Here is a 45629-nt window from a genome sequence, read left to right on the forward strand (position 1 = left end):
ATACTTCACCCGTGGCCGGAGCAACGCTTTGCCGTCAAGCACCCGAGGTAGGAGCCGTATGCCTGAATTGGGCACGTACGGATCTGTGCAGGGGGTGTCCAGCAATGGAGATTCCTACTGCGATCAGCCAGATTCGACTCTCGCTATGCCAACACGGTCTGGTATGACCGTTTTGCCAGTGCTGCGTCGCCTGTCTGCACCTGTGGGCCCAGCGCAGCGTGAGGCGCATTGGAATGTGGATCTTCATGCATGCCGTGTGGCTGCGAGCCCGCTTGTTTTCCTCACGCTATCCACGAGGTAAACGCCATGTCACACACGTATCCACCATTCATCGTTGGCAAATTCAAGGGCGAGTACCTGAAGTATCGCGGCCAGGACTTCCTCATGCTCGCCGCCGGCACACGCTCGGGCAAAGGCGTTTCGATGGTGATCCCGAATCTTCTCACCTATCCCGATTCGGTCGTCGTCGAGGACATCAAGGAAGAGAACTTCATGTACACGTCCGGCTACCGCAGGAAGTGCGGCCACGAGGTCTACCTGTGGTCACCGTTTTCCGAAAACGGCCGCTCGCACGCATACAACCCGCTCGAGTACATCGCTGGCCGACCGGCTTATACGCGCGTGGGTGACGTGATGACGATCGGCGAGCATCTGTATCCGTCGAATGTCGACGCGCGCCTGAGGTACTGGAATGACAACGCCCGCAACCTGTTCATCGGGATCGTGCTGTACCTCCTTGAAACGCCATCGCTGCCGTGCACGTTCGGCGAAGTGTTGCGGCAGGCCTCCGGCAAGGGCCGCGCGATTCGCGAGCATGTCTCGTCGATCGTCAGTACGCGCGCGAATGCCACCGACACGCTGCCTGCCCTGAGCTTCGAGTGTCTGGACGCGCTCAACCGCTTTCTGTCGCAGTCGAAGGAAGCGTTTGCGAATATTGTGTCGACGATGACGGCGCCGCTAAACGTGTTCAGCAATCCCGTCGTCGATGCGGCGACGAGCCGTTCTGATTTTCATCTGGGCGACGTACGAAAGGAGCGCATATCCATCTATGTTGGTATCAAGCCGGGAGACCTGAAGGCGGGCGCGCTGCTCGTCAATCTCTTCTTCTCACAGCTGATCGACCTGAACACGCGTGAGCAGCCTGCCGAGAATCCGGAGCTCAAGTATCAGTGCGCGCTGATGATGGATGAGTTTGCGGCACCGGGAAAGATCGACATCATCGATACGGCCAACGCGTTCATCGCCGGCTTCAATCTGCGGCTCATGCTGATTTTCCACGGCATGTCGCAACTTGAGGATCCGAAGCTGTATGGCCGCCACGGTGCGGAAACGCTGGCGATCAACTGCAAGATGCGCAGCCTCTTCGCGCCGCGCACGCTGAAGGACTCGGAAGAGTATTCGAAGATGCTGGGCACGTTCACGCATCTGTCGCGCTCTCGCAGCCGCAGCCGCGGCCGCAACGCGTCCACCAGTACGAACGAGACCGAGCACGGCCGGCCGCTGATGCTGCCGCAGGAACTGCGGGCCCTGTCCAGCCGCAAGCAGATCATCACCATCGACGGTTGCGAACCGATCCTGTGCGACAAGGCGTACTTCTACGAGGATGCCGAGCTCGTCGACCGCCTGGTCCAGCAGAGTCCCTACCTGCTGGGGGTGATGGCCAGTCTCGAAAAGACCAACCGTCGCCGTGCATGGTTCGGGTTCGGACCGAAGTTCCCGAACGAGGAGCAGATGAAGCACGCCGCGTTTGTTGCGCGCGAACTCAGTGCGCCCGTGCCGCAGATTGATGTCGAGCAGTGGTGGCACTCGCAGAATGCCGCGCGTCGCGCCCAGGTTGAGCCTGCAGCGGGCGCGGCAGAGACAGCCGGGGTGCGCGATGTCCGCGAACATGAAATTGGCGTGCTCTGCGCCGGGCACTTCACCAACCGCGGCAGTATCCGCGCCGCGCTATGCCGGCTGATGCCGTACCTGAGCGAGGTGCTGCCCGATGGGGCCGCTTCGGCACGGGCGGACACAGCCAGTTCACAAGCCACGTTGCAGACCGGTTCGCACTCCGATTCGCCAGCCGCCCCGCAACCTGATCAGCAGCCTGAACAAGGAGTTGTCGCATGAACGAGATCGAATTTCCAGCCGACCAGATTGATCACCACGAGCGCAGCGCGGCCAACGCTGACGATGCTTCGGCCATCCGCGCGCGCACCACGCCGCCTGCGAACGAACCGGAAGAAGCGGCTGTACCGCGCCATCCGGAAACGCCCGTCGACAGCACGACCGAAGAGCGCCTGAAGAAGATCCGCGCCGCTGATCGCGAGCGGGCTGGGCGGCTGCTCAGTCCCAGTGCATCGAGCGATGCGCAGAGCGCCGAGGGGGTGAAAACGGCTAAAGGCACTGGGCGGCTGATCGGCAGGAAAGACGGGCCGACGCAGAACAGCATCCGTGCGAAACCGATCTTCGAGAAAACCGGCTACGACGTACCGAAATCTGTCAGCAACCAGTATGTTGCGCATGACGGGAAGTTTCTGGATCGCAAGAGTGAGACGGTGCATTTCGAGGACACCGGCCGCACGCTCGCGACGGCGAGCGAGGACCGTAGCGTGATCACGCACATGGTGGAAGTCGCGAAGGCGAAGAACTGGAGCGAGCTGCAGCTCAAGGGCACGGAGGAATTCCGCCGGCGGGCATGGATTGCGGCCGAACTCGCTGGCGTACCAGCGCGCGGCTTCAGGCCGAAGGAACTGGATCGCGCGATGTTGACGGCTGCGCGCGAAGCCATGCGCATCAGCGCCGGCGAGCAGGCTGGCGATGCGAACGGTCCACGCATCAACACAGTCGAGACCGCGGCAGGCGCCAGGCCCGACGTTGCCGGCCCCGAAAAGCCCGTGCGGCGTCCGGCGGCCCGCTCAGTCGCAGGCCCGATCGCTGACGCGCCGGCGGCGCAGCGAACGCAGCGGTCCGGCCGCGCGAGCCCCAGCCCGCGGGCGGCGCCGCCGTCCTCCTCGCTCGAGCAGCCGGCAGCCGGTGTGACCGCGGGCGTGCTCGTTGCGCACGGGCCGGCACCATTCAACCACGACGCCAAACAGAACCCGAGCTATTACGCGACCGTGCGCACCGTGAACGGCGAACGCACGGTGTGGGGCCTGGACCTCGAACGCGCGATCAGTGACGCCGGTGTGCAGGTCGGCCAGCAGGTCGAGCTCGAAAAAGGCGGCAGCAGGACGGTCACGTCCCAGCAGCGGCAGTTCGACGTGCAGGGCAACGAGATCGCGCCAAAGACTGTCACGAGCAGCCGTAACGAATGGCTGGTTTCCTCGCCGGACATGCCGGGCCTGCCTACTCGTGAGCAGCGTGAGGCGCTTGCTAGCGCACGCCGCGAAGGCGACGAGCGGCGGCGGATCAACGAAGCGCGCGAACGCTTCCTGAACGGCAACTGGCAGTACTCAAAGGAACAGCGAGCGGCGCTCGACGCGGCGCGAGAGCGCATCAAGGAACAGGCCGCGCGAGAGGTCCTGCGCGATGGGATCAGGGGGTTGCCCGAGCAGCAGCAGGAGAAGGTCATGGGGGAGTTCGAGAGCGCCGTGGCCGAGGCGCGAGCAGCAAACCGGCCGCTGGACGTGCCGATGCCGCAGGTCAGCGAGGCGACGATCGAGGCCGTGCGTGAACAGATCGAGCGTGAACAGCGCGGGCTCTCCCAGTCTGCACAGCAGCCAGCTCATGAGACCTCCGGGCACCCATCACAGGAAACGGGTCCCGAAGCACCGCCGCTTGAACTCGAGCCGTAGTTGAACCCGTCTGCCGCGCGGCCGCGGTGATGCGATCACATCCCTATTAACCGGTAAGGAACATTGCACCATGAAGATTGCCGTCATCAATTTCTCGGGCAACGTTGGCAAGAGTACCGTTGCACACCATCTGCTTGCACCGCGTCTGCCCGGCGCTGAAGTGATCCCGATCGAATCAATCAATTCGGATGACCGCGAAAAGGAAGGCGCGTTGCGTGGGTCGCAGTTCGATGAGCTGCAGGACGAACTGATGACGCTGCAAAACGCCGTCGTCGATGTGGGCGCATCGAATGTCGAAGATTTTGTAGGTCTGATGCGACGCTATGACGGGTCCCATGAAGACTTCGATCTCTTCATCGTGCCGGCCGTACCGACCGCCAAGCAGCAGGTCGACACGATCGCAACGCTGCGTGCGCTTTCTGATCTGGGCGTGCACGCGTCAAAGATCCGGCTGGTCATGAATATGGTTGACCGCAAACAGGACCTCAACCGGGGCTTCGCGAGGCTGTTCGAGTTCCACTCGCGCAGCGACGTTTTTTCGATGCATCGCGACGCCGTTATCTACGAGAACCCGATCTTCGAAAAGATCAAGGGTTTCGACAGATCGATCATCGAAATCCGCGATGATCCGCGCGACTACGTCGCGCTCAACGCAGAGGCGATGGAGAACGGGGCATCGGAAGCCGAAAAAGCGCACATTCGACAGATGGTCGCACTGAAACGCCTGGCGAGCCGGGTTACAACAGAACTGGATGATGTGTTCAAGGTGTTGGTGCGCTGATGGGCGCGTCAGATGACTCGATCCGCGAGGAACTGATCGGCGAAGTGCTGGGCGAGCTGTCCCGCCTGCGTCGCGACGTGAAAGAGCTGACACAATTGCTCCAGGCGAGCGGCAAACAGTTCAAGGATGACGGCGAACTGACGCTGCTGCGCTTTACGTCGCGTTACGAGCGGTTCCTCAAGGACTTTAACGTCTCAACCACCGGCGTGCTCGCCGAGGCAGGCCGTTTCGCCGAGGCGCGTGATCAGCTGCTCGGCGAGCTCGCGCTGCGCGAGTACGACCAGGCAAGCGGGCGCGTGCGGGGCCAGCTGCGTGACGTGCTGCGCGAAGAGAATTACTGCCGCGGTATCGGTCGCCTCGAACTGGCGATATGGGTCGTCTGTGCAGCGCTTGGCTCGGCCGCGCTCTCGGTCGGTGCGATCACGGCACTGCATCTGATCCGCACATAGGAGTCGTTCCATGCCATCCAAAATCTCTTGTGTGGTCGCGGTGGCGGTATGCACCGCGCTCACAGGCGTCACACCGGCGCGGGCTGACGATGACAACCAGAGCGCGTGCGGGGCAGTGCTCTGCCTTGGCGGACTGATGCAGGGCGGCGATGGTGGTCGAGACTGCAGCCGGTACGAGGCGAACTACTTTTCCATCGTGCGTTATCACCACGGCCATTTCGATCTGAGCGGCACGTCGAGCGCGCGCGGCGATTTCCTTAACCAGTGCCGTTCGGCTGGAAGCGACCAGAAGCGCTCGATAAACGCGAAGTACGGCGCCGTCGAGAACGGCCCGTGAATCATGTCTTTCAGGGGCCGGCGAATGGCCTGCCTCCGGGCAGCACTGCTTTTTATCCGCCGGCGTCATTTTCATACAGGCGGATGTGTGTGCAATAGTAGCCGGTCGAATCGACCGTCGTCGGGAAAGCCGCGGTGGATATGATCATGTAGCCGGCATGAGCAGTTCGGCGCATCCGACTGAGCAGGCACCGGGCCGTCGAACCGCAATGAAGCGTCATGCCCGCAGCTGACGGCGGGAGCCACGTTGTGCGCTGTGCAAGCCACGCATCGGGTGACGGGACCGTGGCGACGGCAGTACACTGCCAACGCTGTTTCAGGGGGAATACGATGAAACTCACTTCTGCAAAACTGATTCAGACCATGGAGTTGGGTCGCGTGTACCAGGCGGGGGAACTGGCCCGTCGATTCGATACATCGTCGGCGCAGATCAACGACATGCTTTGCACCCTCGTGGAAGAAGGCCTTGTGCGTATGAGCAGCCACTCATCACGCATCATTCGCTTCGAGCGCCTGTCGCTCGCGCCCCGGCCACCATCTACAGTCGCAACGGACGTGGGCACATCGACAACTGTAGCGACGCCACCCATCACCCGCCAGATGCATGGCTCGTTGCGGGGTTATGAGGCGTCGCTGGCGAGCGTGCGCAGTCTCGCAATGCTCGCGCGGCCTTCGCGCTGAACGCATCATGCATCTTGTCGAGCGCGATCACCCCGATACGGTCAGGCGGTACCTGAGCGCTGAAGAAGCCGTAGCCGTCCGCCGCTTCTGCGGCGAGGGACAGGAAGTGCGGCCTGAGGACGTGAGGCTCGTGGAAGCGGTGCTTGAGGAGATGCACGACGGGCGACACGTGCGTCTCTGGCTCGAGTGCGACTGCGTCGGCGCAGGGGCTAGCCGGCCGCGACTGACCGCCCGGGTGCGCGAGGAGGGGCCGCGTCATTTCGTACGCATGCATCAGTACGGCGAACACCGCTGCGCGCTGGCGTTGTTCCGGCAGACGCCGGAATCGGAAAACGTCGGACTGGACGATGATCGCGCGCGGCCAGGCCAGCACCATGCGTTCAGACCGGTGAGCGATGCGCTTGACTACCTGGATAATCTGCATGAAGGCGCGGCGCGACCGGGCGGCTCGAGCGGATCAAATGGCGCCTTTGGCGAGAGCGGCCGTCGCCTGCCCCGCCTCGGACGCATCCTGCACACGCTTCTTGAGGATGCGGACTTTGCACGGCTGCACGTCGACGCGTTGCAAGAAAAGTCCAGATCGTGGGAGCGGTTCGAGGCATACGCAGCCGGTCAGGCGCTGAGCCCGGAGCTGACGCTCTCACAGATACTGTATTTCAAGCCGTGGATCCCTCTCAACGAGAAGATGAGGGAGGTCGACGCCCTGGCATGGCCGGAAAAGAAGGCCCGCAGTGCGCTCCTGCTGTTCGTTGCCGACGAGATTCGCGCAGGCGGTGCAATTAAGAAAACCAGCATGGGTGGGTGTGTGGTGCGCCCCGAAAATGGTATCCGCGCCGGCGGCCGCGATCAGCGTCTGACGCAGCCCCCGTACTGGGTACTGACCGTGGTTGACCGCGATCGCGACGGCAACGCGCGCTTTCGCGAAGCCTTCGCGCAGCATGCGCATTCGTTTGCGCGACCGGTACCACTGGACAGTCGGTATGAGCGCATCACCCTGAAATTGCTGTTCCGTCTCATGGAATGGGTTAAAAAGCACGGCGTCGAGGTGACGCTTTCGAAACCGCTCTTTGACCGCGAGGTGAGGCAGATCGACAAGCCGAGCCTGTGGTGCCGACCCGACTTCGAGCTGACGTTCCGATCGGCGGGAGCCGTCGGTGTCGCGCCCCGGTTGCATCGCCTCGTCATCGAGACGATGGGTGCCGATGATCCTGACTACCTCGCACGCAAATCGCGCACGCACGAAATCATGGAGCGCCGCGGCATCCTGATCGAGCATCAGGTTGCCGACGACGATACGCAGCAGGAGCGCGACGACGCGTTTTTCCGCAAGGTCGCTGCAAAGGTCCTGTATCTCGCTGGCGTGCCACAGGCGAAGTCTGACTGACTATCCTGCTTCACTATAAGCACCCTGAAATTTCACGGCGCATCGTTCCGCGCCTTGCACGCGCGCCCGCAGGTCATCCATTCGGATGTGTCGAGATACCGAAACCGGATGGCGGTGGAGTGCGCAAGCTCGGCATCCATATCGCACAACGGGATCAACCGTGACAGGCTGCTGACAATGGCGAGTCAGCGACCCTCAATCGGAGCGCACCGCTTGAGGATGCGCTGCCAGCCATTTCGGGCTCGTATAGCCTCATCAAGAATGCCGAGATATTCGTCGTGATCCACCCGATCATCCGGTGGAAGCGAGGTTTCGGCGTGCTGCTCGAGTGCGTCCCGCCGCTGCCTGGTGCCTGTAGCCATGGCGGTGATCCGGAAGTAGGCTTCACAGGCATACGCAAAGGTTTCGCGCCTTTTGTAATCGACGTTTACAAGGTATTTGCCGTGACGGCTCCCGTTTAGGCCGACCGTGGTTCGCTTGCAATTGTGGAAGACGTGGGCCGCCTCATGCACGACGAAATCTGCGAACGGATCGGTTTCTTCAAAGTAGCGCATGGAGACGTAGCAAGTGGTTTCCTCGCTGAGCCCCACGATATGGTCCGCCTGCTCCGAAAAAGCAGGTACGCCCACGCTGCGTAGGTAAAGGTTTGCCAGATTCCAGGCTGTTGACAGCCACTGTTGATCCATGAGGACTGCGGCAATGTTCTGGGGCGTGAGGAAAACGACGCCGCGAGCCAGTGTATCCAGAATAATGGCGCGCTCGCCAGTGCGAAACAGTCCACAAACCATGGGTGAAAGCTTGTCGCGAGCCCACGCATGCAAGTCGTCCGGCACGGCCACCCGTCTGTCGCAGCCGTTTGACCGGCGACGGGTCTCTTCCGCGAGTGCGATTCGCAGGCGTCGACTCGCATTTTGTGCAACTTCAACATAGTTCTCGCCGGGCCAGCCTGCGAAGCTGCTGTCGTACTCACCGCTGCAAACGTAGCGCTGCGCTTCAGTCTCGAGCCACTGTGGTGTGCCGATTGTCGGCTGATCATATCCGCGTTCTGCCGGGTCCGACGTATTCATAGATTTCGCGCCCGGCATTTGTGAATAAACTCTGTGGTGTTGGCGCGAGGTTCAGCGACGCCGATGGACCGCAATCAGGCCCGCTTCCTGTTTATCTCGGCGAATGACTCGCCAGCCCGGAATCTTTCCAGTTTTTCGCTTGCATTCGCGATCGCGGCTAGCGGCGCACGGCGTAGCTGGCCGTCATAGGTTGCGAGGATTGTCGCAAACTCTTCAAATCCCTCGTCGTCGAGCAACCAGGTCCCGGTATCCCGCCCCCGATCAAATGCGGCCGACAAGACCTGTTCGGCGCGTTGCATCTGTTCGAACGTGGCGCAGCCATATCCCACCTCAGCGAGCAGCCCCGTCACAATCATTACTTGGCAAAGCGTCTGCGCAGCGCTGACATTGCCCTGTCCGCGTCGCATTGCGTCGAGTGCGATATGAACCTGCAGCGAGAGTTTGTCCGCTTCTGCGCGCGGCAGGGGCAACAGGAGCGTTTTCGAATGGCGTGCGCGGGCGGCCTGCGGATTTCGGGAAAACGGGATAGTTCTGGCCATCATCAGATAGGGGTCGATGCGAACACAATTTCAGCGTTGCCACGTATACCACAGTTTTCCCCCAGTGCATCCGCAGGGATCCGCGAATATATGGGCGGTGGTCTTCGAGGGCGATAGCGTATGCGGGTGTCAGCAATCTCACCAGATCAACGCGGTTTTCAAGGCCGTGGTGCATTGAGATGGGCGCCGCGGACGACGCGATCCGTGAAGAACTGATCGGCGCGGTGCTGGGCGAGCTGTCGCTTCTACGCCGCGACGTCAAGCAGCTTTCCCAACTGCTTGAGGCGAGCGGCAAGCAGTTCAGGGATGACGGCGAGCTGACCGTGCTGCGATTCGCCGCGCGCTCCGAGCAGTTCCTCGAGAAGTTTTCCGAATCAACGGCTGACGTGCTTGCCAAGGCAGCCAGTTTTGACGAGGCCCGCGACCAGCTGCTCGGCGAGATCTCGCTACGGCATTACGACGAAGCCAACGGCCGCAGCCGTGAGTTGCTTCGCGAGGAGCAGCAGCGCGTAGGCAGGATCGGTCACACGGAGTTCGCCGTCTGGTCCGTGTGCACTGCGATCGGCGCCGCGCTGCTCTCTGGTGCGATCGCAGCACTTCATCTCTTCGGCGCATAGGGTGAATGGATTGAAACGACAGATGAGGGCGCTCGTGCTGACGTGCACGGCCATGATTCCATGCATGGTGGCGACGTCACCGGCGCGCGTGAGTGCCGCCAGTATGAGGCGAAGTACTTTTCGATCGTCCGCTACCACCACGGCCACTTCGATCTGAGCGGTACGTCCAGCGCGCGCCGCGACTTCCTGAACGAATGCCGCTCCGTGGATAGCGACCAGAAATGTGCCGTGAACTCGTAGTACGGCGCGATGAAGAAGGATCCGTAAAGCTGTCACGGTCTGAACTGCCTTCTCGGGGACACCAGTTCGGTGCGGAGCTAAAGAGGAGCATCTCGCATCAACCTTTGGGCCCGGGGATAACGCCGATGCAGATCGGCAGACCAGAAGCCGGGTAATGGTCAACGTCTCACTGAGCATCAGCAGAGCGATCGCAAACAACGGCGACAGCTCGACGGATCCGCGCATGTCGAAGAGCGAGAACGGCAGGGTCTGGTTTTTATGCGGATAGCCGCACAGAACTAGACGGCGCCGATCGATCGGTGTTCATGCAAGACACCGACGCGCGAGCACGCAGCCGGCGACTTCTGAGGATCCAACCGTTCTCCGTACGCGGTCCATCCCTTGAGCGCCATGCGAGGCGGTGACAGACAGTAGTCCATCGATACGTCCAGCTAACCGTTCGTTCGCCGGCGGCCTGGCGGCCGGAGAAACGGCCATAGCTGGACTCAGGTATCCTTCTATCGAAGAGATTCGTGGAACCAAGAAGCAATGACAGATGTGATTCTGCCCGAAGGCGACTACCGCAACACACTCAGTGATGTTGTCGCGCTGCTTGAGGAGGGTCGGCGGGCTGCGGCACGGAGCGTCAATGCACTGATGACGGCGACGTACTGGATGGTTGGCCGTCGGATCGTCGAATCGGAGCAAGGTGGACAGGAACGTGCGGGATATGGGCAGGCACTCCTGCAGCACCTGTCGGCGGACCTGACCAGACAGTTTGGGCGGGGCTTCGGCGCGGACAATCTGGAATTGATGCGCCTGTTCTACCAGAGCTATCCGGCGGGCGACATTTCCGAATCAGTGATTCGGAAATCCCGGACCCGGGCGTCCAGGGCAAATTCCGAATCGCTGGTTCGGAATTTTTCGCTCCAGCAACTCGCAGAGCGCTTCCCGCTGTCGTGGACGCATTACGTGCGGCTGATGCGGCGGACGCGTTCGCCCGAAGAGCGGGCGTTCTACGAAGCGGAAGCGCTGCGCGGCGGCTGGAGCGTGAGGCAGCTCGAACGTCAGATTAGCAGCCAGTTCTACACGCGCACACTGATGTCCAAAGATAAGCGCGCCATGCTCGAGAAGGGCACCGTCGCGAAACCCGGTGACACGGTAACTCCTGAAGAAGCGATCAAGGATCCGTATGTCCTGGAGTTCCTTGACCTGAAGGACGAGTATTCCGAAAGCGATCTTGAAGAGGCGCTCATCCACCGGCTGGAGGACTTCCTGCTTGAGCTGGGCGGCGACTTCACATTCGTCGGGCGGCAGCGAAGGTTGCGCATCGGTGACAGCTGGTTTCGCGTGGATCTGCTCTTTTTCCACAGGCGTCTGCGATGTCTGGTGATCATCGATCTCAAACTGACCGAGCTGAACCATGCTGACGTTGGGCAGATGCATATGTACTGCAACTACGCGAAGGAACACTGGACGCTGCCCGGCGAAAATCCGCCGGTCGGCCTGATCCTTTGCGCGAGGACCAATGCAGCGATCGCACGCTATGCACTCGACGGACTGCCCAACAAGGTGCTTGCGGCGGAGTATCACACCGTACTTCCAGACGAACAATTGCTCGCGGACGAATTGGCGAAAACCCGTCGCGAATGGGAAGCGCAACATCCCATCCTGCCGGACAGTGATTGCGTGCGCGACTGAGTAGCCGGAATCCAGTCCCCGTATGTTCGCCAGCCGTCGTCGGACAGGGGAGACTCCGCCCGGCGGCGCAAGCGCTTGACATAAATAGCTGTGACCGGTCCACCGTAAGCGTTCGAGATAGGGGACGAGAGGGACAACACGCCCAAGACAGACCACGGTCCTCTGACCGGTCGGAACCGTCCGCCCACGCCCGGCGTAGAATCGCATGTCCCCGCAGACCGGCGGACGTGAGGCAGGAGAATCGGTACCACACGACCGTGCGCACGCACACAAGTCCAACCAAGCCGGGTTGAGGGGCGAGCAGACAGTGAGCCCGGACATCGCAACCATTTCCATCAGGAATTCAGAGTACTGGTGACGGCTGTCGGTGCTCCATTCCGACGGTCAACGATAGGCGGGCGTTCAGGCTGCGCCGTTGAGGCAGTTGTTTTCAGCCGCCATCGCGCGCCAGACGCCTGTGTCCAGCCACCAACGTCGATCCCGGGCACCAAAAGAACGGCCGATACACCAGCGCGCATGCCACCGGCGGTCGGTCTGCTGGCTCAGCCTTGCTGGGCGAAGATCTTCCAGGTCTTTTTCTGCGTGGCGGCGTCGGCCGTTTCGTGCACCGGGCAGTCCAGACGGAGATCAGTGTCCGCCATCGACAGATCAAGCAACATGCAGTGACGCGGCGTTTTCTTCGGGTTTCTGCTCGGATCGAGATGCGTGCAGGTCACACACATCCGGTGCGGCGGAATATGGCCTTGCACTTCAAGCTGGCGTACGGTCTTCAGCAGCGTGCGATAAAAGAGCGACTGCTCTTCATCACGCAGCGTGCCGACTGCCTTCGCGAGGAAGTCTGGCCATTGCGTGGCGCGCCTGGCCGCAGTGCGTCCCTTTGCCGTCAGCGTAGACAGTATTGAAAGTGACTCCGTTGCGCTAATAATTCTGTCACCCATTGGAAGGCTGGAGTAAAGGGATAAATCTCTCCTCTCAAGGACTGGGCACTGCATGTTGAACCTGTTTTTTGGCCATCGTGACGATGCGAAGCTTGGTGACGCGCCCGGTTTCTCGTCTGTATGGTCGCGGAACTGATTCGCACCAGTCACCCATCGGGATCAAGGTGAACACCCGATTTCCGGCATTCACCCCTGGCTCAGTCGAGCTCCAGAGAATCGTCGGTGCCAGGCCAATGTCCAGAGGGCGGATACTTTTCAATTCCATGGTTGCCCCGCATGGGGCACCAGACAGTTATCGGCTCATGACCTGGGCGTCTCAGGGTTCGCAGCAGCGGGATGGCCGGGGACTGGGCACAATCACTTCCATGGTTTCGGACCAACAAATTTACCGTGCTCTCAGTCCCCCGCCAAAGCTAGCTAAAGCATCGCGTTACCTCGAATGGTTTGCCATCACGCATCATGTAATAAGCCGCACGCGCCAGCTTGTGCGCGAGCGCTTTCATGGCCACGACTGGCAGACGCTTGGCCTTCTTGCGTTCGTAAAAGCGTCGCGCCTGGGGGCAGGAGCGCAGCGCAATGGCTGCAGCCTCGATGAAAGCCCAGGCGAGATACTTGTTGCCGTTCTTCGCATTGCCTTCGCCTTTTTTCTTCACGTTGGAGATCCGCTTGCTGTCAACGCACCGGCAGTATGAACTGAACTGGCCGACGCTGCGGAAGCGCGCAATCGTGCCGGTCTCAAGCATGATCGTGGCTGCGAGTACATTGCCGATCCCAGGCGCGCTTTTCAGCGTTTCGAATTCAGGGCGTAGTTGCGCCTCCTGATGCAGGATCTTTTCGAGGGCAGCTATTTCAATGCGCAGCGTGCGCAGCACTGTCATGTTGGCCATTAGCGCGCGCTCGACATGCGGCGGTAGGGCAAATGCGCGTATCGCCTCATCATCCAGTCGCTGGACATGTTCGCCGTTCATCGGCAAGTTGATCTGCCGTGCCAGCAGGCTCTCAATGCTGAGGATGTGCAAGGTCCGCTGCTGCACAAGCTGTAGCCGCTTGCGGGAGAGATCTCGCAATGCTCGTTCGGCTGGTGGATAGATGTAGCCTTCAGGCAGCAGTCCAAGACGGAATATGTGAGCGAGGAACACCGCATCGCGCTCGTCGCCCGCGTACTTTAGCCCCTCGTACTGCTTGATTGCAGAGGTGTTGGCGAGATGAACGGCAAAGCCTGCGGCGATCAGTCCGTCGACAAGCCAGTACCAGTTGAACGTTGCCTCCACGACTATTCCTTGAAGCTCATGTTGGTGTGGCACGAGCGCCGCAACAATTAGCTGCAGGTCGTTGGCGAGTCGCTTGCAGTAGAGCACCCGATCCTCGTCGTCGATCACGGCGACCATGGCATTGTTCGAGTGCAGATCGATGCCGCTATACTTCATTTCAGCCTCCCGAAGGGTTGGTTGAGCGTTGCATCTCAACTCTAGACCCTGGCCGCCCCCTTACCCTTGGGCGGCCAGGGAGGCCTTCCACATGATTATCACTTCGCGTTCGCATGATGCAGCGGTGCGAAAAACTTCAGCAGATTCAGGCGGTTACGGGAAACGAAATAAAAGTGTCTCCAACTGCTTACGAGATGCCGGCGCCGACAACTCGCGAACACGCACTTCAGGAGCCATCGTTCATGTCGTTGCCCGAGCGCAGCAGCCAGTGGCGACTGAGCGCCATGCGGTCCTGCCTGCGCATCGCGGGAATGGTCGAGCGGAGCGAAAGTCGACCATAACTGAAATGGGAACGGCACCCTGAGCATCGAAACGGAGCCTCGATTACGCTGGCGCTGACGATGAACGGTGTCTCGTCACCGCAGTGCAGACAGCGTGTGTCGAGCGACTGATGATGTACGGGGCAGCGCTCTTCGTCCTCAAGTTGATATAGCACGCTGTGGTAGCCATGCGCAGCGCACAGTCTGCAATGTCGGAAAGCTGAGTGAGTCCGAGCGGCAAGTGCTGCATCAAGCAAGGACATCCGCAACACGTCTTCGGGCAGCCGGAGTATGCGGCACAGGCGCGTGAGTCCGATGTTGTCGCGCACAGGTGCAACGCCGTCACACGGATCAACCCGTGGGCTGATCAGATGCACAAGCGCGTCTCCAGGCAGGACGTTGGCGCACGCGAACTTCCACAGGATAGAGATAATCGATTCGCCCGGCATCAGCCACTTCGGGTTGAACGCGCTTCCTCGAGAAAGCGTAAGCTCCCCCTCATCAAACGCCAGAATCGGGAAGCGCGGCCGTGTCAGCGCCACGAGATCACACCGCTGCCAGCACGCGGCCCGTCGCATGACGGGACTGAACATAGCCGCAGTGCTGAACCGCGTGAGTCCACAAGGCAGCATCAGGGCAGTGGCCCGGAGCGTCCTTGAGTTCGCTTTCCTTGAGTACGATCTCGACAGCGCGTGTAAACGACTCCATCGGAATCTCGAGACTACCCGGCAGGCTCGCCTTATGATGTGCAGCCTCAAACGCTTGCCAGAGCGTGCCCGAGTCGGCGACCAGGCGATAGCCGGCGTCAAACGCCTGCGGGATGTAGAACCGCGTGAAGCTCCAATGCGAACCTTCCGGATACGCGGTCTGATCGTAGCCATTCAGGCACGTGGCGACGTCTTCGGCGTTCCTGATGCCATAGAACGCGAGTTCCTCAACCATCAGACGCGCAACAATCTGTGTTTTGCCTGCGACCTGCAAGGCTGTCTTCTGCGCCAGCAGTTCCTGCTGGCCGACGAGGAACGTGAAGAGCTTGATCTGCTGACGATCGAGCGCATCATGCACATCACGCAGCCATTCATATTCATTCTCGTTGTAACGTTGGCTTAGGTGACTACATTTGTCTGTCTGCTGCGAGCTTTGCTTTGGGCTGCTAGTGTCCAACTAGGAACGGAGTGGGTGGGCGATTTCTCTTGTTTGTCGAGTGCTTTGGCCGGTGGTGAGGAGTCGAAGGCGGCGTAGCCGCCGTAGACGACGAGCCACCGGCGGCGCCGAACTGCCGGTGCATTGCCGGTTCGCGTTCGTGCAGAAATGGCTATGTCCGGGTTCCGTATAACGGCGGCAGTACGTCTATCTGTGAATGGCGCCAACGTCGCACCCGCGAAGTCGCTGTCCTGCCGCTGTAGCCGACGGACGTAAGAGCCACTGCGCGAGTCGACAGCGACGACAACTTCCAGCCCGGTAGAGGTCTCCAGCGCTGCTGAGCGCACGATTGCCTGTTCCCGGAGAAGTGACGGCTGTCGCTGCAGCACAGTACGTCCAGTTGACGCTCTTGTGCCTGGAGGGAAAATGGCTCGCGGAACGCTGAGAATCGTGCGGTTCAGTCCACAACGAGAATTCGGAACACGGGAAACCGTCGTTTCGTTGGCGGGCGGAGAGTCGACGGATTCCGAACTGCTGCATTACTTCAATGTCGGCGAGATCGCTGCGATCGTTGACGAAGAAGGGGTGCCACTGCAATGGCCCTGCGCATTCCTTGCCGAAACCGCGTTGAAAAGCCGAAGTGCAACGGGTGATACCGTCCGTACCTATGCCGAAGCGCTTGTGCCATGGCTCGAATTTCTGAGCGCCTGGAAGCTCGACCCCAACCGTGCAACCGAAGAACACCTGTGTCTCTACAGGAATCATCTCGTGAACGAGCGACATGGCAAGAGTCAGTTGCAATACGCATCGTCAACGGCGAATCACCGCGTGGTTGTGGCTGCCCAGTTTCATCTGTGGGGACAACGGCGCAGCGTCATGAAATCCCCGCTTGGTGATTTCCTTTATCACCGCCCCGGCGGACGGGTGTCGCAATACTTGGCGTGGTCAGTCGCAGCGAGGGCCGCGGGTTCGCGCAGCCCTATCGCACCGCGCGTGATCAAGAGACTTCCCAAAGTTCTAAGCCTTGAGGAAATTACCCGGCTGTTCACCATCGTACCGGCCCGGTATCGGCTTCTTTTCCAGTGGTGTATTACGACCGGGACACGGAGATTTGAGGCATGTTCGCTCAGGGTTGAGAATCTGCCAACCTCCAGTGCGGTGGCGGCGATGGATGGTGGGTTGGTTCCTGTCGAAGTGCTTCGAAAGGGATCGAGGTTGTTGACGATACAGGCACCGACCAAGTTGGTCGAGGCCACGCTTTGGCATGTGCTGGTGAGTCGCCCTGAACCCGCTGCGGCGGAATACAACGGTTTCGTCTTTCTCAACCAGCATGGCAGACCTATAAGTCGTGTTTCGCTCACCCGCGCGTTTCGTCGCTGTGCCGACGAAATTGGCAGCAGCGCCACCCTTCATCACCTAAGGCATACCTTTGCGGTCCGGGTCCTCGATGTGCTGGAGAACTTCCAGGGCAAGGGAAAGCCGATGAACTCGATCAAGGTCCTGCAGGTAATGATGGGACATTCGAACATCGCTACGACAGAGCTTTATCTGCGCGCGGTCGAGGCGAGCAGCGATGCTGTCTTCAATGCTCTGGACTTCCTGTATGGGGAGTCGCTATGAGGCCGCAACTCGTACATCGGGTATCAGGACAGCAGTTGCTCGTGTCGGGCCCGGACGGCCAGCGACCGCGCTCGCTGTTCGACTTCGGGGCACTGGGATTTGATCCTTCGGTAGCCAACGCTTTGATTCGAGGCTTCATAGCATTACAGGGGCACAACACAATTGAATCCCAGCGACTGGTATGGAGGGACATCCGCTGCTTCGCCGCTGCGCTAGGCCGGAAAGTTTAGCTGCGGCCGCTACCAGCTACCTGCATTAGGAATCTTAGCCGCTGGCTGGAGAAATCCCGCTACTGCTCCACGAGCGCACAAGGTTGCATGAACTCGGTCTGCCGTCTGCTCAGATGGTGCATGCGAAATGCGAGAAATATTGTCGATTCGCGCGCGGCCATCCTACCCTCCCAGTTCCTGCGGTCGGCCATAAAGCCCAAGGAAACCGTGGGCGAGCCCGAGATCAAGGCGATTCTTAGGTGCTGCTACACGGACATTGAGCAGACGGAAGCTCGTTTGGCTCATATGTCCTTGCTCCTGGCCGGAAGCACCGAAGGCCCTCAAGATGAGCAGATTCGACAGGTCATCCAGGAACTGGTGGATATTGGAAATGGCGAAATCCCCTCTCGCGCAAAAATTTTGAGCGTGCCACGCGGGTGGATCACGCTGGCGCAAATTGACGCGCTTGGTGGGCTGACATACTTCAACAATTGCCTCTATCCAAACGCTAGCGACATATTCCCTTATTACCTAGCAATTCTGATTCAATCCAGCGCGAACCCGCAGGCTCTGCGTTTGCTCAAACGAACCTGCATCGAACCCCATGCGGTACGCGCAGATCTCGAGCGCATCGTTTGGGACAAGCCGCGAGCGGCGAGTGAACAGAGCGTCGACTTTCCAAAGGGCCGTGCGTGGAGCGCACCTAATCTGGTCAGACGAGTATGTGCCATCAACCATGGGCTTGTGTCGACAGACAGGCCGGGAGAGGAAGCGCTGGTATTTCTGGCTCGAGGCAAAAAGGGAAAGAGAGGTGTGCCAAGTTGGCAGACGATTCACCGCTGCCTGGTCGCATTTCGGGAGCGGCACGGCCTCGCGAATTTCCAGTTGCGTGGCTTACGCCGCGCCGGCGCGAAGTTGCATCACGCGGCAGGTCTGTCCATTCGTGCGGCGAAGGTGCGCCTCAATCATGCAAGCGAAATTACCACGCAGGGCTATACGCCAGCTAGCGATTTGAGGGAGGAACACGAGCAGACGATCCTGAAGTTCCAGGGCGTTCTTGTCCGGGAAAGTCGACGCACGAGTGGGGCACCTGGGGCTCGGGCGATTGGGCGACGCGAGTTGGACGGCGAGCCGATGGAGACGGTCTTCGGATTCGGATGTAAGGATCCTTTTGCCGGATTGGCGCCGGGAAGTGAGCCTGGCCGGATGTGCCTTCAGTTCTTTCGGTGCGCCACCTGTCCGGGAGCCTTAATTCCGGTTGATGATGTATGCGTCGTGGCGAAGTTGCTTTCGGCAGCAGAAGCATTGAGGCAGGCACGACAACGGCCGATTCGTGAGGGATGGACGATGAGATTCGAAGTGATGTATGGCCCGGTGCAAGCGATCATTGATCAGGAAATCATGCCCATCCTGAGCGAGGCGGTCGTCGAACGCGCGCGTCAATTGGTCGATACGAACCGTCTGCCATGGATTGAATAGCCCATGACCCCACAATTGATACATCGGAAAATGCGGCACCAGTGGTACTTGACCACATCGGCGCTGTACGAGAAAGAACCTGCCGTTATTGATTGGCGCAGGATGCTGCCGGAAGGCGGCACGCCAGGCCAGAGGACGAAGTTGCTGAAAAGCCTGAAGGAGCTGCTCGAAGCAATGATCGAGTATCCGGTTACCAAAGGGAGATCCCATTTGGGCCACTCGACAGTCTTGCTATGGTGCAAGCAGCTTCGTTATCTCGCAGCCTGGATGGCGTCCGAGGGGCGGTGGAGCTTCTCCGAGCTCGACACGCGACACCTTTTGATGTTCCTGAAAACCAGGCGTGAACGACACGGTCCCGGCGGTGCCGCTACATCGACGGTGCGTGGCTACGTGCGGCTGTATTACAGGATGTGGGAACTGAGGACCAGATACAGTGATTCGCTGCACGTAAATCCGGGATTGATCGAGCCGGATGTCGAGTTGCTGGCAAGCAGGGACGATCGGCCATTCAAGGCAGTCCCCGAAGAGGCGGCGCTTCCGCTGATCAATGACGCCATCGAATGGCTGACCCGTTTCGGCCCGCTGATGACACGAGTAGCTGGGGATCTGTGGGACGCCAGAATCATCAATGCGTCGCTTCCCCAGAAGGCTCGGCAGCCGAGGATTCAGGCTCTCTACAAGGAGGCACAATGGGATTCGCTTCTCAGCGATCTCGCAAGTGCACTGCAAATGAAGCGTGCCCGGCCGAACAACATCATGTGTCGAGCCATGACCGTTTCCCTCGGAGCAGCCGTGATCGTACTGCTGTTCATGGTGGGGATGCGTGTGCAAGAGTTGGTCCGACTTGATGTGGACTGCCTCGAGGCGGAGAGGAATCGGGCCGGCGTGTCCGTCTCATACCTGAACGGGATAGCTGCCAAAGCCGGCGGACAGCGCCGGCGATGGGTTGCAGGCGACCCCATTCCAGAGGTGATCGAGTGGCTGCGTGACACGTTCGCGCCATGCCGCACGGCTACTGGGAGCCGCGCTTTGTTTCTGGCACGGTCATCGACCGCGCTGATCTCCGCTCAGGGCACTTCAGCCCACCGGATGGGCGTGACCGCTCCTATTAGGCTGATGCAAGCGTTCGCCGATTTGCCTTTCCGGGCGGAGAGGCCCGTCACTCCGCGGCTGCACCCACACGCTGCTCGAAAGACGTTTGCGAAGTTCGTCGTGAAACGGGACAAGCGGGTGCTCGAGGCCTTGTCTCTCCACTACGGTCACGCCTACCGAGAATTCACGGACGGTGTCTACGTCGGGGCAGATTTCCAGCTCAGCCAGCTGCTGGAGCAGGAAGACCGTGATGATCTCGCCCACACGCTGACCAGTCTGATGCAAAGCAGCCGAATGGGTGGCAAGGCTGCGGAGCGGATCAATGAATTCCGACGTCAATACCAGAGGGATCCCTCCTTCACCGGGAAAGCTGCTCCCCAGACGCTGGTCGACAATCTGATTAATCGGGGTATAAAGCTCGCACCGTGCGACTGGGGTTACTGTGTGTATTCCGAAAGTCATTCAGCTTGTCGTGGCGACGCAATCGGCCCCAACGAAGTCCTCAGAGCGCCGGATGTCTGTGCAACGTGCGCGAACTTCGTCGTGACGACAGAGCATCAAGCGTGGTGGAACGATCGGGTCATGCGCGAAGAGGCGTTTCTTAAACAGGAAGGTCTTCCTGAGCAAACGCAAATGCTCGTCAAGAAGCGGCTGAACCACTCGAAGGAGATTCTTGCCGGTCTCGTCGCGGGTAAGGCAACGAAAGTGATGTCCCAGTCGTGAACAAGAAAACGCAACTGTCGGTCCGTGAGCGCATTGATGCGGCGCTAAAAATCGCCCGATGTGAAAACCCGCGTGCCCGAATTACAGTGAGCGAACTAAGCCGGCTCGCTGGGGTAAGTCGTGCGAACCTCTACACGTCTCATCGCGAATTAGTTGCCAGCCTTCAATCTGCTCGCGGCAAAGGACAACGGCGGCCCCACAGCGCTGATCTATCGGAAAGGCTTAAGAAGCTTCGGATGGAACTGCGGGAGGAAGTGCGCAAAAATCGAGCGCTGGTCTATCTTTTGATTGAACTGCGTGCCGAGTTGCAGCGGACGCGTAGTCAACTAGCCGAGGAGGAACAAGCGAAGGGCGCTCGTGAGAAACGGCGATGAGTTCATGAACGTGGCGCCGTTTGTGGTGACGTAGAGCGGGCCATACATACAAACAAATTTCGCACCTAAGTTGGCTCTCGTCACAGAAGAGGAGTACGGTGCCGCTCCCGGAGCGGGCCGCGGCCTCTCGGATACGCAGCGAGAGGCGACTTCGCTTTGCGGCGCTTGTACCCGCGTGCGGAGCATGATCACCGACGGCCTCCAGCAGATTGGCGAAGAATGGGCCTTCCGCGTGCCGCGGCTTGTGCTCGCACTGTGCATGGTAGCTGGACATCCTCGGGTGCTGACGCGCTAGCAGGAGCCGCACATACTCGATCGCGCGGGTTTTGCCAATGCGCGGCGGTCCATAGATAAGTGCGCCCGGGATCCGATAGCGCAGGCAGCGGGTGACAAGCTCGTAGAGCGCTTCGATCGCGGGCGTCGCCAGGCGGTAATTGCCCGTGACGAGCGGATGCAGCGAAGGATCAATCGGACGCGGCACTTCGAGCGACATGATGCACCTCCTGGCGTGAGCGACGAAATCAGAAAACCTGTCCGGTACCGATGGAGAGCTTGCGTGGCCGCACCGATAGCCGTGGCGCGAAATCGATGTCCGTCGCCGGTTGTGTGCCCGGGATTGGCGCGGCGATTGTTGTCGCAGTCTCTGCCTCGACCCGACGTTTCGGCCCCACAGGCGTGCGTACCGTCGGAGCCACGTCAGAATCCGCGTAACATTGGCGAGATCCGTCGCTGCTTTCCGGGTCTTCCTCGCCTGCGTGAGCTTTTGCTGGACGTAGGCCTCGATTGGATTGGGATCGATCGAAGCAATATGGCGTCGGCGCTTGCCAGATTGCTTGAGAATCTCCTGACGCAGCTTGAGATTGTGCGGCACCACGGCCCACGCCCCTTGCGCCTCGAGGACACCGAGTTCCTCGCCATTTGTCACGAAGGCGCGTACTGAGCGCAAATCGTCAGCGTTCATGTAGACCAGCAGATACTCGCCGATCAGATGCGTACCTGCGGCGAGCATCCTGCTCGTGTAGCGCACACCATGCAGGTTGATATGCGGACGCACGCCTTGAGAGAGATAGGCGCGCACCCGGCATCGTCGGGCCGATTGCATCAGGCAGAGCGTCTGGCGACGCGCCTGGGCCAGCCATCTCACAAGCGTCTGTTTGCCGCGCACGAAATACTCCATCGCTTCGAGTGGCGTTGCGTTGTTAAGGCCGGCGTGCGGTGTGCCGTTGTAGCGGGAAATGCTGTACTCAACCAGTTCCGACAGTTCGTCGAGTGAGACGTAGAGCCTCAGATTGCCCTTCGGATCTGCGAGTGCCCGACGCAGATCGCGAGGATGAGCACCCGTATAGCCAGGCAAACGCGATGAGAGGCGGCTGGCGATGGTCCCAAAAAACCTCTCAATATAGGGCCGCTCATCGGGGCTGTACTTCGGTCCGGCATCGGCGACACAACCCACAAACTCGCACAACGAATTCAGTGTTTCCCTTGCGAGATTGGCTTTTGCGTTGTCGAGCTTGATCCACTCCCACGTGACGTACCCCAGTTCGGGCAAGCGCCCCGACGGAAAACCGTCCTGTGGTCCATACCCAAGCCCTGCGATGGTGAACAACCGCGCACGATGGGGTCGAGTGCATTCTCGATTGTCTTGACGACGTCATAGCGGCTGTACTCGCGCGCTAATGCTATGTGAATTCCGAGTACGGCACGCGTGCACACATCGATGATTACCAGGAGCCATACCCGTTCCATCTCGAATTCGTGCGCGAATCCGAGCGGATCCCGCACAACAACCTTGAGCCTGATATCGAGCCGGTGACCATCAAATTCAACGACCTGATAGGGCCGGAGCGTCGCAGGCGCATCCGCGCCGTCGAGCCGAGGCAAGCCCTTAAGTCGCGAGGCGCCGGTCGAGCGTGCCGCCGTGCCAAACGTGCGAAGCAGTTCCGCCTTCAACCGTCGGGACAGCGAGCGAACCGCATGGTCGCCGGTATTGAATGGATAATCGGCCGCCGTTATCCCAATGATCGACATCGGCGCAGGAATTCATCGTGTATCGATTGCAAACCACGCAGACGCGTGTGCAGTTGTCCATCCGTATGCCTCTGTTCGAGCAGCACCCTGCGCTGTTTGACCTGAAGCAGAAGCCATCCAGTCAACTCAGGGTAACGCTCGAACAGCTGCGTCAATGCACCAGCGGCACCCCGGCTGCCGCGCTCGCCTCGCACTTGTACGTCGCGCACCCGCTCATAGTCCGCAATGCGCAAATAGCGAATGAGCGCCCGAAAGCCGAAGGGACGTCCATCAGGGTGTGGTGTCTGGGCTCGCTCGAGCCATCGGTACAGTTGCCGGCGATTGATCCCAGTTGATCGCTCGATTGCCTTGACCGACTCTTCGGCTGTGTAGCGCAACACGGCCTGTTGACGTGTCTCGAACGTGGCGCGCGACACATCGTTGCCGCGCGTCAAACAAGATGAGAGCCTCTCATCCGGATTGTCGCGCCACAGCTCGACGTTGAGTTGCTCGCTGCGCTTGCCGAAATGCAGGCGCCTGAGCACGGCAATCTCGTGTGTGAGCTGGTCGATGCGCGTCTGCCGGTAGCGCAGGTCCCGTTCGTTCTCGCCGACCTGAGCCATCAATTGCGCAGCCAGTGTGCGCAGTTCTTCGGGGCTCAGAGCGTCGAGGTTGGCGGGCAGGTTCATGCAGCCAGTCTGCCAGAACCCCAACCCCGGCGGAAGCAAGCCAGTTTACGGCTTTGGGGGTATTACACGACCGTGATCGCGTGATCGTGTGTGAGCGTCTGCCAGGGTAGCCCCGTGACCAGCGCTCGCAGCTGCTCGGGATTCAGCGCGGTGGCGACCGCCTGGTCTCCATTCGTCCCGATGAACCGCCCCTTGTTCAGGCGACGCGCGGCCAGCCAGATACCGAACCCGTCATACACGAGCACCTTTATACGCGTCGAGTGCTTATTGGCAAACAGATAGGCGTGGTGCGGTCGCGCCGCGCCGAACACCTTCACGACACGCGCGAGGATCGTGTCGATGCCCGCACGCATATCGATGGGCTCGGTCGCCAACCAGATCGCGTCGATACGGATCATCGCAGCCACCCTTGCAACCAGGCTGCGCAATCGGCCGCCGCGCATAGCGGCCAGCGTACCGTCACGGTCGCCGCCCCGCGGCGCGCCTCGATCTGGATCTCCGTCGAAGCGACTGCCGCGCCCGGCGCCTCCACTTGCAGTGGAACAAACTCCGCCAGCGGCACGCTCATCGACTGGCAAGCCTCCCGCGCGGCGTCCTGTTCCTCCTGCGCGGCCACCCATCGACGCAGCAAATTCGCATTCAATTGGTAATGCAGCGCGACTGCGGCAATCGACACGTTCGGCTGCATCGCCGCACGGATCACCTTCTCCTTGAACTCCTTGCTGTGGCGGCGTCGCCGTGTCGGCTGCACCACTTCCGAAATCGCTTCATTTTCGTCCATAGCGTACACGTGTCCATTTAAAGAATTGGTGGACACGATCGTCGCTTCCCTAACACGCTGGCGACGCGACGTGGATTGCCGATCTGCTCGCGCATGGCCTGATCCGCGCCAGCTTCGTGCCACCCGCCGTGACGCAGCAGTTACGCGATCTCACGCGTACGCGCAAGCAACTCGTACGCGAGATCTCCCAGCACAGCCTGCGCATCCAGAAGGTGCTCGAGGACGCCAATCTCAAGCTTGGCAGCGTGCTCTCGAACGTGCTCGGCTGCAGTGGTCGCGCCATGCTCGATGCCATCGTCGCCGGTGAAGACAATCCCGACCGTCTCGCTGCTCTCGCGCAGGGCGACGCGCGCAAGAAGACGCCCGAACTGCGCGAGGCATTGCGCGGACGCATTACCGCCCATCACCGCACACTACTCAAGCTTCACCTGGACGTCATCCAGGCGCTGCAGCACACGCTCGCTGAACTGGACGCTACCCTGGGAAAGGCGCTGGCGCCGAGCCGGCAGTGCGTTCGCCTGCTGACCACCATCCCCGGGGTCAGTGACGTGACCGCTCAGGTCATCCTGGCCGAGGTCGGCGCCGATATGACGCGCTTCCCCGATGCGGCCCACCTCATCTCCTGGGCGGGCCTCTGTCCGCGCAACGATGAGAGCGCCGGCAAACGCCGCAGCACCCGCGTGCGCAAAAGCGGCACATGGCTGAAAACCGCCCTCGTTACCGCCGCATGGGCTGCCGTCCGCGTGAAAAGCACCTATCTGCATGCCCAATTCCTGCGCATCAAGGCAAGACGCGGCCCCAAGAAAGCCATCCTCGCTGTTGCCGCTTCCCTGCTCACCGCCGTGTGGCACATGCTCTCCGACGGCGTTGTCTATGCAGACCTCGGCGCCGACTACTTCTGTCGGCTCGACACCGGAAAAACCATCCAACGCCTGCTCAAGCGGCTTGCCGATCTCGGCTACCACCCGCAGCCGGCTGCTTCATCATGAGCGCTTCTTACCAGCCCCTAGCGCATTTCGCTTTCGTCGCGCACGAACCTTTCGTGCCGGTGGTTGGTGGCGAAGCGAAGGTACCGCGGCGAGGCACAGATCGTTAGTTGTGTGAATGGTGCAGCGCTTTCGCCAATGAAGAGCGCACGAAGAGGAATGGCTCACGAGATGCGCCGTAGTACGTCGTTCGACCGTTCATGGAAAGAGACTCTTTGGCTGCAGCCGTTCGGTAAGCGCCCGGCAATGTCGCCTTGAACCACCATACGAGGCAAGCCAGTCGCCGAGCGCGAGCAGTCCGGTCGTGGTGGCAGCGACGCTGCGTACTTCGCGATGCTGCGGGGCGGACACGCAGCGCACGCAGGCCACAATGGTGTCCTTGTGCACGTCGAGTCCAGCGCAGCCGGGGTAGAGAACCTGCATGGCGACCTCCTGCCAGGGTTGATGGCAGCGGCAGCAGCCCTCGTAATCGAAGTCTGGTAAACGTGCTCGGGGACGTGATCGTCCGCGGTCACAATCCGGGGTGCGCGCAGGGCCGCGGGTCCAACTGTTTAGCGGGCTCGGGGCACCATTCCCTAGGCCGACCTCGATCGCCGCCGCGCGCTTATGTTACCTCGGGCATGGGCAGCAGTCGCCACACGTCCGCTTCATCCCCTGGGGTTGGGCGAAGCCCAATGAACAACTGTTTACATTTAAAAATTTGGTTTACATCCTGTCTTTTGTACAGCGAGACAGGATGGCGCGAACGTTACTGAGCGATGAAGTATGGAAGAAGATCCGGGACATCCTGCCTGGCAAGGAAGGCGATCGCGGCCGAACGGCATCCAACAATCGCTGGTTTCTCGAAGCGGTGCTGTGGATTGCCCGGACTGGCAGTCCATGGCGCGACTTGCCTGCAGAGTTCGGTCGATGGCATACGGTGTACATCCGCTTCTCGCGCTGGCGAAGCAAGGGCGTATGGCAACGGGTGGTGAATGCACTGGCAGGCCACACGGAAATCGAGCACGTCATGATCGATTCGACGATCGTTCGCGCACACCAGCATTCAGCCGGAGCTACAAAAAAAGTGGGCCGCAAGCTCTCGGTCGTTCCCGAGGTGGACTGAGCACCAAGCTGCATCTGGCGATCGATTCGACGGGGCGTCCGTTGCGCCTGATCGTCACTGAAGGGCAGGTCGCCGACATCTCGTGTGCGGTACAACTGGTTGAGCATTTGCGCACGGGAGCGGTTATCGCAGACAAGGGCTATGACTCCGACGCCTTCGTGCAAGCCATTCGGGCTACCCACGCGAAGGTTGTCATCCCGCCACGTTCGAATCGCAAGACAAAGCGCCGCTACGACCGTGGGCTGTACCGTACGCGCAATCTGGTCGAGCGTTTCTTCAATCGCATCAAACATTTTCGCCGTGTATCCACTCGATATGACAAGCTCGCCGACAGCTATCTCGTGTTTGCGTCACTTGCCTGCATATTTGGACCGGTCGTAAATGTGAACATCACCTAAGGTGTCGGTGATGTCAGCACCCGGACGTTTCTCAAGGATGACGAGTACGACCGAACAGGAACTGAAAGCAAGGCGGATACGGGCGCTTCCATTGATGCAGTGCTGCAATCGATTACGCAGGCCGTCATGTGTGGTCATACGGTGCAGCTTGTCGGTTTCGGGTCATTCTCGACGGGCGCACGTTCAGAACGCACGGGCCGCAATCCGGCGACGGGTGAAACGATCATGATCTCCGCGGCGACGACCGTGAAGTTTACGGCCGCGAAGGCGTTCAAGGATGCGGTGAATGCAGCCTGACGCCGTGCGTTGAGCTCGCGCCGGAGATCGCGGATGTGCTGTAAACGAGGCGTTTGCTATGTCCAGGCGCCAGGCTACGGGGAAGCTCACCGTGGGCGATGCCTCCTCCGTGTGAGCAAACGCTCGAATTACACGAGGGCAGCACTTGAGATTTTTGCGGTGCGTTCCAGCGTCCGCCGTGGGCTGATGGCCGAAGAGCCTGGGCTTGTTGATGCATGAAGGCGAACCCGGCGCCCGCGTCGTTCCGCACTTGCATGCGGTTTTTCAATGACGCTCGCAAGACATCTAGCAAAGTGATGTCGCGACGACTGTTGCTGCCTCAGATCAGGGCAACCGCCCCCAGGCCCACCGCGCGGCAAGCGATAACTGGTTTTGCGCGGCTTGAACGACCACAATGCGCGTGGTCGGCTAGGAGTCGTCACCCCTGTCCGCACGCCATTGCGCAGTCGATACATGCCCGGGCACGCTTCTCCCCATACGTGAACGCCGGCATGGGAAAGAAAGTCGACTCGTTCCGGGGATAGTTGCCACGGGAGTAACTGCGTCCTCAGCGGAATAGACCGACTACGCCACGATGTAGCGGCGTTGTATGCTACCAAATGAGATCGCTTGGCTGGCTGTAACACGGACTTCGGCGTATCCGAGATACGACTCGCAGGATTCGCACATAAACCCCCTCCTGCCCAAACGCGTGTGCAGGAAATGCGTCCGGCATGCGGCATGCCCGAAGACGGGGACTCCGGGCAGCGAGGCAATGTCGGCATGAAAGTCGGCGTGCAGATCATTGCGCGTTGTTATCGGCGACGCGTGGCCCGGTTCGTCGCGCCTGCGTTCATACCGTCTCGTTCATCGTAAGCAATGCGCAGCGAAGGTAAAGGTGCCGATATGGGCTTGATCTGGCGCGTATCGTCCTTCAGGTGCACTCAGATGGCAGGCCTCGCAAACGACAAGGTCGCCATTAATCTCATTGCCCGCGAGAAGCCAACGTCAGAAGCCCTCCATTTTTTCCGTCACTGGGATGCTGCGCGACGGTTTGATATGCAGCATTCACGTCGTCATGTAGTCCGAAATTGTGCATCGAATGCAACGCATGCGTTCGCTTGTTAATGCAACAACCGTTATACGGCTGCCACGCGGTCGCGGCCTTAGCGCTTCGCGTGGTAGAGCTGCTGGTCGGCAGATCTGAGAAGGTCATCGATTATGTTGCCGTCCCTGCCTTACTGCGAGATGCCAATACTGATCGTGATGGAGACGTCGCGTCCGATTTGATTGGCGAACCTGGTGCTGGCAATCGCCGCACGGACACGCTGTACACCGGATCAATAGTGAAAAAACAAGACCCTGACCGGCACACAACGGCGACGCTTGCTGAAGCGACGGCGGGCGACTGGCCGAGCATCGCCATGTGAATCAGGACCGCAGTACAGCGCTGTTGGCTCAAAGGGCAAGCCGGTGACGCGCTCATTGCTGCGTGCGGCCGGCTAAAACCTGCGCTGGCTGCTGCGCGCGGTCGTTGGCTTGGGCCTTGCCCCTGGATTCTTTTTGATCGCATGTCGTGTTTCCGTCCCAACGTCATGCCTCGACCTTTACTCGTGCGCCGCAGTCTTGGCTGAGCTGTGCATTTACGTCTGCACCAGACTGCGTCGTCGTCGGGTCCATTTCGGCAAATTGAATTTTGCAGAGCCGACCAAGTAGCAGAATCGTTCAAAACGAGACATTCACGACATGCCGGGAGTCTTGTTTGTCGCCTGCCCCGGCCCTGAACCCCGCGCGAACCGCACATGGTCATAACCTACATGCTTGGCACGACCCTTGCCACGTATGTGGTCACAAAGACTGGAGGAATTGCGCCTGCGTCCACTCCGATCATCCGCGACACGACGAAAAAATGCCGGATCGCGACGGCATTCCGTCAATGAGCCGAGAAGAAGGCACTTGCATCTAGGCCATCATCGATTTACGCCTCGATGCAAGCGTGATGATATGGGGGCCGGCCACAGCAGATAATCGGCTGTCGCGCTGTCCTCCGATCCCGCGATTATTGGCTTGGCGGTTCCGGTGTCGGACATCCATTTGCAATACAAGTTGCGGCAGCTACGCACATGGATACTTGCGCAAATCAGGCAAGTGATCGGGAGTCTGCGAAGCGAATTCAAGATCACGCTCGGCACGGGGAAGTATTTTGCAGAGATCCGGCGTTCCTCGCCGAGGCAGCGCGACTCGCGCGGCAGTGCGCGGAGCATCATTCCGTCATTCGTATGGAGAGAATGCATGAGAGACGAATTGATGGCAAAGTCGCCCAAGGGCACCCTGCCGCGCGCATTCGTACTTTTCGAGAGCGCTGTCGCACCGCTGCTTGCTGTCGCATCAATGTGCAGTATGCAACTCGGCGCTGCACTGTCAATATCCACAACGATGGAATATGGCACCGTGAGCACATCTTGGTTGCGTCTTTGCTTCGCGGCGCTCGTGCTTTCGGCCATCGCGCGACCACCTGTCCACACCTACTCTCGGCGGCACTGGATTGCCGCCATTGTGTTTGGTAGCGCCGTGGCAGGCTCGACCCTGTGTTTCTTCGAATCGGTACGCCGTGTGCCGCTCGGACTCGCAATCGCGATCAATTTCCTTGGGCCACTCGCAGTCTCGACCTTCGGCGTACGCAAACCAGCGATGTGTGTGTGGCCCGTGCTCGCTGCGACGGGTGTGCTCCTGCTCGCGCGACAGAACGGCATGTGGGTGACGGAGCCGGCCGCACTGATCTTTCCGATCGGATCGGCGCTCGGCTGGGCCTCGCACATCCTCTTGATGAAGCGTATTGGCTCACTGTTCGACGGATTGCAAGGGCTGGCCGTATCCCTAGCCGTGGCCGCGGTCGTCACAACTCCATTCGGACTCGCCCAAAGTGGCGGCCACCTGCCCGGCAGACAACTGATCGACGCTGCGTATCTTGCGGTTTTGGTGCCGCTCGTTCCCTACGTTCTAGAACTGATCGCGCTGCGTCGGATGACCACATCCGCGTTCGGCGTTCTGATGAGCGTCGAGCCCGCGATCGCAGCGGCAATTGGCTTCGTCGCACTCGCACAGACGATGAGCGCTTTGCAAGTCATCGGCACGTTTTGCGTAGTCACCGCGAGCATCGGCGCGGTCGTAGGAGATGGAGGCTCTATACCCAGAAGATCCGCGATGTGCCGCCCCATTGCACGGGGGGCTCGTCAAACAACATGGCAAACAGAACACTCGGACCAAGCTGCACCGTCCGATAAAACGGATCGAACCGTCAATTAGACTTTGGAAGCTCCAATCGAGTTCTCATGTTGAAAAGTTGGATTTGCTCAGGAATCTTTGTCAAATGTTGTTTCCGGCACTCCCCATCACGCACGATGGTTTTTGCGACCCTGCTTTGATCGTGGCGTGCGCCCGCTTCTGGAAGTCCGCGCATCCAGCATGCGCTTCATAAGGGCAACAGCGTGTTCCACGGCTTCAACAAGCGGACGCGGAACACTACGGTTTGGAACTGGTTCGTCGAGTGGGCTTGGCTAATCATATAGCTGGCCTCGACAGCTCTCATAGGAGAGGGCCGACGAAAATTCAGGGTTGCGACACCGACTTTACGTGAACGAGGCGGCATGAAAAAGCTTAGCGGAATCGACCTGCGTTCGAACAGCAGTGTGGTCGTGGTCAGCGACGAGGCGGCCCCCATCCTCTATGAGCGGGGGTTGCCCAAAGGCGCGCTGCGAATCCGGGCCGCACTGATGACGTATCGCGAAAAACTGCGGGGCTTGGGCATTGAAGCGACGTACAACAACGGGCTTGTCAATGCACTGACCGAAGACTGGTACCGTGAGCATCTCGCCAACCCCACGGCGATCAGGCAGTACGAGGGACTCAGATACAGCGGCCATTTCACCGGTGTTACCTCGGGAGACATTCCGAAGGGCAAGGAGCTTGAGTCGAAGTTCAAGATGTCGGCCCGACCTGTCGTGCTTCCGGTACAGCAGGACGAGATCGTCGAAACTGTACGCCACGCCTCAACTAGGCCAAATCTTTTGCGAAATATCAGCCGATTGGCGCGCGGGCCGCCTCAATTTCGCGCGCTTGCTTTGGATACCTAGCGATGAAACCGGTACTTATACCAAGTGCTAGGTGCCGTAATTTAATGTGATAGAAGACACCAGGGCCTGCGGATCTGTGGATGATTAGTCTTCTGTCTGCAACCTTTTTCCGGGAAATATGATGTTAGATAGATCTGACGTGAACGCGATGGCACGGGTAGTCGCAGCCGAGGCGTTCGAAATTGAGGCGGCGCTTGTCACCCCGTACAAACTGTTCGAAGAAACACTGGTTTCAACACGCGCCGTATTGCTTAAGCTGACGGACGCCGATGGAGTTGAGGGCTGGGGTGAGGCCAACCCTTATGATATCTATACCGGCGGCACGTCCAGCGATGCTGCACGCGTCCTAAAGGAGACGCTCCTGCCTGCAGTCATGGCGTCTTCGGCTCCCGCCCCCGGCTGCATCGATGAAGAACTAGACGCACGGCTCGCGGGACACCTAAGTGCCAAAGGCGCCGTGACGATGGCTTTGCTCGATATACTCGGTAAGCGGCTCCGTGTCCCTGTTGCAACGCTGCTCGGCGGGGCGCTGCGGAAGTCACTTCCGGTGCTTTGGCCCCTCAGCAATGGAACATTCAAGGAAGACATTCGAGTGATCGAAGAGCGAATCGAGCAAGGTTTTTCGACCTTTATGTTGAAGATGGGCTCGTCGCCGATACCTAGCGAGATACAACGAGTGACTGAGCTGGAGGCGCGCTACGGGAGCCTTATAACGCTGAACGCCGACGCCAACCAAGGCTGGAATCGCGAGGAGGCGCGTGAGTTCCTGAAAGGAGTTAGTGGCACCCGACTTGCCTTCGTCGAACAGCCATTGAATAAATCCGATCTGGAGGGCGCAGCGTTGTTAGCCAGAGACAGTAGGCTTCCGATATCGGCCGACGAAGCGGTGGCCGAACTTTCGCACGCGGCGCGGATCGCAAGCGTCCGTGCCGCCAGCGTTTTTAGTGTTAAGAGCAGCAAAAATGGAGGCCCTTTGCGCGCCCAGCGCATTGCGGCAGTGGCGCAGGCGTTTGGGATTAGCTGCTACATGAATTCGATGATTGAGTTCGGCATCACGCAAGCCGCATCATTGCAGCACGCCGTAACCATAGGGAATCTAGTCGACGCCGGCCACGCTTTTATGTCAACGTTACGGCTTGCCGAGGATCCAACCGATTTTTCAGCACGAGTGCACAAGGGGGTAGTGCATCTTCCGGAGAGAGCGGGGTTGGGCGTGGAGGTAGACGAGTCGCATGTGCGTCGTATGTCGGTAAGCGGATTTGATCTGCGCTCACCAATATGAGCTGCTAACGACCGCAGGCCGGATGAAGGTACGCGCCCGGCAATGGCACCCCGGGAAGTGCCCGCTGGCGATCAGGCGGTGATCGGCGCCCAGCGATGAGGCAGTAGCTGAGCGATGTCGTCGGCCCGATGCGTTGGCAAGCGGTTCAGTACGTCTTTGAGGTAGACGTATGGATCATGGCTGTTGAGCTGCGCTGATCGAATCAAACTCATGATTGCGGCTGCACTTTGCCCCGCACGCAAAGAGCCCGCGAGGAGCGAAGCGGCGGTCGCGTGGTGCAAGTCGAGGCCAGCCCAGGCGTGGTGAGGGTGTTGTTGCGTGGATGCTGGATCGCGTCATTTGTTCTGTCATGGCGTTGGGCCGAGCCGCGGGTCGCAGTTGCGGTGAGCGAACTCGACCGGCTGCTGGTTGACTGGCCTTTGCGAGCACACTCGTCGGACGGCCCCACTACCGTCCGGGAGAAACGCAATGGCCAAGCTGCCAAGGGGCGCACTGCTACGCCCACAACCGCCTGCACTGACGCTGTCTCAGATGAGTCTGAGGTTCGACACCGCCGAGCTTCAGGGAATGAGCGCGGCACAGCGCGCAAGGGCAACACGCACCTTGCGAAGCTGCTGCTCCAGGCTGCACGCGTTGCCATTGGGAAGGAGTCTCCGATGACGAACGCTGATCGTCTACCAGCGCCTCTGCTTCAGCGCAAAGCAGTCGTTTATGTCCGACAGTCGACCCAGACTCAGGTCCAGATGAACCCCGAGAGCAAGCGTCGCCAGTACGAGCTGGTGGGAGAAGCAAAGCGTCGCGGATTTCGTGACATCGAGGTGATCGATGATGATCTCGGCCGCTCGGCCAGCGGTACGGTCGCGAGGCCCTAATGCCGTTCAGTTAGTGCGACGTGAAAGTCGCGTAGAGGATTGTTCCATCTGGTTTCGGCCAGAAGAGGAACCGATTGTTCCGTCAATCGTAACCTACCGGTGCATGCCGAGTTGGTAACGACTTCGTGTGAAGCCATCGGAATAACGTAACCCGTTCTTTGAACGGCGATTCACTCGCAAGAGCGTGGTGCTTTCTGCCAGCGTCGAGGCGGATGGGGTGCCAGGTTGGGCAGCATGGTTGGTACATGCGAATTGCTGATAAACGCCGTTACTGCAAACAAGCCAAAGGCGCTGAAAGGCTTGGGCCAAAAGGCATGCAGTCGGATGCTTTCGTTTAACTGTCGGGGCACACGGACAACGCGACTGCCGGCGAATAGGCAAAACCTAAACTGCTCGTGTCTTCTACGTGGAACACGGTAAGCCCATCTGTCCGCCCGCGCCAGCAGTCCGGCTATGGCAGGTGACCCGCAAGGGAAGCTGTTGGGCAAGTGGGTATGAGAACGCGGAAAAAGCGAATGGGAGCGCCGGGAGACCGGCAAGGAGTGGATGGTGAAAGTCCATTACGATGAAAGTGTAGCGAACCACATCGGCCCCGAGCCGTGCGCAGGCGTTCGTGAGGATGTCTGCGAAGCGTCGGCAGGGGAGCACACAGGCCAGCCAGCGGAAGAAGGAGCGGTTCACAACCCACGATATCGGGACGATCGCCGGGTCTACAAATTGCCCTCGACCAAACCAAGGAAATTCGCCTCAACGCAAAAAAGTGGTTTCCACACGGGCTCGGCCACGACCGGGCAGGCCCGTATGGGCATGCGTCCGTCGAAGAAGAGTATTCGTCGCATGGTCGAGAAGATTCATGCGATCACCGCCCTCAAGACGGCATGGCAGGAAACCACGGAGCTGGTGGGCAAGTTGAACCGCACGCTGCGCGGCTGGGCGAACTACTTCAATGTAGGCATGGACAGACGCGCATATCGAGCGCTCGACAACTACACCGCTGCGCGGTTGCGTCGGTGGTTACGCAACAAGTACAAAGCCAGGCGAAGCTTTCCGCGCGATGCTCTCCAGTCACCTGACCTTCCTGCTCGATGCGCAAGAGCCGGCCGACCTCAGCCGGCTGGCTGAGCATCTGCCCTACGAATGGATCGAACGGGCGGTGCAGGCTACGGGGGCGGCGAGTATTCGGCGCCGGCGCTTGCCTGCTGAGCAGGTGGTCTGGCTGGTAATCGCGCTGGCGATGTACCGGCACTGGTCGATTGGCGAGGTGCTCGACAGTCTCGATCTGGCCTTGCCCAACGAGGCCGCGCCATTTGTCAGCAAGAGTGCGGTGGTGCAGGCACGCCAACGCATCGGCGAGGCACCGATGGCCTGGCTGTTTGAGCAGACGGCGCGGGCGTGGACGACTCAGGACGCGGCTCACCATGCGTTCAAGGGGTTAAGTCTGTGGGCGATGGACGGCACTACGTTGCGCACGCCCGACAGTGCGGCCAACCGGGAGCACTTTGGCGCGCAGGGCTATCTGAGCGCGCGGTCTGTGGCCGAGCGCAGTCCGCGGACGTGCTAGAGCCGCGCCCGGATGTAATGTTAGAACGACTCTCTGAATTCGTCTCCCTCAGCATACTCGAGCGGTACCTCTATCAAAATCGGCTTGCTCCGATCACGATCCGCTATAGCGGTATCAAGTTCTTCGAATGAGCTAGCCCGTGCGCCAGCGACGCCGTTCGCCTTTGCAAGCGCTGTGAAGTCCACGCTCCCGAATCTCAAGATTGCTTCGTTAGCGCCGTTTCCTCCTCGTTGCTGATATCGCTCAATTAGCCCGAACGCGTTGTTGTTCAAGATCAGCATGACGATAGGGAGCGAATGACGGGCCACTGTTTCCAGATCGCAACTGCCAGAGTGAAAGCCGCCATCTCCTGCAATAAGGAACACAGAGTTGTCTGGATCAACAAATTGCGCTCCTATCGCACTTGCAAGTCCGGTCCCGAAGCTGGAGAGGCCAGCATCGGTAAAGAATTGGCCCGTTCTAGTCGGATCGCTGAAAAGAATTGCATGGTGACGGTAGTATCCGATGTCGGTTATAAACTTGCCTCCGCCGATATTCTTGTTGACGGCCTCCACCACCTCGATGGGATCGAGCCGCCCGTACGAACTTCTCCGTCGGCGATGGGATTGTATTGTTGTCTTCAACTTATCGTCCGGAAAGTGCTGCTTCGGGGTGGCTGCATATTCACCCATTTGCTGAAGCGCATCTAAGACGTTCGACGTCACCGCAAAATCAAACCGATAGTTTTCCTTTATCGTTTCCGCAGAATGGGCGGAAATGTGAATTACGTTCTTAGGTTTTCCGCGGCACCACATCTTCGGCAAGATATCGTCGACGTACTGATAACCGAAGTTAAGAATGAGATCGACGTCATTGAAGACGTCGTCGAGCGCTGTCGGATAGCCGAGTATCCCTTCCATGTACGGGCTGGCCGAACCGATGTATAGGGGATCACTCATGGATAAGAAGCCCTTGGCGTTTGCAGATGCCATCATCGGTATATTCCATCTCTTGCAAAAGTCGACCAGCGCGCGCTCTGCGCCCGCTCTGATCACTTCGTGGCCGATCAGGCATATTGGACGCTCTGATTTCCGCAAGTACTCGATCACTGTTCTAACGCTAGACGCGTTAAGACCGGAACGGGGCCATAAGAGCTTGGTTGGTACTTCCGGGAAGCTGTCGGCAACCAAACGTGGGTGGGCCATCGAATAAATATCGACCGGAATACTCAGATGCACAGGGCCCGGTGGGTCGATCATCATGACGGAGAACGCCTGTTGCAGAAGGTCGGGAAGATCTTCGGGATTTTCCAACTCCAACGAAAGCTTCGTGACCGGTGCGAAAATGGCGCGCTGATCCACGCATTGGTGGGTCAAGTTGTAGTGGCGGTCATCTCGTTCCAGTTGTGCGGAAACGATTAGAAGCGGCGAATGGTTGAGGTGCGCCGAAGCCGCGGCTGTTACCATATTTGTCGCGCCAGGTCCCATCGTGCAGAAAACAACCTGTGGGCGCAGCGTGCATCGGCCTGAAAACTCAGCTGCCACTCCGGCATTAAACTCCACTCGACCCGTGACGAACTCTATGCCTTCCACTTCATTAAACAATATGTGCGCGTTCTCGCGGCCTGGGACCCCGAAGACGCGGGAAATGCCAGCATTTTTAATGAAGCGAAGCAGGTATTCGGAAACTTTCAAGATTGTTCTCCGATCGATTCAGAAAAGCGATTTGATTTCATCCAGTTTGAGAACCAGAAACGCATGCTGGCAATGACAGGAAGTTAATTCCGCTCGGCCGCAGGTTAGCTGTTGCCTTGTCAAGATCCATGCAATGAGTATGCCAACAGGAGAAGTCCAGTAAGCGGGAATTCTGTGTGCTTTTCATTGAGAAACGAGCGTTCGCTATGGTCTGGAATCGAGCATTAAGGTTGCGAATGCGACGAATCAGACAGTGCCGCCAGACTCGACTGTCGTTGTTGCATAAATCGGCGTACCGCACGGTGGTTCGTACAACAACGCTCTTTTCGTTACACGAAGGTTTTTTCGAACGAGTCGCAGTGTCGCTAACGCGCGCGGCATGATCATGGCTTCACGCTTGCCGCGCCGTTGTACCACTGCAATCCCGCCGCAACTGTTTGCGCTTAGCGTACTATGGCATTTCCAGCGAGACGGCGAGTCGCACCACGGAGCTGGCAGGGGTCCTCCGGCCGCTCGGGAACGGGCCGCTAAGCTGGCTCAGGCGAAGCGAGCCGGACATTTGCTTAACGTGCATTGGACGACCGGTTATCGACGACGGCCGAAATTCCGATAGGGCCCGGTCGTGTGCGCGCTAGATCAACGACATCTTGGTCCAACACCGGGCAGTGTGAACGCCGGTCTAGATTCGACACTCAGCGGCGGCGTTGTGGAATCCCGCTGTACGAGCGGTTCCCTCGTTGCGCAATGTACAGGGGATGCAGCCGGACACGTATGACGCGTTGTGCGTCGTAAGGAGCGCGCAGGGCGAGTGCAGACGCCCAAAGCGCACTGGGAGATGAGGGCGAGAAGTGATTGCGCTAGAAAGACGCAGCGCCGAAGAGTCGGCGTTGTCCGTTAGCAAGGGCGGTCGAGTCAAGATGAAATCGCTCGATCACGGTCACCGGTCGCCTGCAGCGGTCATTAGCTGCGCAGTGAGTTGGTACTTCCGGTTCAGTTGAACCAGCGCGGCATCGAAGAGTTGCTGTTCGAGCGCGGCCTCGTAGTCAGTTATGAAACTGCCCCGGCGTTGCTGCGATAAATTCGGCGCGCGCTTTGCACATCTCGTTAAAGCTTCTCGGCGCAGAGAGGGCACAACATGGCACTCTTCGACGAGGTCTTCGCGGCTTGTCCTGGCGTGCCGAGCAAGATCGTCACCGACCAGCGGCGCAGCTATCCGCGTTGCGAAAGCCGAAATCGCCGAGCTGACAAACGCTAGGTGTGCCTTCGTCAGAGCCAGCGCGTGAATGAACAACCGCGCCGAAAACAGTCATCGCGTACACGCGGGAACGCTGGCGTCGGATGCCTGGTCTCCGAGCCCCTTACCGCACACAAGCGTTCTTGTCGAACTTCGGTCCGACCCGCAGCACTTTGCGTTCAGGCGACATTTGCTACGGGTTCACGCTATCGCCAGCAACGCGCGGTGCAACTTGCTGCGTGTCATCGCTTCACCGAACTCACTCAAGCTCCGTCTGCCGCATCCTGAGCGACAGCTCGCCGGTGCCGGCATCGAGATGGTATCAGCATCAACAAGCCAATCCCTTAGCGATAAAAATTTCGGAAATATCTAATAGAGATCAACATCCCCCACTTTGGTGGGACTATATTCCACTACCGTGAATTCAAGATTCTACGGATCGCCGTGCCGCTCTCCATCCACCACGACAGATATGAACATGTCAGACAAAAAGTTGTTGAATCGACCCACCCCTCAGCAACTCGCTGCTTATTTCCTCGCTCGCACTGGCTGCGAGCATCCGCCGCCCAGCAAGATCTATCGCAACGACACGCCGTCGCTGGTCAACGCTGTACCGGAATTCGCCGATATGGGGGCGGTTCTGATTGCATATCCCGGTACCGTTCCGCCGCCAATCGGCCATAGCCAGGAGCCGCCCAGCGGGCCGCGCTCGTTCGGGATCCCAAACGAGCTGATCATCCGTATGCAGCAGAACGATACCGTGAAGCCAGTTCACATTTTTGTCATGTGCGCGGACCTCGATCAGCGCGAGATCATTCTGCGGGATCTGCAACACACGGCCGACGAAATGTCGCTGAAGTTCGACCCCGACCATCTTCATCTCGTCGGCTGGGACACCGATACCTTCTGGACGCGCGACTACGGTCCGTGGTGGGTGCACGATCTGAAGAACGATATCTACGCGATAGCGAAACACACGTATGCGACGCTTGGCTATGGCTCTGTAGGCTTGGTAGAGGGTGTGGAGAACGTCAATCCGCTGAAAGGGTTTGGAATCTTCCGTCCGAATGACGATTACGGCGCGGTCAAATTATCCGACTTTCTCAATGCTCCGATCCGCAAGTGGAACACGGCCAAATGGCCCGGCGACAAAAAGCTACCGCAGATTGCGGTCCACGATTGGTACTACCTCGGGCTGATCGACACGGGCGGCAACTACATGGTCAACGGCAAAGGCGTGGTGGCCTCGACTTACCTCGCCGCCACGCAAAATGAGTTGCCGGGCGGCAAGGACGGCCAGTGCGAGGATGTCGTCGCCGGGCGCATGGACTACATCCTGGGTCAGTTGAACCGTTTCATGGGTCTTCATACGTATCACGTGCTGAGCGACCCGACGGGCAACTACATCGAACATATCGATTGCTGGGGCAAATTCCTCGCGGAGGACAAGGTGCTTGTTGCGTCATCGCAGGACCAGAAGACCAACCATGCTTTCGATGCGATCGCCGTGTCGTTCGAGAACGAAGGGTTCAAGGTCTACCGCGTGTTATGCCAGGACACTTTCGTGCACAACGCCGATACGCCGGCCACTACCGCCGCCTACACCAATAGCCTGATTCTTAACCAGCACGTCTACGTGCCCATATCCGGCAAAGGCTATGAACAGCATGACCGTCAGGCGCTGAGCGTCTACAAGCAGGCCCTGCCCGACTACACGATCGTCGGTATCGAAGGGAAGCCGGAGTTTCCATGGCTTGGCACCGACGCCATGCACTGTCGGACGCGCGCGGTCCCCCGCAAGGTGATCGACGACTGGCAAGCCGCGCTGCAGGGCGCACCACACTGGTCACAGTCCTGAGATCTTTCGTTCATGCGCGCATAGGAGTCGGCACAATGACATCAATCGCACCGGCGTTGTCACGTTAAAGAAAACAAAGCGATGCCGGCACCGGCGAGCTGTCGCTCAGGATGCGGCAGACGGAGCTTGAGTGAGTTCGGTGAAGCGATGACAGGCAGCAAGTTGCACCGCGCGTTGCTGGCGATAGCGTGAAGCCCGTAGCAAATGTCGCCTGAACGCAAAGCCGCCTGGACTTGTTGTGTTGACACGGTCCGGGTCACGGCTCGCATTGCCTGCGTCATGCCTGTGCCTGTCATCTTGTCGCGTCCGGTCTTTCCCTGAAGCAAATCGGCGGCCATCTTGGGCATCGGAGTGCTGACGCCAAGCGTATTTACGCCAAGATAGATTTAGGTCGACTGCGGCAGGTCGCAGAATTCGATCTACGGGGGTTGCTATGAGACTTTCCGCCGCTGTGGCAATGTACGTGACCTACAGGCGTTCAGTGGTGTTACGTCGCCCGCAGATTGAGCAGGAAGGGGTGAGATTCTCGCGCGGTCGGCCAGGACGATGTTTTGTCGATTACCGCGCGTAACGCGAGACATGAGGAGTGGCAGGATGGCCGGCACTGCCCAGATATCGTGCGATCTTTCTCACGCGTCGTACAAACATCAAGAACAGACCGGCAATGCATCGCATTGCATTTGCCTTTCTCTTCTTCGAACAACATCGTCGCGCGATTGAGCGCTCTCCCGCTTCTTACCGGCTCGCTCGCTGTCCGCATTGTGGTAGCGGCTGCCTGTGGTGTCACGGCTGTTATGGGCGCAAAGCGGATCGCAGCGCCGACGGCGCGCTCAATCCGGGTGCCTGTGCTGCGTTTCCGTTGCCCGTCATGCACGCGGACCTGTCACGTCTGCCGCTGTGCATCTGTCCGCGTCGATGGTATGGCTGGTCGTTGCAGCAGAACGTGCGTGCTGCAACTGCCGATAGCGGGCGCCTCGCTACGCCGTACGGCAAGCGTCTTAGCGTTGGCCTATCACACCGTGCGGCGCTGGTGGCGATCGCTGGCGGTGGCTCACGGGACGTTCACCTTCCACCTGTGTAGCCGTTTTGCTGAGCTCGGCCGCAGTGCCGCTCGCGACGACTTCTGGCTGGCCTGCCTGCGTCGCATGCCGCTATGCGAAGCGATGGTGTGGCTGGATCATGACGGCCTGACTGTCCCATGATCGACTGGTTGTTGATCGCCGTGCGACGGCGTTGACCGAACTGCAGCGGGGACTCTACACAGTCTGCTCACTGCCGCGCGCCGACAATCAGCGCTTTGATGGCGGTTCCTTCACTTTGACAGGGACCTCCATGAATATCGATCCGAAGGCGCTGTTCCGCCTGTCGGTGCTCGGCCCGCTGGTCAGCCGTGAGCGGTTGGGTCGCGGCGAACTGCAGCAGATCGTGCGGCTGTGTCGTCCCCTACGGGAACATAACGCGCATGTTGTGGCATGGTGTTTTCTCCCTTTCCTTGGGAGATTGTCATGCTCGAGAACTACCACCTCCGTCCCGAGGTCGTCGGTCGCGTCCGGGCGGTTTGGATTGCTTCAGCGATCGAACAGTACGTCAACTGGCTGGCAGAGCGGCACTACACGGCGAGCAGCATATCGCGCCGTATTTCAGTGCTGTTGAACTTCGGCGAATTTGCAAAGGCGCAAGGGCGCAAACGAGCTAACGTCAAGAGTGGTGTATGAACAATTTGACGGCGGTCTATTTCATGCGGCGAGTTTCTGCTGAACCGGCCGGTCGTCTTGCACCGGTTCGCCGTCCTCAAAGGCAACGCCCTCGAGCAACAGCTTGATCTTTTTCGGACCGTTGATACGGCGCCAGGTTTTCTCGGCTTCCTCGATCAGCTTGAATGCGAGGCCGAGGAAGGTTGGTCGCGATACGCAGTTACGCGTGCGCGTGGTACGGTGGCGCACCGTCGCGAACGTCGATTCAATGGCGTTGGTGGTGCGCAGATGCTGCCAGTGCTCGGCAGGGAATTCGTAAAACGCGAGCGAGCTCTCTCGGTACTTCTTCAACGTCCGGTTGCCTTCGGATATTTCGCCGCATAGATCGACACGAAACGATCGAACGCAGCGTACGCGTCGGCGCGGGTCGCGGCCATCCAGCTCGCCTGCAGATCAGCTTTGGCTTTGCCTTGCTGCGATTTGGGCAGCGCGTTCAGCACGTTACCCATCTTGTGGAACTTATTCCGATGTCGGAATAAGGCAGAGGATTTTTTGTTTATCGGTCGCGGCTTCGGATGCATGAGTGGAACCGACGGGATTGACCCGCGAGCGGTAAATAAAAAATCGTTTGTGCTAAACCGCTCCACGGGCGGTGGCAGCTATGGGCATTGAATGGGCGTCGCAGCGATTTGCGATGCTCTGTGCGTGGCTATCGCACCCGGGTTCCGGACGATCGTATGAAGCCTACGGGGTAAACGCGGTGCGAATGAACGTTTCAGCCGACTGGTAACCAGGGGTTCAGGCAATTGCGCTGCGAGAGCGAGCCGGAGGCACGAGTCCGGTCGCGCAGGCCCGGTCGGGGAAGGCGTACGTATTCGGGAATGGGGTCGATGCTGGCTAGTGCACATGGCGCGGGACGGGAGGGGCGCGCGGCAGGATGCCGGGCACAGCGCTCTCGATGCGGACCATGTGACCCCTGCCGCATACGGGACAGTCTAGCAATGACTTTCCGGTCAATCGCTGGTAGTGGTTACGGTAGTCTTTTGTGGGTTCGACTGCCTCAGCGGCGGGAGCCTCGACGCCGAGCAGCCGCCGGCAGGTGGCCAGGCGCGCGGCCCGATGTCGGTTGGCGAGTCATCCGTAGCTGTGGATGCGTTTGAAGCCGTCGGGCAGCACATGCAGCAGGAAGCGGCGGATGAACTCGTCAGCCGCGAGCGTCATGGTTCTATGCCTGGCTTCGTGCCGGTAGTCTTTCCAGCGAAACTGCACGGTGTGCGTGTCGAAGGCGAGCAGCCGGTTATTGGAGATGGCAACGCGATGAGTGTAGCGACCCAGGTAATCGAGCACGTGTGCGGCGCCGCCAAACGGTGGTTTGGCATAGACGACCCACTCCGCGTGTGCGCTGGGGGGCAAGCCAGGTGGCGAACGCACGGGCATCGCGGAGCGACTCGAACTGGCCATGGAAGCGCAACGTGCCTGCGTCGAATGCGCGGCGCAGCTGCTGCTCTATAAAGAGCCGCCGGAAGAGGCGCGAAAGGACCCGCACCGGCAGGAAGAAGCCCGGTCGGCAGGCGATCCAGCGCTCGCCGTCGGGCGCGATGCCACCGCCAGGTACCACGCAGTGCGCGTGCGGATGGTGCAGCAGATTCTGCCCCCACGTGTGAAGGATCGTCATGAAGCCGATTTCGGCACCGAGATGTCTGGGGTCGGCGGCGATCGTGCGCAGCGTCTGGGCGCTGGTGCGGAACAGCATGTCGTAGAGCACGCGTGCCGGCGCTCAAGCCACAGCGCACGGGCGAGCGACTGGCACTTCGGACAGTGCCGGTTGCGACATGAGTCGTAGGCGATGCGCTGATGGCCGCATGCATCGCACTGCTCGACACGTCCGCCGAGCGCGGCGGTGCGACAGAGTTCGATGGCGCTCATCACTCGCCGCTGGACACGACTGAGCCCGTCGGCATGGGTTTGCCGGTACTGAGGGCCGCAGGCGGAAGACGTCCGCCACCTCGAGCGCCGGACGCATCGCGGTCGTCAGAAATACTCGGGCGTAGGTGGGGATGGAGTGGATGCGGGGTGCGGCAGCAGATCGAAGGGAATTGCGGTGGCACACACGGTGCTGGTCGCGAGTTTCAGATAGCGAGCCGTGGTCGAGAGGGCGCGATGTCCCATCAGCAGCTGGATCCTGCGCACATCAGTACCGGATTCCAGCAGATGCGTCGCGAACGCGTGTCTCAAGGAATGCGGCGTTATTGGCTTCTGGATGCCGCTGTGCTGACGGGCCAGGCGACATGTCAGTTCGACTGCATCGCTAGAAATGGGTCTGCCCGGAATATCGCCGGGAAACAGCGAGTCGCGAGGATGAGCGTCGAGCCAGTACGTTCGGAGGATCTCAAGCAGCCGTGGCGAGAGCATCACGTAGCGATCGTTACGCTTCTTGCGCTGGTTCACGCGGATGACCATCCGCTTGCTATCGATATCCGTGACCTTCAGATGGATCACCTCCGGCACGCGCAGGCCAGCGCATAGGCGATCATCAGAATGGTTCGCTGCTTCAGGCTGGGGATGGCGTTGAAGAAAGTGGTAACCTCACCGGGACTCAGGATGACCGGTAGTCTCACCGGTTTCCTGGGCAACGGAAAGTCCTCGTCACTCCAGTCACGCTTGTGCGTGATACGGTAAAGGAAGCGCAGTGCGCCGATCGTCGGGCCGAGACTGGCGGGCGCCAGTTTGCGCTCTTCCCGAAGATAGACGAGCCAGGTGCGTATCTCATCGGGGCTCAGCAGTTCCGGCCAGCGACAGAAGTGCCGGGCGAAACTTGACACCTGCAACAGATAGGACTTCTGCGTGTTCTCGGCTAGATTACGGATCTGCATGTCGTGCAACATCCGTTGAAGCAGTGGGGTCATGGGGAACCTCCTGGATACAGTGGTGATGCCCGGTTGGGCATCCACATACTGCTCCTGGAGGTGTCTGCGTCCCCTCGTTGGGATCGTGCGCCAGCTCACCACCACCGACGAACGTCAGCCTTTGGCTCTCGCTCTCCTCCTCGTACCGCGTCTGCAGTTTAGTACAATAAAACCAACAGCGCTGACCACGTGTCGCCGGAAACACCTCTTCCAGGCGGCCCCTAAGCCCATTGCGCCGACGCCGACCGCCCGCCGTGGCCCTGCCTTCAGACCGCGCTTTTTCAGGTCGAGCAACAACTCCAGCCACGATGCTTTCGTCTCGCGATACCCATCGCCGATCGCCACGCGCTCTTTGCTCCCGTCCGGTTTCACGCCGATGATGACCAGCAAGCATTGCCCATCCGAGTTCTCGCTGCGCAGCCCCATGTGAATGCCGTCGACCCACCAATAGACATAGTGCGACTCGGACATGTCACGCCGGCTCCACGTCACATGCTCGTCGGCCCACTGCGCCTTCAGTCGGCTCACCACGTTGGCCGACAAGCCCTTGGCGTCATCGCCCAGCAGCACGCTCAACGCTTCGCCAGGGCAGCGCCGCGCTCACGCGAGGCGACTTCCTCACGTACGGCGGCACGATTGTCGAATTGAACTTCACGCCCGACCCCGAGCGATCGCGCACCCTTCGGCACCTTCACCGCGATCGGGCCGGCGGCCGTCAACACCTCGCGCTCGGGCAAGTAGCCGTTGCGCACTCTTGACGTTCGCGAACCGCTCCATCAGCTCTGACAGTTCCGCTTCGATAGCTTGTTGAATCACTTGCCGCGCCCCGTGACGAACCAATTCGTCCAAGCCAAGCCCGACTCCCGATAGACCGACGACTGCTTTTTCCGTACCCTTGCTCATGGTGGATGGTTTGATGTTTGCTGGATTCCGAATTCGACAATCAGATTCTCAGCTGAAACCTCCACCGCCTTTCCCAACTCAACTCCCCGTACACCAAATTCGACTTTAGCTCAACAAGAACCGCATTCATCCCATAGGCGCCCCCCGCTTCCAGTTGACCGCGCGGCACTGAAAGAAATGCGCCCGAAATGTTTCCGTGAAGTAGGCTCCATAGATGGAGCCGAGTGTCAGGACGCCTGCCGCGAACGGGTCGATGTCAAATTGTGCTAGACATCATGTATGGACCTGCCGCGCCTCAAGGTACGCGGATTAAGCTTGAGGTGGGGTACACCGCGGCTCAGAGCCGCATTGAGGGGGCAGGCCATGAACCAGTTTAGCAAGTACGTGGGCCTG

The 45629-nt window shown here is 59.7% G+C and carries 33 protein-coding genes and 15 pseudogenes; 27 read left to right on the top strand and 21 right to left on the bottom strand.

The features are described from left to right. Positions 1-306 precede the first annotated feature (306 nt). The 7 genes from VSR68_RS40295 (at position 307) to VSR68_RS40325 (ending at position 7410) form a co-directional block, all read left to right on the top strand. Positions 307-2112, top strand: a complete 1806-nt coding sequence (locus VSR68_RS40295; protein WP_342945037.1) for a type IV secretory system conjugative DNA transfer family protein — start codon at positions 307-309, stop codon at positions 2110-2112. Beyond that, positions 2109-3779 carry an LPD7 domain-containing protein gene (locus VSR68_RS40300; RefSeq protein WP_342945038.1) on the top strand — a complete coding sequence of 557 codons (1671 nt, stop codon included), beginning with the start codon at positions 2109-2111 and terminating at the stop codon, positions 3777-3779. Before VSR68_RS40295 ends, VSR68_RS40300 begins: the two co-directional genes overlap by 4 nt. Before the next feature lie 70 nt (positions 3780-3849). After that, entirely contained in the window at positions 3850-4560 is a 711-nt protein-coding gene (stbB, locus tag VSR68_RS40305) for a StbB family protein (protein WP_342945039.1), read from the top strand. 44 nt (positions 4561-4604) lie between these two features. Continuing rightward, positions 4605-5009, top strand: coding sequence for a hypothetical protein (locus tag VSR68_RS40310; protein WP_342945040.1), 405 nt, complete (start codon positions 4605-4607; stop codon positions 5007-5009). 10 nt (positions 5010-5019) lie between these two features. Continuing rightward, on the top strand, positions 5020-5346 hold the full coding sequence (locus VSR68_RS40315) for a TrbM/KikA/MpfK family conjugal transfer protein (protein ID WP_342945041.1): 327 nt from the start codon (positions 5020-5022) through the stop codon (positions 5344-5346). Between the two features lie 329 nt (positions 5347-5675). Beyond that, on the top strand, positions 5676-6026 hold the full coding sequence (locus tag VSR68_RS40320) for a hypothetical protein (protein WP_342945042.1): 351 nt from the start codon (positions 5676-5678) through the stop codon (positions 6024-6026). Positions 6027-6033: 7 nt separating this feature from the next. Continuing rightward, positions 6034-7410, top strand: a complete 1377-nt coding sequence (locus VSR68_RS40325; RefSeq protein ID WP_342945043.1) for a hypothetical protein — start codon at positions 6034-6036, stop codon at positions 7408-7410. 185 nt (positions 7411-7595) lie between these two features. Here VSR68_RS40325 and VSR68_RS40330 read toward each other — a convergent pair whose 3' ends face one another. Together VSR68_RS40330 and VSR68_RS40335 are read right to left on the bottom strand one after the other, a co-directional pair. Beyond that, positions 7596-8477 carry a hypothetical protein gene (locus VSR68_RS40330; protein ID WP_342945044.1) on the bottom strand — a complete coding sequence of 294 codons (882 nt, stop codon included), beginning with the start codon at positions 8475-8477 and terminating at the stop codon, positions 7596-7598. A gap of 74 nt (positions 8478-8551) precedes the next feature. After that, positions 8552-9019: a hypothetical protein gene (locus tag VSR68_RS40335; RefSeq protein WP_015004636.1), complete on the bottom strand. Its 468-nt coding sequence runs from the start codon at positions 9017-9019 to the stop codon at positions 8552-8554. A 176-nt stretch (positions 9020-9195) separates the two neighbouring features. Between VSR68_RS40335 and VSR68_RS40340 the strand changes: the two genes are divergently transcribed. The 3 genes from VSR68_RS40340 to VSR68_RS40350 all read left to right on the top strand — a co-directional run bounded on the left by VSR68_RS40340 (position 9196) and on the right by VSR68_RS40350 (position 11553). Continuing rightward, complete coding sequence (locus VSR68_RS40340) at positions 9196-9633, top strand: hypothetical protein (protein ID WP_342945045.1); 438 nt, start codon at positions 9196-9198, stop codon at positions 9631-9633. A 60-nt stretch (positions 9634-9693) separates the two neighbouring features. After that, positions 9694-9873 (top strand): hypothetical protein, encoded by a 180-nt coding sequence (locus VSR68_RS40345; RefSeq protein ID WP_342945046.1) that lies wholly within the window; start codon positions 9694-9696, stop codon positions 9871-9873. A 528-nt stretch (positions 9874-10401) separates the two neighbouring features. Then, positions 10402-11553 carry a PDDEXK nuclease domain-containing protein gene (locus tag VSR68_RS40350; RefSeq protein ID WP_342945047.1) on the top strand — a complete coding sequence of 384 codons (1152 nt, stop codon included), beginning with the start codon at positions 10402-10404 and terminating at the stop codon, positions 11551-11553. A 542-nt stretch (positions 11554-12095) separates the two neighbouring features. Here the strand turns inward: VSR68_RS40350 and VSR68_RS40355 are convergent. From VSR68_RS40355 to VSR68_RS40370, 4 genes and pseudogenes are all read right to left on the bottom strand, one after another. Beyond that, positions 12096-12440 (bottom strand): annotated as a pseudogene (locus VSR68_RS40355) (MarR family transcriptional regulator); the annotation flags it as partial. A gap of 464 nt (positions 12441-12904) precedes the next feature. Then, complete coding sequence (locus VSR68_RS40360) at positions 12905-13918, bottom strand: IS110 family transposase (protein WP_342945048.1); 1014 nt, start codon at positions 13916-13918, stop codon at positions 12905-12907. A 226-nt stretch (positions 13919-14144) separates the two neighbouring features. Beyond that, positions 14145-14780: a hypothetical protein gene (locus tag VSR68_RS40365; protein WP_342945049.1), complete on the bottom strand. Its 636-nt coding sequence runs from the start codon at positions 14778-14780 to the stop codon at positions 14145-14147. A gap of 4 nt (positions 14781-14784) precedes the next feature. Then, positions 14785-15345, bottom strand: a pseudogene (locus tag VSR68_RS40370) (ATP-binding protein); the annotation flags it as partial. 462 nt (positions 15346-15807) lie between these two features. Between VSR68_RS40370 and VSR68_RS40375 the strand changes: the two are divergent. The 3 genes from VSR68_RS40375 (at position 15808) to VSR68_RS40385 (ending at position 20504) form a co-directional block, all read left to right on the top strand. Further along, a complete protein-coding gene (locus VSR68_RS40375) occupies positions 15808-17001 on the top strand; it encodes a tyrosine-type recombinase/integrase (protein ID WP_342945050.1) in 1194 nt (397 codons plus the stop codon). 317 nt (positions 17002-17318) lie between these two features. After that, entirely contained in the window at positions 17319-18689 is a 1371-nt protein-coding gene (locus VSR68_RS40380) for a hypothetical protein (RefSeq protein WP_342945051.1), read from the top strand. A gap of 3 nt (positions 18690-18692) precedes the next feature. Beyond that, entirely contained in the window at positions 18693-20504 is a 1812-nt protein-coding gene (locus VSR68_RS40385; RefSeq protein WP_342945052.1) for a tyrosine-type recombinase/integrase, read from the top strand. A gap of 444 nt (positions 20505-20948) precedes the next feature. Here the strand turns inward: VSR68_RS40385 and VSR68_RS40390 are convergent. The 5 genes and pseudogenes from VSR68_RS40390 to VSR68_RS40410 all read right to left on the bottom strand — a co-directional run. Further along, positions 20949-21371, bottom strand: a pseudogene (locus VSR68_RS40390) (TniB family NTP-binding protein); the annotation flags it as partial. Positions 21372-21399: 28 nt separating this feature from the next. Beyond that, positions 21400-23340: pseudogene (locus VSR68_RS40395) on the bottom strand (integrase). Positions 23341-23379: 39 nt separating this feature from the next. Continuing rightward, positions 23380-23574, bottom strand: a pseudogene (locus tag VSR68_RS40400) (IS66 family transposase); the annotation flags it as partial. Positions 23575-23636: 62 nt separating this feature from the next. Continuing rightward, a complete protein-coding gene (tnpB, locus tag VSR68_RS40405) occupies positions 23637-23972 on the bottom strand; it encodes an IS66 family insertion sequence element accessory protein TnpB (RefSeq protein WP_342945053.1) in 336 nt (111 codons plus the stop codon). Continuing rightward, positions 23969-24328: a transposase gene (locus VSR68_RS40410; RefSeq protein WP_342945054.1), complete on the bottom strand. Its 360-nt coding sequence runs from the start codon at positions 24326-24328 to the stop codon at positions 23969-23971. Before VSR68_RS40410 ends, tnpB begins: the two co-directional genes overlap by 4 nt. Positions 24329-24417: 89 nt before the next feature. Between VSR68_RS40410 and VSR68_RS40415 the strand changes: the two are divergent. Further along, a pseudogene (locus VSR68_RS40415) lies at positions 24418-25344 on the top strand (IS110 family transposase); the annotation flags it as partial. 261 nt (positions 25345-25605) lie between these two features. On the opposite strand, the pseudogene VSR68_RS40420 reads toward VSR68_RS40415, so the two are convergent. Then, positions 25606-25764: pseudogene (locus VSR68_RS40420) on the bottom strand (IS110 family transposase); the annotation flags it as partial. Between the two features lie 313 nt (positions 25765-26077). Between VSR68_RS40420 and VSR68_RS40425 the strand changes: the two are divergent. From VSR68_RS40425 to VSR68_RS40450, 6 genes and pseudogenes are all read left to right on the top strand, one after another. Continuing rightward, a protein-coding gene (locus VSR68_RS40425) for an IS5 family transposase (RefSeq protein WP_085965141.1) occupies positions 26078-26844 on the top strand; the annotation gives its coding sequence in 2 pieces (ribosomal slippage) (positions 26078-26408 and positions 26408-26844; 768 coding nt in all). A gap of 51 nt (positions 26845-26895) precedes the next feature. Further along, positions 26896-27141 (top strand): annotated as a pseudogene (locus tag VSR68_RS40430) (HU family DNA-binding protein); the annotation flags it as partial. A 1106-nt stretch (positions 27142-28247) separates the two neighbouring features. Further along, positions 28248-28550, top strand: a complete 303-nt coding sequence (locus VSR68_RS40435; RefSeq protein WP_342945056.1) for a hypothetical protein — start codon at positions 28248-28250, stop codon at positions 28548-28550. Between the two features lie 862 nt (positions 28551-29412). Further along, positions 29413-30426, top strand: coding sequence for an EamA family transporter (locus tag VSR68_RS40440; protein WP_342945057.1), 1014 nt, complete (start codon positions 29413-29415; stop codon positions 30424-30426). A 341-nt stretch (positions 30427-30767) separates the two neighbouring features. Beyond that, positions 30768-31253, top strand: coding sequence for a hypothetical protein (locus VSR68_RS40445; RefSeq protein WP_342945058.1), 486 nt, complete (start codon positions 30768-30770; stop codon positions 31251-31253). Between the two features lie 148 nt (positions 31254-31401). Continuing rightward, a complete protein-coding gene (locus VSR68_RS40450; protein WP_342945059.1) occupies positions 31402-32535 on the top strand; it encodes an enolase C-terminal domain-like protein in 1134 nt (377 codons plus the stop codon). A gap of 71 nt (positions 32536-32606) precedes the next feature. Here the strand turns inward: VSR68_RS40450 and VSR68_RS40455 are convergent. Further along, positions 32607-32792 (bottom strand): annotated as a pseudogene (locus VSR68_RS40455) (transposase domain-containing protein); the annotation flags it as partial. Between the two features lie 399 nt (positions 32793-33191). Here VSR68_RS40455 and VSR68_RS40460 point away from each other — a divergent pair. From VSR68_RS40460 to VSR68_RS40470, 3 genes and pseudogenes are all read left to right on the top strand, one after another. Beyond that, positions 33192-33407 carry a hypothetical protein gene (locus VSR68_RS40460; protein ID WP_342945060.1) on the top strand — a complete coding sequence of 72 codons (216 nt, stop codon included), beginning with the start codon at positions 33192-33194 and terminating at the stop codon, positions 33405-33407. A gap of 546 nt (positions 33408-33953) precedes the next feature. Beyond that, a complete protein-coding gene (locus VSR68_RS40465) occupies positions 33954-34529 on the top strand; it encodes a group II intron maturase-specific domain-containing protein (RefSeq protein ID WP_342945061.1) in 576 nt (191 codons plus the stop codon). Then, positions 34462-34935 (top strand): annotated as a pseudogene (locus VSR68_RS40470) (transposase domain-containing protein); the annotation flags it as partial. The gene VSR68_RS40465 and the pseudogene VSR68_RS40470, both read left to right, overlap by 68 nt. A 53-nt stretch (positions 34936-34988) precedes the next feature. Here the strand turns inward: VSR68_RS40470 and VSR68_RS40475 are convergent. Beyond that, positions 34989-36641, bottom strand: a complete 1653-nt coding sequence (locus VSR68_RS40475; protein ID WP_342945062.1) for a thiamine pyrophosphate-binding protein — start codon at positions 36639-36641, stop codon at positions 34989-34991. 917 nt (positions 36642-37558) lie between these two features. On the opposite strand from VSR68_RS40475, the pseudogene VSR68_RS40480 reads away from it, so the two are divergent. Continuing rightward, a pseudogene (locus VSR68_RS40480) lies at positions 37559-38248 on the top strand (DDE-type integrase/transposase/recombinase). Between the two features lie 105 nt (positions 38249-38353). Beyond that, positions 38354-39733: an agmatine deiminase family protein gene (locus VSR68_RS40485; protein WP_342945063.1), complete on the top strand. Its 1380-nt coding sequence runs from the start codon at positions 38354-38356 to the stop codon at positions 39731-39733. 59 nt (positions 39734-39792) lie between these two features. Here the strand turns inward: VSR68_RS40485 and VSR68_RS40490 are convergent, their stop codons facing one another. After that, positions 39793-40080, bottom strand: a complete 288-nt coding sequence (locus VSR68_RS40490; protein ID WP_342945064.1) for a hypothetical protein — start codon at positions 40078-40080, stop codon at positions 39793-39795. 600 nt (positions 40081-40680) lie between these two features. Between VSR68_RS40490 and VSR68_RS40500 the strand changes: the two genes are divergently transcribed. Both VSR68_RS40500 and VSR68_RS40505 read left to right on the top strand, forming a co-directional pair. After that, a complete protein-coding gene (locus VSR68_RS40500; RefSeq protein WP_342945065.1) occupies positions 40681-40935 on the top strand; it encodes a hypothetical protein in 255 nt (84 codons plus the stop codon). A gap of 303 nt (positions 40936-41238) precedes the next feature. Then, entirely contained in the window at positions 41239-41448 is a 210-nt protein-coding gene (locus tag VSR68_RS40505; protein WP_342945066.1) for a hypothetical protein, read from the top strand. Positions 41449-41469: 21 nt separating this feature from the next. On the opposite strand, the pseudogene VSR68_RS40510 reads toward VSR68_RS40505, so the two are convergent. From VSR68_RS40510 to VSR68_RS40535, 6 genes and pseudogenes are all read right to left on the bottom strand, one after another. Next, positions 41470-41945 (bottom strand): annotated as a pseudogene (locus VSR68_RS40510) (transposase); the annotation flags it as partial. Positions 41946-42324: 379 nt separating this feature from the next. Further along, positions 42325-43450: pseudogene (locus VSR68_RS40515) on the bottom strand (IS91 family transposase). 8 nt (positions 43451-43458) lie between these two features. Next, entirely contained in the window at positions 43459-43935 is a 477-nt protein-coding gene (locus VSR68_RS40520) for a tyrosine-type recombinase/integrase (RefSeq protein WP_342945067.1), read from the bottom strand. Continuing rightward, on the bottom strand, positions 43923-44333 hold the full coding sequence (locus VSR68_RS40525; protein WP_342945068.1) for a site-specific integrase: 411 nt from the start codon (positions 44331-44333) through the stop codon (positions 43923-43925). Before VSR68_RS40525 ends, VSR68_RS40520 begins: the two co-directional genes overlap by 13 nt. 166 nt (positions 44334-44499) lie before the next feature. Then, positions 44500-45236: pseudogene (locus VSR68_RS40530) on the bottom strand (transposase); the annotation flags it as partial. A gap of 127 nt (positions 45237-45363) precedes the next feature. Further along, positions 45364-45500, bottom strand: a pseudogene (locus tag VSR68_RS40535) (histidine ABC transporter permease); the annotation flags it as partial. Positions 45501-45629 lie beyond the last annotated feature (129 nt).

The sequence above is a fragment of the Paraburkholderia phymatum genome, assembly GCF_038900715.1.
Taxonomy (GTDB): Bacteria; Pseudomonadota; Gammaproteobacteria; order Burkholderiales; family Burkholderiaceae; genus Paraburkholderia; species Paraburkholderia phymatum_A.

What these genes read in the sequence shown, in the direction of transcription:
- VSR68_RS40295 (WP_342945037.1), top strand. Translation starts at nt 307, where the DNA reads ATGTCACACACGTATCCACCATTCATCGTTGGCAAATTCAAGGGCGAG.
- VSR68_RS40385 (WP_342945052.1), top strand. Translation starts at nt 18,693, where the DNA reads ATGACCCCACAATTGATACATCGGAAAATGCGGCACCAGTGGTACTTG.
- VSR68_RS40450 (WP_342945059.1), top strand. Translation starts at nt 31,402, where the DNA reads ATGGCACGGGTAGTCGCAGCCGAGGCGTTCGAAATTGAGGCGGCGCTT.
- VSR68_RS40340 (WP_342945045.1), top strand. Translation starts at nt 9,196, where the DNA reads ATGGGCGCCGCGGACGACGCGATCCGTGAAGAACTGATCGGCGCGGTG.
- VSR68_RS40315 (WP_342945041.1), top strand. Translation starts at nt 5,020, where the DNA reads ATGCCATCCAAAATCTCTTGTGTGGTCGCGGTGGCGGTATGCACCGCG.
- VSR68_RS40440 (WP_342945057.1), top strand. Translation starts at nt 29,413, where the DNA reads ATGAGAGACGAATTGATGGCAAAGTCGCCCAAGGGCACCCTGCCGCGC.
- VSR68_RS40465 (WP_342945061.1), top strand. Translation starts at nt 33,954, where the DNA reads ATGGTGAAAGTCCATTACGATGAAAGTGTAGCGAACCACATCGGCCCC.
- VSR68_RS40460 (WP_342945060.1), top strand. Translation starts at nt 33,192, where the DNA reads ATGACGAACGCTGATCGTCTACCAGCGCCTCTGCTTCAGCGCAAAGCA.
- VSR68_RS40485 (WP_342945063.1), top strand. Translation starts at nt 38,354, where the DNA reads ATGTCAGACAAAAAGTTGTTGAATCGACCCACCCCTCAGCAACTCGCT.
- VSR68_RS40325 (WP_342945043.1), top strand. Translation starts at nt 6,034, where the DNA reads ATGCATCTTGTCGAGCGCGATCACCCCGATACGGTCAGGCGGTACCTG.
- VSR68_RS40300 (WP_342945038.1), top strand. Translation starts at nt 2,109, where the DNA reads ATGAACGAGATCGAATTTCCAGCCGACCAGATTGATCACCACGAGCGC.
- VSR68_RS40330 (WP_342945044.1), bottom strand. Translation starts at nt 8,477, where the DNA reads ATGAATACGTCGGACCCGGCAGAACGCGGATATGATCAGCCGACAATC.
- VSR68_RS40375 (WP_342945050.1), top strand. Translation starts at nt 15,808, where the DNA reads ATGGCTCGCGGAACGCTGAGAATCGTGCGGTTCAGTCCACAACGAGAA.
- VSR68_RS40320 (WP_342945042.1), top strand. Translation starts at nt 5,676, where the DNA reads ATGAAACTCACTTCTGCAAAACTGATTCAGACCATGGAGTTGGGTCGC.
- VSR68_RS40445 (WP_342945058.1), top strand. Translation starts at nt 30,768, where the DNA reads ATGAAAAAGCTTAGCGGAATCGACCTGCGTTCGAACAGCAGTGTGGTC.
- tnpB (WP_342945053.1), bottom strand. Translation starts at nt 23,972, where the DNA reads ATGATCCGTATCGACGCGATCTGGTTGGCGACCGAGCCCATCGATATG.
- VSR68_RS40525 (WP_342945068.1), bottom strand. Translation starts at nt 44,333, where the DNA reads ATGACCCCACTGCTTCAACGGATGTTGCACGACATGCAGATCCGTAAT.
- VSR68_RS40435 (WP_342945056.1), top strand. Translation starts at nt 28,248, where the DNA reads ATGCAACAACCGTTATACGGCTGCCACGCGGTCGCGGCCTTAGCGCTT.
- VSR68_RS40380 (WP_342945051.1), top strand. Translation starts at nt 17,319, where the DNA reads ATGAACTCGGTCTGCCGTCTGCTCAGATGGTGCATGCGAAATGCGAGA.
- stbB (WP_342945039.1), top strand. Translation starts at nt 3,850, where the DNA reads ATGAAGATTGCCGTCATCAATTTCTCGGGCAACGTTGGCAAGAGTACC.
- VSR68_RS40335 (WP_015004636.1), bottom strand. Translation starts at nt 9,019, where the DNA reads ATGATGGCCAGAACTATCCCGTTTTCCCGAAATCCGCAGGCCGCCCGC.
- VSR68_RS40360 (WP_342945048.1), bottom strand. Translation starts at nt 13,918, where the DNA reads ATGAAGTATAGCGGCATCGATCTGCACTCGAACAATGCCATGGTCGCC.
- VSR68_RS40345 (WP_342945046.1), top strand. Translation starts at nt 9,694, where the DNA reads ATGCATGGTGGCGACGTCACCGGCGCGCGTGAGTGCCGCCAGTATGAG.
- VSR68_RS40490 (WP_342945064.1), bottom strand. Translation starts at nt 40,080, where the DNA reads ATGCCCAAGATGGCCGCCGATTTGCTTCAGGGAAAGACCGGACGCGAC.
- VSR68_RS40350 (WP_342945047.1), top strand. Translation starts at nt 10,402, where the DNA reads ATGACAGATGTGATTCTGCCCGAAGGCGACTACCGCAACACACTCAGT.
- VSR68_RS40505 (WP_342945066.1), top strand. Translation starts at nt 41,239, where the DNA reads ATGCTCGAGAACTACCACCTCCGTCCCGAGGTCGTCGGTCGCGTCCGG.